This window comes from Desulfosporosinus nitroreducens, assembly GCF_023897015.1.
GTDB classification, from domain to species: domain Bacteria; phylum Bacillota; class Desulfitobacteriia; order Desulfitobacteriales; family Desulfitobacteriaceae; genus Desulfosporosinus; species Desulfosporosinus nitroreducens.
This window is the reverse complement of the sequence record NZ_JAMHFY010000021.1, coordinates 1-57,671: the sequence shown is the minus strand read 5'-3', so window position 1 is coordinate 57,671 and position 57,671 is coordinate 1. Positions and strand designations below refer to the sequence as shown.

The window sequence follows — 57,671 nt, the reverse complement described above, 5'->3', positions numbered from 1 at the left end:
TTAGGGATTGGCTCGATGGTTGAGGAGGAACAGTCCTTGAGAACATGGGCAGCACGCTGGTTCCCAAAATGGTTTTTGATACGAAAACGCGAGCCTAATACAGAGGCTTTTCGTCAGTTGCAAGAGTATTTGACAGGGAAAATTAAGGACTTTAGCATCCCTCTTCATCAAGTCGGGACACCTTTCCAACTTCAAGTTTGGAAAGAGCTTTTGCGTATACCATACGGAGAGACACGCAGTTATGGTGATATTGCTGCGAGAGTGGGTAATCCAAAAGGGCAAAGAGCGGTGGGCATGGCCAACAATCGAAATCCAATTGGAATTGTGGTTCCCTGCCATCGAGTGATCGGCAAAAACGGAAGTTTGACAGGGTATGCCGGGGGTTTAGACATTAAGGAAAGTCTGTTAGAACTGGAAGGTTTTATCCTTCCTAAAGAGGAAGCTTGAAGAAATATGGATTAGAGACGTTAATAAAATATATGCGGAGTGTGTTAACAGTCGTTTTTTGAGCTGGATTTAAATGGATATACTAGAGACTAGAGAATAGCATTCTTAAACAACTCGGGGAAATGATAGACAAAATGAGAAGGCAGGGAACAGATATGGAGAACAAATCCCTTTTTATTGGAGTCGAACATATTGGAATTAAGGCCTTGGAAATGGAAAAGGCTATTCGGTTTTACACTGAGGTACTTGGCTTTAAGTTTTTAAACCGGATTAAACCAGGCGAGGTGGAATTGGTCTTTCTGGAATTAGGGGGTACTGTTGTGGAGCTGGTGGAAGTTGTTAATGGCCAAAAGTTTCAGGATGGAGTTGTCAATCACTTGGCAATCCGTGTATCCGATATTATAAAAGCGATTGATCACTTAAAAGACCATCAGGTTGAGTTGACTGCTTCGGAACCCATGTCGATAGGAGAAGGACGGTATAATTTCTTTTTTCGAGGTCCGAGCGGAGAAAAACTGGAGCTATATCAGGTGTAACTAAGAAGGTCCGCATAATAATGTTGATCAAAGATGGCTGGCCCGCCTCCAGTGTGCCAAAAGACAATCTTCTCAGGGAATTCTTGGCTTTTTTGTTGCATCAGGTGTTTGACTGCTGCAACACCTTTGGAAGTGTAAACAGGATCAAAAAGGATACCGTCAGTTCGAAAACACTCAATGATGACCTTAGAAGACTCAGGAGTGGGTAAGCCGTATCCCGGTCCGATAAAATTAGAAGTAATTTCAAAAGATGGCAGAGAACAAGGAACATGAAGCAGATCCAAGACCTCGGCAGCAAGTTTTTCAACCTGTGTATGAAGTTGATCCGAACTTTGGATTACATTGACTCCCAGTACGCGAAGAGGGTGTGGGAGAAGAGCATTGGCGGCGATCAACCCCGCTAGAGTTCCGGCGCTGCCGACTGAACAAATCAGGGTATTTGGGGCCCATCCTTGTTCTTCAGCTTGTTTAAGCAGTTCGAAAAAAGCTAGAAAATATCCCAACGATCCGAGAACATTAGAGCCCCCTAGAGGGATTGCGTAGGGATGGAAACCCTGTGATTTCTTTTCAGCGGAAATGCGGTTCACTGCTTGATCAAGGGGTTCTTCTCCACAAGCTATAATTTCTGCCCCGGCTAGACGATCCAAAAGCAGGTTGCCACCCCATTCAGTGGGTGTCTCTCCTGGAATAACAATCACGGGTTTAAGCTTAAACATTGCGGAAACGACAGCAGTGAGACGAGCATGATTCGACTGAGGTGCACCCGATGTTATAATGAGATCTGCCTTTTGACTTAGTGCTTCGGCCATCAAAAATTCAAGTTTGCGCAGTTTATTCCCACCAAGGCCGTAGGGAGTCAGGTCGTCTCGTTTCCAATATAATGCATCATCACCCCAAGCAAGACGGCTTCTTTCAAGGGGTGTAGGGCCGCCCATCAAGGGGATGCGAGAGGGAAAGGGTAAACTTTCCAGTAATGAATTGTACATTTGACACCTCCTGGAGGTTATCATTCTATCAGTTATCAAGGAATCCCTTCTTGAAATCCCTTTAGTAAGGTTTAACAATCTTGCAATGCCTGCTTAATGTGGTAATATTATCCTGTACCTTCCTGCCTTTCGTACATTTACAATTGATGTTTAGGGTCATAATTGGAGCTGATTAACCTTATGCCACAACCAAAAGAAAAAGGTAATTATTCCTACGCTGACTATCTAACTTGGTCAGAAGATGAAAGATGGGTTGATTTAAAATAAAGAATGGAAGCAACTATGCAAAAGAAACGATATCTTACTTTTAATGAACACTTGCGTAATCGATTTAGGGAGAAAGTTTTTAAGGTCTCTTTGGACGCTGGATTTACATGCCCAAATCGAGATGGAACGTTGGGGTGGAGCGGGTGTGTCTATTGCAGCGAGCGAGGATCCGGGGATTTTGCCGGAGATCAGAAGTTATCCCTTCATGATCAATTTGTCGAAGTTTCGGAACGAATGAAGAGGAAATGGCCAAGCGCAAAATATATCGCTTATTTCCAAGCGTATACCAATACCTATGCCTCGCTGGAAAGGTTACGCGAGGTTTATGAAGAAGCCCTGGAAGAAGAAAATGTCATTGGATTATCCGTCTCAACAAGGCCGGACTGCTTGCCGGAAGATGTGCTCGACTATCTTGAGGAACTGAATCGGCGGACGTATTTATGGGTAGAGCTGGGTTTGCAAAGCAGTCATGATCGAACTATGGAATGGATTAGAAGAGGTCATGATTATTCCCAATTCCTTAAGGGTCTAGAACAATTACGATTTAGAGGAATACAGGTTTGTGCCCATATAATTCTAGGCTTGCCTGGAGAATCAAAAGCAGAAATGCTGGAAACAGCGCAAGCAGTTGCCAGTCTGCCTATACAAGGGATTAAAATTCATTTGTTACATGTGCTCAAGGGCACTCCATTGGCAACAATTTATGACAACGAGCCATTTGAACTCATGACGAAAGAGGACTATGTCTCTCTTGTTGTGGATATTATAGAAATTTTACCGCCAGAGATGGTGATTCATCGTTTGACCGGAGATGGTCCCCCAGATGATCTAATAGGGCCTCTTTGGAGTCGGAAGAAGTGGGAAGTTCTTAATGCCATCGACGCTGAGTTAGAACTCAGAGATACATGGCAAGGGAAAAGGGCAAAGAAATAGCGACCCCGAAGGATCGCTAAAGAGAAGGAGAAATGTGAAGTGAAGTTCGGATTAAGGCCTAAGCTTAGGCCGTGATAACTGATCTGGCTGCATGGATGCATTATAACAGGAGTTTTTAGTCTTAGACTGGGGTGGCGTGAGTTTAAAGCTAGGTGCTAAATTCAAGTAACGTTTAATATCTGAATTTGTAGCAATTATTTGTTGGCTTATTTGGTCATTATTGAGACGTTCCATGTTGCACTCACCCCCTTGTTTTTATAACTATTTCTATTATGGGGTTTCGTACTGGACAAGTTTTCCTTCCCAAGTACGTAAAACTGCTTTGTTTTCATCAAGAGATACCAGGTATTGCGGTAATATGGGTGTCTTACCTCCGCCCTTCGGGGCATTTATAATATAAGTTGGCACCGCAAGGCCTGAAGTATATCCTCGTAACTGATCCATTATGGCAAGCCCGTCTTGAATCCGAGGAACAAAATGGCGTGTTCCCTTGACGTTTTTGGCATGGAAGATATAATATGGGCGAACCCTGATTTTGAGGAGTTCATGATTTAGTTTCTTCATGATCTCTGGTTGATGGTTTATGCCTTTGAGTAAAACCGCTTGATTACCCAAGACCACCCCGGCTGCAATAAGTTTGTCAGCCGCTTTTTTAGCATCTTCAGATACCTCTTTGGGGTGATTAAACTGTGTGTTAATATAAAGGGGTGGATATTTAGCTAATATTGAGCACAGTTCGTCCGTTATGCGCATAGGAAGAGTCACTGGAGCCCTTGTGCCAAGCCGCTTAATTTCTACGTGAGGAATTGAGTGAAGTTCTCCCAGAAGCCAATCCAGAGTGAGATCACTAAGAAGCAAGGCGTCTCCGCCAGTTACTAAGACGTCTCGAATCTCGGGATTTGCGCGAATATAATCTAGAGCTGCTTTAAGTTCTGTTCTTTGGGTATGGGTATCGGTTTCACCAATATTTCGTCTGCGCTGGCAGTGCCGGCAGTACATAGCACACATATTTGTGACATTTATAATTAAGCGATCTGGATATCTGCGAGTAATCCCGGGAGCAGGAGATGTGATTTCTTCGCCCATAGGATCATCTTCGCCAAAGTCTTCGACGAGTTCAGCTAATGTAGGCAATCCTTGAAGCCGAATTGGGTCCAGAGGGTCCGTATCACTCATTAAACTTAGATAATAAGGGGATACTGCCCAACGATAGGTTTTTCCTGCGCGCTCAATTTCCTCACATTGATCTAAAGTTAATCCGGGAAGCAGAGCCATTAAGACATGGGGGTCTGAGATTCTATGCGCCATTTGCCAGTGCCAACTTTCCCAGTCTTCAAGTGTGGCGTTGAAATAGCTTAGAATATCTGCACGGCGGGATTCGTAGGTTTCTGTAAGCGAAAATCCCGTAGGAACTTCTTTAGAGTTATTGAGATATGGAATAACCATTTGTTTAAGCTCAACTGCACGCTTAAGCGCATATTGTCGAAATGTACCTGAAAGTTCTTGGAGTTCGACAGCCATATATATTCCTCCTTTATCTGTTTCCAGTTGAAACTTAATTCATCCAGCTGTGCTTTTCTCCAGTGAGGAGAGTGTTTTGTACGCCATCCGTGGCTAACGCATAAGTGTCGCTATGGCTACCGCTTGCACGGAAGCTTGGCGCTAAGCCAAGCTTTCTAAAAAACAAAAAAGAACCAATCAAATCGTCGGTTCCCAAAAGAATTAAACGCAAAATATCACGCTAACGTGTTTCAACGCTTACGAGGTTAGCTGTCGGGTTCGAGCTGAAAACTGCTCTACGCCATTTGGCGATTCACCCCAAGAAGTGGTTCCCCCGTTTTCCTTTTGGAAATTCAGCAAGGTAAAAATATTTATTTTACTGACAACCTTATATTAACACAAGAGTTGTTACCTGTCAATAGCATGATGTAACCAAGATTTGGCTATGTTATAATAGGTTAGAATTCGATTGAATATTTTATTATTAGTTATTCAAACCACGAACTATGAACCACGAATCAGCGAGATTGGATAAGGGGTTGAACATAATTGGAAAAGGCTCGGTATCAGGAAATTGCTATTGATATAGCTCACGCAATCATGATGGGAGAATATCATGAAGGGGTGAAAATTCATGGCCGTTCGACGTTAGCAGGACGGTATAACGTTTCTCCAGAAACTATTCGCCGGGCCATCGCAGTTTTGCAAAATGTCGGTGTGGTTGTGGTCAGTCAAGGAGTAGGGATCACCGTAACCTCAAAGGCCATGGCAGAAAAATTTGTTAAATCATTTGATCAAAAAGGGGAAATTCAAGTCTTTGTTGAAGATCTTAAGAAGCTTATGGATCAAAGGCGTGAAATTGACTTAAAGATTGAAAGTCATCTTAATAAATTCCTAGGTTATACTGACCGTCTAATGTCTCGGTGGTTGGATGTTGGAGAAATCGAAATCGGAAAAACATCCCCTGCCATTGGCAAGACTTTGAGAGAATTAAAAATTCGAGAGCGAACAGGGGCAACTATTGTGGCAGTGGTTCGAGACGGATTGGAACAATTTTCTCCAGACGCCAGCTTTGTCCTGCGTGGAGAGGACGTCCTGCTGGCAGCAGGTTCAGCAGAGGGGCAACAGAAGCTAAGGTCAATTTTATAAGTTGGATGGAGTAAGTTAAAAATGTATCCTGGCATTGATATTATAGAAATAGAACGAGTGGCACAGGCGTTTAAACGTCAACCTAGATTAATTGAGCGCCTTTTCACAATTCGAGAGCGGGAAGCCTTAATTGGGAAAGGTATTCAGAGTTATGCAGCACGTTTTGCTGGAAAAGAGGCAGTTCTTAAGACTTTGGGAACTGGCTTACAAGGATTGTCCTGGCATGATATAGAGATTTTGAGTAACGTAAGGGGAGAACCGCAAGTTTTTCTTAGTCTTAAAGCAATGGATCAGGCATGTGCCAGGGGCGGATCAGAAGTTCGAGTTAGTTTATCCCATAATCGAACTCAAGCGATGGCGTTCGCAATTTTAAGCTAATATAGAGAACTGGGGTGGGGAAAGTGCGTGTGGTTAATGCAGAACAGATGCGGCAGATAGAAGAAAAAGCCATTCATCATTATGGTATTCCGAGTTTGCTCCTTATGGAAAATGCAGCCTGGGCAGTCGTCGAAGAGATTCGACGTTGTATCCCCAAAGGTAAGGAGGGGCTAAACGGTCGAAAAGCAGTGATTCTTGTTGGCAAAGGAAATAACGGCGGAGATGGTTTGGCTGTTGCTCGACATTTAGTTTTTCAAGGGATGGATGTTACGGTTTTAGTATTTGCTGCACTTAAGGAATTGAAGGGAGATGCAGCTTTAAATTTGTATCTTTTTCAAGGCACCACCGGTAAATTATTTGTAATCGAAGGAGAGAAACAGCGGCGGTTAACACGATTGGCTCTGGCGCAAGCAGATGTCGTTGTAGATGCACTTTTTGGAATTGGAATGCGTGGGGCTTTGCCTGGCCTGATAGAAGAATATGTGGATGAAGTGAACTGTGCTCCTGGATGGGTGGTTTCTATTGATATTCCCAGCGGGGTTGAGGCTAATACCGGTAAAGTTTATCGAACTGCGGTTCGGGCCCAAACTACAGTTACCTTTGGCCTCCCTAAATGGGGCCTTTTTCTCGGTGAAGGGCCTGAATATTGTGGACGGGTTGTAGTGGATCCCATTTCTATTCCAGAATCCTATCTGGTAGAGGAAGGGATTTCTACGTTTGTATTGATGGATGATGATGTACGCGATATGATCCCTATTCGTCATCTCAAAGGGCATAAAGGAACTCATGGAAAAGGTATTCTTGTGGCAGGGTCTAAAGGGATGAGCGGGGCATCAGTGTTAGCAGGAAAAGGAGCTTTGCGAAGTGGAATTGGGTTGTTACAAATCGTTGCTCCACAAGGGATTGCAAAAGAAGTGGATGCAAGCATCACGGAGGCAACTGTTTGGTCTGCGCCTGGAGAAGATTTTTTGAATGAAGAAGCTTGGCATGTAGTCTTAAAACAATCTGAGAAAGCTAAAGCCCTTGCTGCAGGTCCGGGTCTAGGTGAGAATATAGAGTTTATTTCTGTTTTAGAAGAAATTCTTAAAAATATTAGTTGCCCAATTGTCTTGGATGCTGACGCCCTTAATCTCATAGCATTAGAACCAGGTCTGTTGAGTTTGAGAAATGGAAGAGGCGGGTTGATACTTACGCCTCATCCTGGTGAAATGGCTCGACTCTGTCAATGCAGTGTTGAAGATATTGAGAGGAATCGGTTAGATATTGCGGTGGCAAAAGCAGTTGAGTGGGAAGCTGTAGTCGTTTTAAAGGGTTCTGTGACTATCATTGCTTCCCCTGATGGTCGTGCTTTCTTTAACCCAACCGGAAATCCCGGACTTGGTGCAGGAGGGACGGGAGATGTTCTTACCGGGAGTATTCTTGCTTGGTTAGCCCAAGGAGTTTCACCGCTGGAAGCGGCTTGTCTAGGCGTATATTTACATGGTAAAGCAGCGGATGAGTTAGCAAAAGAGTTTGGTTGGTCTGGATTTACGGCCTCGGAAGTAGCAGATCAAATTCCTAAAGTGAGGCGTGCATTAGAGTATAAGGGCTTAGAGGGAAAGAGGGGATAAACTATGGGAGGGAGACCGGTCTGGGCTGAGGTGAATCTGCAAACCCTTAGAGAAAATTTCTACAAGCTTCAGACATATACCAAAAGTGAAATAATGCCGATCGTAAAGGCGGATGCTTACGGACATGGCGCGATTCCTGTTGTAAAAACGCTTATAGCCTGTGGTGCACAGCGTTTTGGTGTTGCTCTTTTGCAAGAAGCCCTGGAAATTAAAGCGGCGTTTCCTGAGGTTGCGGTCATGGTCATTGGTGCTACGGAGCGGAATGAGTCGGATACTTTAGTTGAAAGAGATATTATTCCCACTGTTTTTCAATTAGCTCAAGCTCAGGCACTTTCCGAGTCAGCTGTGAGGCTTAACCGAACGGCGAGACTACATATAAAAATTGATACAGGGATGGGGAGAATTGGATTTCGTGAGACCGACGTCGCTGAGATTCTAAGAATTGCCGATTTGCCAAATCTGTTTATTGAAGGTATTTTCACACATTTTGCGACTGCGGACCAAAGAGATTTGTCATTTGCCAGAAAACAGTTAAAATGTTTTAAAACTGTCTATGAAGAGCTAAAGAGGGCCGGACTTACTATTCCGATTCGCCATGCGGCTAATAGCGCGGGGATCATTCAATTCCCGGAATCACATTTTGAGCTTGTTCGTCTAGGAATTAGCCTCTATGGACTCACTCCATCTTCTCAAATTGACGGAAATATTGGACTAGAGCCGGTAATGGCTTGGAAAGCCAAAGTGTCACATGTTAAAACTATTAATACCGGAGAGACTGTAAGCTATGGCCGCACATTTCAAGCGGCTTATCCGACCGTTGTGGCAACTGTCCCGGTAGGTTACGCGGACGGAATGCGCAGAGCTCTTTCAAATCAAGGGGAAATGCTGATCCATGGAAGACGTTCAACAATTATAGGGCGGATCTGTATGGATCAGACTATGCTGGATGTAACTAAGATTCCGGGAGTAAAAGTAGAGGATGTCGTAACTATTTTGGGAAAAGATGGAAACGAACAGCTGACAGCGACAGAAATGGCAGATTGGATGGGTACCATTAGCTATGAAGTGGTTTGTGGAATTTCTAAAAGGGTTCCGCGAGTTTATATTGATCCAACGGAGCCTTGATACCATCCCTTGTACTATGTCCAAAGTGATCTAATTATTAAAAGTAAAGCTCTTTGAGACATAAAACCCTTTGTTGCCTCATAAATTGTGGCAAGGGGGTGCCATGTCTATGTTTGATCTAACTACTGGGTTGAGTTATGCCTTTTTTATGCTTTGCCTGGTGCTCGGGTGGGGTGCTGCTGGAGCTTTGGATTACGATGGTATCCTGCGTCGTTCTACATCCCGTTGGGGGAGATTTTTACTGCGTATAGGCGTAGCTCTAGTATTGGCTGAGGGATTTCGGATTTTCTTAAGCTTTGTGTTGGGGCCGGTACTCGATCTAGTTGTAAATAAAAGCATCAATGGATTTAAAGCTTTTTAAATTTCTCGCACAAGACTTGATTTGTGAATTGACTTAGGCAGAATAAGAGCCCCTCCGGAATTTTTCTGGAGGGGCTCTGCGAAGTCCTATCAACCTATAAGAAATCTAGGCCGGTATAAAACCAAAATACATAAGCACAATGATTCCGAGTACAACTCGGTAGTAACCAAATGGCTTAAAATCCTTTTTGCTAACGTAACTCATGAATCCGGCAATTACTAACCAAGCTACTATAAATGATATAAAAAACCCAAAAGCTACCACTATAAATTCATGTAAGTTGAGGGTGAGTCCATTTTTTAACAATGTGTAACCAGAAGCAGCGACCATAGTAGGAATGGCTAAGAAGAAGGAAAATTCTGCGGCTACGACCCTTGAAGCACCCAATAACATAGCCCCTATGATGGTTGAGGCTGAGCGTGAGGTTCCTGGTATCATAGCTAAACACTGGATAAACCCAATCAAAAGAGCAGTTCTGTAAGTGAGTTGTTTCATGGATTTAATTTGGAAGGCAGGTCTCTTGCCTTCAATATATAACAGAATTAACCCACCGATTATGAGGGCTATAGCGACAACTGTTGTATTAAACAGAAGTTCTTCTATGTAATCTGCTACTAGAAAGCCAATTCCAAGGGCAGGGATAACTCCGACTAGGGTCTTTTTCCACAACTCAAATATTTCTTGATTTTTGGCCGACTTATAATTGCCGAAGGGAATAAGTCTATGCCGAAAGTAAACAACGACGGAAAGAATGGCCCCCAGTTGTATTACTACATCAAACATATTTGCAAATTGTTCCGTAAACCCAACAAACTGGTTCACTATGATTAGGTGCCCTGTCGAGGAAATCGGGAGGAATTCGGTAATTCCTTCTACGATCCCTAAAATCAAGGCGCTGACATAATCATTCAAAAGCATCATCTCATTTCTAAGTATTGTTCTAAATGGCTTAAGCCGCTATATTAAGCTCACGGTTCGTTAAGTGGCTCCAAGCGCTTGGTTATGATAACCATTAATAACACTCCTATAGACACTCAACCATTATCCCATAGTTTTAATAAGCGAGTCAATAATTTCAAGTCCATATTTACTGTCAGGAAACGACAAAGCAGGCAGAAATAATTATCGACATCTAAGTTTGGCATGGTAAAATAGATAATCAGAAAACTATCGAAAACATGATTTCTACTACTCTTAATTCTAAAGTGCTAACTGATTGGAAGGTTTAAAAAGATAAGGTTTGTTTTATATGGAGTTTGGTTGATAATACACATAAGAGTGCTACAATGTATGAGATAACAATTAAAGGAGTAAACATGAAGCGAACATGGCGTTTTTGGCTTGCCCTATGGGCTGGTAAGATAATAACTATGGGTCTGTTAGTTATAGGGAAAAAAGGTACGACCCTGCCCGGAAAGATTGCCAACCGGATTGACCCGCAGATCATGCGCCACTTGAGTGTGGCCTATACTGATGGAATTATCATGGTTACTGGGACCAATGGAAAAACGACAACGGCTAATCTCCTGGCAAGTATTTTGCGTCAAGCCGGAAAAGTGTTTGCCTTTAACCAAGCGGGCGCGAACCTAGTGACTGGAATTACGGGAGCCTTAATACAGAATACAGGGTGGAATGGTTTATCACGAGCGAGTTTAGCATTGCTGGAAGTGGATGAAGCGACAGTTCCTAAGTTTTGTGAGCAAGTGTCTCCCAGTTTAGCGATTGTCACTAACTTTTTTCGCGATCAGCTCGATCGCTACGGAGAATTAGATACTACAGTACGTATGGTTAAAGGATCTTTGCCGAAAGAAACGGTTCTTGTCTTAAATGCGGACGATCCTTTAGTTGCGCAGTTTGGTACGAATCATAATCAGGCAATTTACTATGGGGTGGAGCGCACTCCAGACAGCCAAGGGGATAGTCAGGAGACACGGGAAGCCAGGTTTTGCCCCGGATGTGGAACGGCCTTAGATTATACGCTGTTTCACTACGGTCAATTGGGGATTTTCAAGTGTTCAGGGTGTGGTTTCCATCGTCCTGAGCCTAAAATTCTGGCGAAGGATGTTCATCCGGCTGAAGGGTTGCTGCTGTTTCAGGTTGATGAGGTTGCCTTTAGGATAGCTTTGCAAGGGTATTATAATCTGTACAATGCCCTTGCAGCTCTTACAGCAGCCCGTGAATTAGGTTTCAAGGATAAGGTTATTGAAAAGGGACTGCGAGTATTTATCCCTCAAGCCGGACGGATGGAACGGTTTAGTCTCCCGGAGGGAGAAATCACCTTAACTCTCGTTAAAAATCCGACAGGGTTTGATCAGGTCATTCAGACAATGATTGGTGTCGATAGACCCCTGGGAATTCTAATCGGAATCAATGATCTAGCGGCGGATGGGCGAGATATTTCTTGGCTTTGGGATGTGAACTTTGAACGATTAGGAACGTATGAGGCACGCATACAGAAAGTGGTATGTACAGGTCTTAGAGCAGAAGACATAGCCTTAAGGCTAAAATATGCCGGCGTATCCGTCGAGAAACTTATACTTGAACATAGTTTAGCCGGAGCCCTTAAGATGTTGACAGGAAGTCGGGCAGAGGGCGAAGCTTGGTTTATATTACCCACGTATACTCTGCTTTTTCCGCTTCGGGAGATCGTGGAAGACCGTCAAAAGAGTGCGGGGCTGTCGAATTCGAGAGCTAAGGAACGTGGAGAGGAGGCAAGCGCGTGAAACTTGCTATTTGCCATCTGTATCCGGATTTACTAGACCTTTATGGAGATCGAGGTAATATTTTAACGTTAGCGGCTCGGTGCCGTTGGAGGGGAATTGAACCGGTAATTCAAAAAGCATCGCTAGGGGAAGACTTGGATTTCATGGGTATGGATATTCTGTTTATTGGCGGCGGTTCTGACCGTGAACAAGGCCTGCTGGTTCAAGATCTTATGCGTCGGGAGAATGAACTTAGAAAGGCCATTGAGAATGGTCTTGTAGTGCTTTCTATTTGCGGTGGTTATCAAATGCTAGGAAAATACTATCAAATGACTAATGGGGAAAGAATTGACGGGTTGGGCATATTGGATGTCTGGACAATTGCTGGGGCAAAGCGTCTGATTGGAAATGTGGTTGTGGAACTTGACGAGAAAAAATCAAGTGGTAATTCCAATAAATTTAGGACAATGGTTGGGTTTGAGAATCATTCAGGCAAAACTTATTTGGGTGAAGGGATTAGCCCTTTAGGCAAAGTCTTATTCGGTCATGGAAATAACGGTGAGGACAGTGGGGAAGGGGTACGTTACCTCAACGTCTTTGGAACGTATTTACATGGACCGCTCCTCCCTAAGAATCCGCATCTCGCTGATTTGTTGTTAGAATTGGCTATTCAAAGGCGTGGAGTGGACACTCGCTTGATGGAACTTGACGATTGCTTGGAAGATTTAGCTCATAAGGCCATGGTCAAAAGGCTATTGAAACAGGCCTAAAATCATGGCTATGATTGGTTAATAACAAAAATCAGTATATCAAGAGTGATATACTGATATACTATAGTTAATGAACGATTCTTGATAAAAGTTCTCATCCATATTGTCTCTTACCATAATTTACATGGTGAAATAACCTTGTTTTCGAGGGGTTTTGGTTTATTTACCTGTGGAATTCGTTGACACTTTTTTAGATTACTGTCTATAATAGAGTATAGCTTTAGCTAAATGACTTGGGGGTGCTAATGTGGCAGAAAGTAAGCGAATTATGATTAGTTTGCCGGAGAGTTTGCTTGCGGAGGTTGATGGGATCGTCACAGTTGAAAAGCGTAATCGCAGCGAATTTATTCGAGAAGCATTGAATAGCATCCTTCACGAACGCCGGAAGAAGGGAATCCATGAGCAAATGCGTCAAGGGTACCTCGAAATGGCGCAACTGAATTTATCCATAGCTAGAGAATTGTTTCAAACGGAACAAGAAGTATTAGAGTATTATGAAGAAACGATGGTGGCGTATCAGAGATGATGATAAAACGCGGGGAAATTTATTACGCTGAGCTTAACCCCGTCGTTGGCTCAGAACAGGGAGGAACTCGTCCCGTCCTCGTGGTCCAAAATGACATAGGGAATCAATTTAGCCCGACGACAATTATTGCCGCGATCACTTCACAGATTGCTAAAGCGAAATTACCGACTCACGTGGAGGTAAGAGCTAAACGCAGCGGATTAGAACGGGATTCGGTCATCCTTACGGAGCAGATCAGAACGATTGATAAAAGTCGGCTGAAGGAAAAAGTAGCGGTATTGGATGAAGAAGTGATGCTAAGAGTAGATCAAGCCATCGAAATTAGTTTAGGGCTTGCGGATATTTGATATATAGTTGATATATAGTTTCTGAAGAGGCAGCGCTGCGGGATGAATACCGACGCTGTTTTTGTTTGGCATAGATGACAAGTACAAAAAAGAGACGACTACTGTCGTCCCTCTTTGTACGGGTTCACCTGCACACATGTCACAGATAAGAATATCTTTACAAACATGAGTTCCATAGCAGATGTTATCTCCGATTTTAGTCGCGCCATTTGCGCGATCTCAATGTCAGCTCACCTTTTAGTTTAGAACAAGTGCAAGCCTTTGTCAACGTTAAAAGAGTGTATACAGTATTCCTTATTAATTAATAGAGGGATTTGTGGATTTGTGACGAATAAATTGTACATAAATGACATACTTTAAGGGAACTAAATGGTAAAAAATACAAGAAATGGAAGGAGAACCCGCTTGATTCAATTAGAAGGGGTAAATAAACATTTTGGTCATTTGCATGTCTTGAAAGATATTAATCTAACGGTAAAGTCGGGAGAAAAATTGGTGGTCATTGGCCCCAGTGGATCAGGCAAGAGCACATTAATTCGATGTATGAACCTGTTAGAAAAGCCAAGTTCAGGTAAAGTTACGGTGGACGGTGTAGACATAACTGCTCATAAGGCATTAGTGGCTAAAGTTCGTCAGTCAGTTGCTATGGTCTTCCAGCAATTTAACCTCTACCCGCACAAAACAGTTTTGGAAAATTTAACTCTTGCTCCTATGCTTATTAAGAAAGTGCCTCAGGCGGAAGCAGTTAAGGCTGGTCTGGCTTATCTTGATCGTGTGGGATTAAAAGAAAAAGCTAATGTATATCCGTCCCAACTTTCTGGGGGTCAGCAACAACGTGTAGCCATTGCCAGAGCCTTGGCAATGCGGCCTAAAATTATGCTCTTTGATGAGCCTACATCGGCTTTAGATCCGGAAATGATCCAGGAAGTTCTTGATGTTATGGTTGATTTAGCTCATGAGGGAATCACAATGGTCGTTGTCACGCATGAAATGGGTTTTGCTAAAACGGTTGCAGATCGCGTCATCTTCATGGATGATGGACTGATTGTGGAAGAGAATTCTCCCCAACGCTTTTTTGAAAACCCTACGCATGAACGTACCAAGTCATTCTTAAGCCGGATTTTACGCTAATCTTTAAATTCGGTTAGTTCATAGGGGTAATTATTCTGGTTTAATATGGAAAGCGCAGGTAAGCTGTGACTATAGAATTGGAAGAGGGGGATATATATAATGAAGAAATTTGGTATTATTTTAACAAGTTTATTATTAGTTGCCGGTCTGGTAACAGGATGTGGGTCTACTCCGACTACCCCAGACAAAGGCGCCAGCGGATTGCCTGCAGATGTACAGGCCATCAAAGACCGAGGGGTACTAAAAGTAGGAGTTAAGGTCGATGTTCCGAATTTTGGATATAAGGATCCAAAGACGGGAGAAATCACTGGATTTGAAATTGATCTAGCTAAAGCCATCTCTAAAGAAATTTTGGGAACTGAGAAAATCGAAACTACAGCCGTTACGGCAAAAACTCGAGGCCCCTTAGTGGACAGCGGGGACGTAGACCTAGTTATTGCCACATTTACCGTTACGGAAGAGCGCAAAAAGAGTTACAACTTCTCTGACGCGTATTTTACCGATGGCGTAAAATTAATGGTTAAAAAGGATTCCGGTATTCAAGGTCTCAAAGATTTAAACGGTAAAAAGATCGGTGTAGCCCAAAGCGCCACCAGTAAGAAAGCTATCCAAGAGGCTGCTGATAAAATTGAATCAAAAGTCACCTTCATGGAGTTCAGTACCTATCCGGAAATTAAGGCAGCCCTGGACTCTGGCCGAGTTGACTGTTTCTCCGTAGATGGATCTATCCTATCTGGTTATTTAGATGATTCAACGGTTATTCTGGCGGATAGTTTTAGTCCTCAAGATTATGGAATTGCCTCCAAAAAAGGAAATGATGGATTAGCTAAATTAGTAAATGATACGATTGCAAAGCTCAAAACATCTGAAGAGCTTGATAAAATGACACAAAAGTGGGGTCTTAAATAGTGGTTGGTCCTTTTGCTTGGTTTAAATGGGAAGCCCTTTTTCGCGATTGGACAGTATTTGCTGAGGGGTTTAAAACCACCATTATGGTAGCCGTCCTTTCCCTTGCATTGGCCCTTATACTGGGAATAGTGTTTGGGGTGCTAGGGACTTCTCAGTTGAAACTCGCCAAGCTGGTAAGTCGCGTCTATGTGGAATTTATTCAAAATACGCCACTCGTTATCCAAGTTTATTTCCTCTATCATGGGTTGCCTCATATGGATGTTATGATACCTGTCTTCGCAGTTGGTGTTTTAGGTGTCGGCGTGTATCATGGCGCTTATATTGCGGAAGTGGTCAGGGCCGGAATCGACTCCATCCACAAGGGACAAATGGAAGCAGCTTTATCTCAGGGTTTTAGTTTTTGGGGAGCTATGCGGCACGTTATCTTGCCGCAAGCATCCCGAATCGTTTTACCACCGCTCACTAATCAAGCGGTTAACCTGATTAAAAACACATCCGTACTTGCCATGGTTGCCGGCGGTGACCTGATGTATCGTGCGGACTCCTGGTCAAGTGACAATCTCTACTATGGGCCTGCGTATGTTGCAATTGGTCTGCTTTATCTCCTTCTTTGTTTGCCTTTAGCGACCTTGACACGCCGCTTAGAAGGTAAAACGGGGGTGTCATCATGATTCAAGAGGTCTTTAAACCTGAACTAATTCGTTTTCTTGGTCAAGGACTTTTGACGACTATCTATATTGCGGTTATGGCTATTCTGATTAGTTTTGTCTTTGGAACTGTCCTTGGCATTGCTCGTTACTCTAAACAACCTATTCTGGGTAGAATCGCTACGATCTATATTGAATGCGTTCGTAACATTCCTATGCTTCTTTTTATCTTGGTTTTTCGTTTTATGACCACTATGAAACCGATTAATTCAGGAATTGTCGCAATCGCAGTCTTCACTTCGGCCATCATTGCAGAGATTGTCCGAGGGGGGTTAACCTCCATTGATAAAGGACAGTGGGAAGCGGCCAAGTCACAGGGCTTTTCTTATCGTCAAACCCTGACGAATATTATTCTACCTCAAGCTATGCACAAAATGATCCCGCCTTTAGTATCTCAGTTTATAACAGTTATTAAGGATACATCATTTGTATGGGTTGTGGGTGTAGAAGATTTGACAGGCAAAGGCATGATTATTTTAGGACAATATGGTACAACTGCTCAGTTCTTTGCTATCTTTGGGATGATTGCATCAACGTATTTCGTTTTGAATTATTCACTCTCAATTATAGCCCGTCGACAACAACTTAAAATGGTACACCAGAGTTATTAACTTGTTTTAACGAGTTGTTAGTAAATACTTTCTGACAAAAAATTATGACTCTTCTTAGTGGACGACCCTAGATTAGGGTCGTCTTTTTTATAATATAGGCAGTTTTATCACAAATGTAAGATTCTTTACCAGTAGAATAATTTGCTCATGCAGAAATAGAGCTACATAATTGCACCTTCGATTGAGATAATATATTACATAAAGTTTAAATCCCTTCTTTTATGTGTGGACAAGGGTCGGTAAGGTCAGTGACGGAAGAGGACACTTGCTTATGATTTATAAGGAGAAGAAAGAATGGATATGAAGTTAAAAGATCTCCTGGAAAAAAAGAAATCTACCATTTTGCAGAGGTGGTTCGAGGCCATCATGGCGACCTATCCTGCTGATACCTCAGGTTTTCTAAAAAAGCAAAAGGATATGTTTCTAATCCAGTGGGGCATACGTTCACTCAGGGAATAGATAATATCATAGAAACATTGATCGCTGGGGAGGGATTTACAGAGGATTTACCCCTGTTGGATGATATTATCAGAGTAAGAGCGATTCAGGACTTTACACCTGCGCAAGCGCTAAACTTCGTTTTTTTTCTTAAAAGAGTAATTCGTGAAGAACTTGAAAAGGAAATCAAGCAGAATAAATTATATGATGAATTACTGGAATTTGAATCTGAAATAGATGAGCTAGCCCTTTATACATTTAATATCTATGTAAAGTGTCGAGAACAACTATACCAACTTAAGACGGATGAACTAAAAAGGATGACATTTTCGCTACTGAAAAAGGCGAATTTAATGTCCGAGATCCCTGCGGAAGAATTTGAGCATAGTGATCGGGATTTAATCAAGACCGCAGAGGACGACTTAAGCGGGTCAAATGAGTAAATGGTATGATAATATAGTTAAGGGAGTAAAGTCGGTAATTACCGACTTTTTCCAATGTAACTGTAAACGTAAAGAGGGGGGAAATAATGTTTCATGTTTCAGATAACAGACGGGGAATTGAAGTATTTAAATGAAATATCTTCAGAAATTAAATACCCAAAAGGACAGATTATTTTTTCAACCAGTCAAAAGGCCAATGAAGTCTATTACATAAAAAGTGGGTTGGTTAAAATATACCGCACTACATCGGATGGCCGACAGGTGTCTGTTGCGATCCGTTATCCGGGTGACTTTATTGGTTTAGCTGAAGTACTTAGTAATATCAATGAGAGAGAGTATAGTGCTGAGGCAATGGACAATGTCTCGATCTTGATTATCTGGAAGGATGGCTTTAAAAAGATGCTTTGCGAAATGCCCGAGTTTTCCGAGAAGTTAATCAGATTGATGAGTGATAGATTAAGAGAAGCGCAGAATACAATCTATGATTTTATAATGAATCCCATTCAAGGGAGGTTGGCTATTCTTCTGTTGACTATGGCAGAACGTGCGGGGGATAAAAGTGAAGATGATATTATTCGAGTGCGTTTGCGGGTTACTCAGGAAGAACTGGCCTGTGTTATAGGTTCGGCACGTCAAACGATTTCGTCTCTGCTAAACTTACTTAAGGAAGACGGAAGCATCCAATATGAAGGTAGAGAGATTGTTGGGGTAAACCCAAACAAGCTAAAACTATGGATTCAGGAATAATGAGATAACACATTGCTCAAAAAACTGTAATCCAGCCGACAAAATAGGGGTCTGTTAAAAGACCTTTTTTTTGTCGGCTGGATTTCTTTTGTCGTTAACATGACAAAAAAGTGTCTTCAATTTGGTTTTAAGCAACAATTGTTATTGTTAAAATCTTCACATACCAATAGAACGAAGGGGTGAGCTAGCAGGTCTAAAATCGAATACGGTTATTTTTACTAACAACGAAGAAATGGAGGGGTTATAAATGTCGGAGCCCGCTTTACAAGCAAATACACAGAGTACGAATGTTAAAGCGAAATCTACTGAAACTGGCAGAAGTAAGTATGCCTTACCAGGATTTATTCTTTCTTGGTTAGTTTTTGCAGCAATCTTAATACTGGTTCCTACTTCCGAGAGTCTTACTGAGGGTGGTCGAGCAGCCTTGGCTGTGATGGGTTGGGCTACAATTATTTGGTTGAGCGATGGATTGCCTTTAGCAGTTTCCGGACTGATGATACCCGTCTTATTATCCTTGACAGGAGCAGCTACAAAACTACCTGAAGCCTTTAGTGGCTTTACCAGTAACGTTACCTTCCTCATTCTTGGCTGTTTTATTCTAGCTGCAGTTATGCAGACTACTGGATTAGACAAGCGGATTGCACTCACTATTGTTTCAAGAGTTAAACCTAACGTTGGAAGTGTTCTAAAAGGCATAATCGGAGCTCACCTGGTTACTGCAGTACTCGTGCCTGCCACCAATGCCAGGGGAGCACTTTTCCTGCCAATTATTCAAGGTCTAAACAGTTTGTTTGAGAAAGCTGGCGAAGGTGCTAGGGCAAGGAAAGTATTTACGATGGTTGGCATCGGTTTTGCCTCACTGGCTAGCGGGACTATTCTGATGCATAGCCATATGTCAAATGTCATCATAGCCCAAACCATTAATCAGGCTGTGAAAAAAGACGTGATTACTTGGGGTACCTGGGGTTGGATGAATTGGCCATTGCTCGGTATTCTGGTAATCATGTATTACTGGGTTAATTGGATCATGAAATCAAAAAATATTGAAGTTCCTGGCGGTATTACTGAAATCAGGCGCCAAAAAGAAGCTATGGGAAAAATGAATACCGCTGAATGGATTGTCTTAGTTACCTTTGGGATTGCGATTTCCTTATGGGCGACCGAACAAATTCATGGTTATAAAATGGCTTTAGTTGCTCTTGTGGCCGTGATGGTACTCTTTATTCCGGGGCTTACTAACCTTTCTTGGAAAAAGGTACAATCCAATACGATCTTTGGTACATGGTTGTTGCTCTGTGGTTCTCTGTCTCTGGTATCCGCCTTTGAAAAGACGGGTGTGGACAAGTGGATTGCCTCTCACCTGGTTGGTTTAGCACCTGCTTGGGGTTGGATAGGTGTTAGTATCTTCATCTGTGTGGTAGTACAAATTAGCCGTCTAGGGATTGTGAGTAATGTTGCGGCTGTAACCCTGCTGGCTCCGATTGTAGCAGCAATGGCTCCTATGCTTAAGCTGAACACTGTCGCCTTTACAATGATGGTCTTAAATGTGGATAGTTACGCGTTTGTCTTGCCTATCTCGGTAACTGCCTGTCTGATCGCCTATGGAACTGAGGAGTTTACCTTTGGCGAATTTGTTAAAGTCGGTGCGCCCTTCACCTTAATGGTAATACTCTATATGGTCTTTATCATGGTGCCCTGGTATGCATTCACAGGTTATCCCATCTGGGTGCCCACTCCATAATTATTAAAAGGAGGAAAATTTAAATGGCAAGAGCAAGTTTACCCCAATCCGTGGAAAAAATTGAAGAGGTCCGCATTGATACTGATATTCTAATTATCGGAGCAGGAAATGCTGGTTGTTTCGCTGCCATTGAAGCCAAGCGTCTCAACCCTGATTTGAAAGTGACTTTAATGGAGAAAGCACACATCGACCGCAGTGGATGCCTAGCTGGTGGTATGGATGCGATTAACACCTATATTAAAAAAGATCGTACCATCGAAGACTTCGTGCGTTGGAGTCGTTCTCAGGCCGGTGGGCTGATCCGCGAAGACTTGACCATTTCGATGGCAGAAGTTTTAAACAAGCCTATCGAAGAATGGGAAGAGTGGGGTATGCCCATTAAATATGAAGAAGACGGCGATGAATATAAAACTAGAGGCAAATGGGATATCACGATCAGTGGTTCTGAGATGAAAGTTATTTTGGCAGAAAAGACCCGTCAAACTGGCTGTGAAATCATAAATCGTGTAGTCGCTACCAACTACCTGATGGAGGGCAATAAAGTCATTGGCGCTATTGGTTTTGGTGTGAGAGACGGCAAGGTATACATCATACGAGCTAAGGCCACCATTATTGCTACTGGAGGCGCAGCTGGTTTGTATAAGCCCTATCAAAACGATGGTAATGACAGCCACCACCAGCTCTGGTATGCCCCCTTTAATGTAGGGACCGGTTTTGCGATTGGTATCCGTCAAGGTGCTGAAATGACCACCTTTGAAATGCGCTGGTGTGCCACCCGAACCAAAGATTTTAATGGCCCCATCGATACCATTTCAGTGGGCTATAAAACACCCATGATTAACTGCAAGGGTGAGCAAATTCTAAAAACCCGTTACGCTCACCTTGGTGGGGATGCCGCTCCCCGCTATATCCGGGCTAACGCGCCGATGGATGAGTGGCGTGAGGGTCGTGGTCCTTGCTATGTGGATACCACCCACATGACTTCAGACCAAATCCATAACATGAAATACGATTATTTGAATGAGCGCCCCAGTTATGTCTTATTCCTGGCCAGCCGAGCCCAGGATTTAAAAAAGGAACCCATTGAAATATATGGCTCCGATCCATATATTGTGGGTGGGCATACAGCGAGCGGTTACTGGGTTGATGTAAAAAGAGCAACTACTTTACCGGGATTATATGCCTGTGGTGATGTAGCGGGCGGCACACCCAATAAATTTGTGGGTGGTTGTGCCGCTGAGGGGCTCTTGTCCGCTAGGGCCGCCGTAGAGTATGTGGCTAGTGTCGAGCAGGGTAACCTTAACGAGGAGCAAATTGCGAAGGAGAAGGACAGAATTTTTGCACCTGGTTTCCGCAATATTTCCGTGGGTGACGGTGTTAAACCTCGAGAAATGGAAGAAAGGCTTCAGCGGCTGATGGATGAATATGCCGGGGGGGTACACCAATTTTTCCGAATGAACAAAGAGGGCCTTGAATATGCCCTTCATAACCTCAAGACTTTGAAGGATCAAGTCAAATACCTAGTCGCCACGGATCTTCATGAGTTGATGGATGCTCACGAAGTCATCGATCGATTAGATGTGGCTCAAGTGCTGGTGCACCATCTGATGTATCGTGAAGAAACAAGATGGGCAGGATGGCAGACCCGTGCAGATTTCCCAGAAAAGAATGATCAAAAATTCGATTGCTTTGTAAACTCTCGTTATAATCCTGAAACTGGAGACGTAGAAATGTTTACTCGCCCCTATGAACAAATTATCTCAGGCGATCGTTTAAAAGCTTAAGAAAGGAGGGTGACTAAATGCCACCAGTAGTATATCAAGACAAATGCCAAGGGTGCGGAAAATGTGAAGAGATCTGTCCAGGAGATTTAATGGAATTAAATGAGGATAAGAAAGCGTTTTGCCGGGCTAAAAGAGATTGTTGGGACTGTATGGCCTGTGTAAAAGCCTGCCGATTCGAGGCCATTGAAACACGAATTCCCTATCAATTGGGGTACTATCCGGCAAGACTTATTCCTAAGGTGAGAGAAAAAGAAATCGAGTGGACCTGCATCGATATAAATGGTAAGGTAGATAAGTTCTTGGTAAGGACGCACAATAAATAAAATAAACCCATAACTTTGGTAAAGTGGAACAAGAAGCGATGGTATCTTAAAGGGACTCTGATTTTTATAATCAGGGTCCCTTATTCATAAGAAATTCACAACTTTTTCATGAGTTAATCGTATCAGAAAGTTAGACTAAGGACATAGAAGAACAGCAGATTTACAGGAAACGTAACAAAAATTAATAATTGATTGGGAGGAATATTCATTGAAAAAATTCAGCAAGAGAGTTACCGCGATCGTAGGAACCGCAACATTAGTTCTAGGGCTCATGGCTTTGCCGGCCTTGGCAGAAACGTCTCAGCAACAAGGTAGTGGATGGTTTGGACAAATGCAAGGATACATGCAAAGAACTTTTTCGTCTGAGCAACACCAAGAGCTTATGAATTCGACAGAAATGCAAAACCTTCATAATTCGCAGGAAATGCAGAATGCGATGCAAACAGGCGATTTTGAGAAAATGCAAGAACTCATGAATTCTGATCCGGGGGTTAAAGCTCAAATGGGGGAAGGGAACCTTGATAGAATGAACGAATTTATGAGTAATTCTGGAGGGAGTATGATGACCAACGGAAGTAGTATGACCAATACTCGCGGGTCTATGATGAATGGAAATGTAAATGGAATGGCGTCTAAGTAAATAATTAGAAGGGGAGCGAGCTTAAATGATGATTGGTTTAATACTATTAGTCGTTATTGCTTATTATATATTTAGTCCATCTAGTTCTGGAGCATCATGTTGTACGGGCCATCAATCTCAGGTGAACACTTCACTGGATATCTTAAATGAACGATATGCACTTGGTGAGATTCAAAGAGAGGAATACCTGGAAAGAAAACAAGAGCTCTCGGGGCAAAAACAGTACGTATCCATTAAAAAAGATAAATAACTTTTACTTATGGTTCAAAGGGAATGTCTAGGCTGGATTAACGAAATGAGTTTGAAGGAGGAATTTACATGATGGGTGGCTGGGGTAATATGATGGGTGGCTGGGGATATGGCGGTTACGGAAGCGGCGGCTATGGGATGATGGGGATGGCGGGAATAGGAATGCATCTCATCTTCGGGATTGGGATTATCTTGCTGGGTATCTATCTATTTCGTCGAAATGCCGCACATGTTCATAACGGCGCAATAGGTAGGCATAGTGCTATGGACATCCTGCGCGAACGATATGCGCGTGGCGAGATAGATTCAGAGGAATTCCAGAGCAGGAAACGAGATTTAGAGAGTAAATGAATAAAGACCATAAAAGTGGCTGAGGATTGATTCCTTAGCCACTTTTACTATGTACACAGTGTTAACTCGATTTGCTTCAAAAACATGCTAATTTATCTAGGGATTCCATATAGAGATTAAGAAGTTCTTGGACGGCTTCACGTCCGAGCCGTGAAACAAAATCATGGAACGACTCTTGGGAAGATCGTTGATTTTTGTAAAACCTGATAAAATCCTCTAAAACCTCGTGAACTCTTTCGGATGGAACCGCTCCTTGGAGCGTGGTTGCAAAACCAGCGTTTATTCCGAGGCTTCCTCCAATCGAGGGTTCGAATTTCTCGACCGTCTTCCCATTCCACTTTCCTATTGTACCTCTTAATCTTTTCATCCAGGTGTTTTGCTAATCTTAACGTAAGGTTCTTTGTTTCGACTAAAGCTAAATTCCTTACCCGTTGTAACATTTATTCACATTTTCGCAAAACATTTTCATAGTTTGGTAAATGCCAGTTAATATGCCTTCAGTATAATTGGCTTCGAAAGGAGGAATAGTTCTTATCTTAAGGAAGGGGAGGTAATATATCTGAATAAAATGATTTAATCGTTAAATTTCAATAAGGAAACAATTGCGTTTTCTGGCTGAAACTGAAACGATGGGGTAGATAATGAAACCCTTACTCCAGTGGACGAAGAAGAAGCGGTGGATAATGAAATTCCTGCTCCAACGGACCAAGGACAAACGGTGAATAGAATGTACGATAAGCTCCTCACCTCTTAAGATAAATTGCTGAACATTTACGACAATCTGTTAAGTATTTTTGGAACAACTTTCACCCAATAATCAGATTACCAGAATAACAATTTTATACCTAGGCAGCATAGGAAGAATATTCCTGGCTCCTAAGGGTTGACATATATTCAACTGACAACTTATAATAATTATATCGGTTGTCAGTTGTTCCAACTAAATAGTTAAGGACGCGCTGAGTTCCGCACAAATGGAAACGGGGGACCCATCTTTTTGGGGTGAATCCGGCTTTTGCCGGTAGGGTTGTATCTTTAGCCCGAATCCGTCAGCTAACTTCGTAAGCGCTTACAAGAGAGAAAAAACTTCGTAAAGGGTCCTGCGTCTAGTTCAACGCGGGACCCTTTACGCATTATTGAGAGGAGGACAGACTATGAAACTTCTGGAACGGTCTAGTGACGACTTACCAACATCGCCTGACTCTTTTGGGTGGACCTCTTAAACATCAATTGTCCTTTCTTACTACTAATTAAAGATATTACGGAGGTTCCGAAGGACGTCGCTAAGTCAAACTACCTCTGGACTACAACAGAAAGTGTGTGTTTAGGGTCACGAGCACAAAGAAAGGAGGGAAGGCGCATTCCTCCCCCACTTATAGAGAAGATGGGGAGGGAATGTGCTGACGTTTTTGAAAGAAATTAAATTTAGAGTTTGGGACAAGGTTAGGCTGAAAATGTTTAAGCCACAAGCTATAACATTTGATATACAAATGCAAGCTCCATTTGCTATAAGTGTTCCCGGTCGTTCGTGGGAACCAGCCGAAAAATTTGAATTGTTGCAGTGGACCGGTTTGTCTGATGCCAATGAAACGGATGTCTATGAAGGTGATTTTATTAAAATTTCATCTGCAATTTACAAAGTGATTTGGAATAAATCAATAGGGAGTTTCGAACTTGTTGAACTAGGCAGCTCTTTGAATCGAAAAATCAGTGATGTTGGGATTAGTGATATTGTAGGAAATCAGTATCAAAATGCTGATCTCCTACAAATAGCAGCTCCATGATTGCAATACGAATATAACCAGAATTATAGGTAATTAGTACAATCCAGAGAAAGATTAGTACCATCGCATCATGGTATTTAGATGGAAAAAGATACCGCTGAGGGAGGGTAAAATGTCTTATTGTGGTAAGGTTCTGCTGGTTGATGACGACCAAAATGTATTGGAACTGGTCAAGTTATATGGTGAAAGGGAAGGTTTTAAAGTCATTGGGGTAAGCAACGGTGACTTGGTGCTAGCAGCATTCGACCGGGAAAATCCTGATGTGGTAATACTGGATATCATGCTTCCGGGTCAGGACGGGCTTACAATATGCCGCAATCTAAGGTCGATACGCATGGTTCCTATCATCATGCTTACAGCCAAGGGAGAGGAAGCAGACCGTGTTTTGGGACTGGAAATGGGAGCTGATGACTATGTTGCTAAACCTTTCAGTCCCCGGGAATTGGTAGCCAGAATTAAAGCATTACTGCGCCGTACTCAACCGGTGGATACAGCGACGAATTGGAAATTGAAATACCCCGGGTTAGAAATCCTGGCCGATTCCAGGACCGTTTTGATTGAGGATCAAGAAATAGAAGTCACTCCCAGAGAATACGATTTGCTCTACTACCTGGCCCAGAATCCGCGCCGGGTTTTTAGCAGAGAGGATCTGCTGGCGGCTGTCTGGGGGTATGATTTCTTCGGTGATGAGCGTACGATAGATGTCCACATTCGCAGGTTGAGGACCAAGCTGGCACCTTTGCCGTTTGAATACTTGACAACTGTATGGGGTGTGGGATACCAGTTTACACCTCCTGCAAAAAGGGGAGAGACCGTGTCGTGAATACTTATCTACAGCAGGGCAGGGAAAAACTTCAGTTGATAATCCGTGCCCTGCATCACTTTTTGCTCATTAGTAAACGCTTACTACAGGAACAATTCAACAAAAATCTTTACACCAGGATATTGTTCACCAATGTTACGGCTTTTGTTATCGCTCTGATTGTCCTGATGATGTTTTCCAGCTTTGTGGTGAAGCAGGTAACCTATGATCAGGTCCAACAGGAATTGTTACGTAAGGCCAAACGAGTAAACTTTGCCTTGCTCCAGCAGACGGACAGCGCGTGGAGTATTCCACCTGACCAGCTAAAAAGCAGTCAGATTCAGGCTCAACAGGATTTCTTGAAATATCTGGCTGATATTTTTGACGCTAAGATTACGATCTTTGACATGACAGGAAAGATTACGGCTACCTCGGCAGAGCAAGAAATGGTGCCCGGTAGCAAGATAGAGGAGAAATACATTGAAATACTCAAAAACAAAAATGGTTCAATTGCGATGACCCAAACAGTAGATTCTGATACCGATCAGCCTATTTTTGTCACCGTTGTGCCCATGGGGAACAACAAGGACGCCATTGAAAACGGGATCCTGCTGGAAACGAAATCATCTAATCTTGACCTTGCTTTAAGCAAAATGCGTTTGTACATGGTTATCGGGGGAATGATCATCCTGCTGTTTATTATTTTCATTTCCGTCTACCTGGCTATGTATATTTCCAGGCCAATTTCCCGTTTGACTGCCACTGTGGCAGAGATCAGCAGAGGGAGTTATGTTCTGAGCGATAAGGACCAGCCTCTGGATGAAATCAATGACCTTGGCGGCCAGCTTAATAAATTGGCGGAAAGACTCCAGAAGGTACAGACTGAAAGTCGCAGGGTGGAAGAAGAAAGAGCCCGTTTATTTGCGGAGATATCGCATGAGTTACGTACCCCGCTGACTGCCGTGCAAGGCTTTGTCGAGGCCATCCGCGACGGTATCGTGCAAGATGAGGCTATACAGGAGAGGTATTTAGACACGATTTACACGCAAACGATTCATATCAGCAGACTGATAGATGACATCTTGGAATTAAGCCGCCTGGAAAGCGGAAATCTAACGGTTGAAAAACTACCTGTGGACTTGAACGCTCTGGCCCACGGTGTGGCTATATCCATGGAGCCTCTGGCCAATCGCACGAACACCTCGATCCTTTTGGACCAGAAAACAGAAAAAGCCATCGTACTCGGGGACGCTGACCGGATGGAACAGGTTATCAGGAATCTACTGAAAAATGCGACTAGGGCCACGGAGAACGGCACCATCCGGGTTGGCGTAGAGACCCGACAAGGTAAAGTGGAACTGAGCATTGAGGATAATGGTATTGGCATATCCCCCGAGGATCTGCCTCACATATGGAAAAGGTTTTATCGGATCAAGAACCAACGTGCTGATCACATGCAGGAAAAAGGCAGCGGTCTGGGGCTGGTGATTGTGAAAAAGCTGGTTCAGTTACAAGGCGGCAACATTGATGTGGCAAGCCAGTTAGGAAAGGGGACAACTTTTCACATAAGTTTCCCATCTTTTGAGAAGAATTAGACTGGTTTTCCTCGATAATAAGTTTTAAATCTACCACTTCTCCAGCGCTTCGTGCAACTGGAAAGAGAGGCGTTTGGCGTGGGCGGATTAAATGAATGGTGTCAGAAGGAATCAAGAGGTTGTTGGCTTGGTTCAGTACATGCTGGACTGGGACAACTCGCGTAAAGCATATATGATGGGAGTGTCTATCTGAAAGGAAATGCGTGGTCAAGGGCTGGGAACAGAATTGTTCGAAAAAAGTTTGCAAGCGTTAGCCAAAACGAGAATATAGAAGAGGTTGAATTGATTGTAGACGCTGCAAATGTTGATGCCAACGGTTATCGGTCATTACTGTCCGGAAACCGTTGGCATTTTTTTTTATGCCTTTGAATGGTTGTCTCTGGGCTGATCCCAGTCTTGTAACATTTATTAATATTTTGGAAAACAATTTTTAAGGTTAGGTAAAAGCCAGTTAATATTTCTTAAGTATAATTTAAAAGGTCAGCTCCTCTCCTCTCATTTCTTTGACCCCTGGCGCGGGAAGCAGATTTCCGGCGCTGGGAGGTCTATTCTTAATCTCGAGCACAGAAAAAATATCCCCTCCTTGACGAAAGTTAGGCCGCTGTGAATGATCATTGTCCCGTACAGGTTTGTGAATATGGTTATTCGGACTAAACACAAGTTATTAGGGAGTTGATAGCATTGACTTGTCCCTTGTGCGGAGCGCACGACACTGGCCGGATCGGCCGTAAACGTTATTATTGTCACGAGTGCTGTCTTGAATGGACAAAGAACAGTGGTGAGCTGAAAATTTATCACATTGGTCCAGACGGGAAAGCTTGCCAGCTGAAAGGCGAGCAGGCTCTTGAAGCTGCGGTTCGCCATAGTCAGAGGTTAAGATTTGTTTATTTGTGAACTCTGCCAACGGTTATCGACTATTGTTCTATGATCAAACTCTGAAACCTTTGTTAAAGAAAGCACTTAGTAAAAAAAATGATTTTGAGAAAAGATAGAATTAACCTGAGGCTACAGACTTTTGTACATGAGTTAGTAAATCTGATATCTCAATGTTCTAAAAGTGGCTGAGGATCTACTCCTCAGCCACTTTTATCTTTTTAGGAAGCTTAACGACGAATTCGGTCTCCTGTCCCACTTTACTCAGTACGGAGATCGTACCTTTATGGAGGTCCGTAATCTGACGGACCAGCGCCAGACCAATTCCGGTCCCTCCTGTCTCACGGGTTCGGGATTGGTCAGCTCGGTAAAAACGCTCGAATATTAAAGGTAGGTCGTCTTCCGAGATGCCTATACCGGTGTTTTTAATCTTGATTTCTGCATAATCCGGCATTTGTGTAAGAGTAACGCTAATCTGACCGCTTGGGTTTGAGTATCGATAGGCATTGTGGACCAGATTGTAGAAGAGTCGAGTCAGAAGGCGTTCATCCCCGGCCGCAGTAACGGGTTTCTCGGGAGTGTTCCAATTTAGAGTCAATTCTTTTTCCTGGATAAGAGGGTAAAGGCTGTGTATGATTTTCTCAAGAAGATGTGTTATGTCCACAAGTTCAAGCTTTAGGTGTAATCCGCCTATTTCAGCAACATTTAGGTCTTTTAGATCGCTTGACAAGTCAACTAGACGGTTAATCTCCTCATTTATAGAAGAGAGATTTTCATGATTGGCAGGAAGAACGTTGTCTTGGAAGGCTTCAATATAGCTTTTGATCGAGGTCAAGGGAGTGCGCAGTTCGTGGGCAATATCGGCGGTGAACTGTTTGCGCATGGTTTCTTGACGGTTTAAATTATCCGCCATTGTGTTAAAAGCGTTTGCCAGTTGCCCGACCTCATCTTTGGAACGAACGGAAACGCGTTCGTCAAAATGTCCATGACCAATACGATTGGCAGCTTGTGTTAAGCGTTTGAGTGGAGCGACGAGCCTGCGGCTTGTAAAGTAACTGAGAAGTATCCCAAATAGAAGGGCCAATCCTCCAGCGAAAAGCAGAGAGCGAAAGACTGCGGATTGGAAGCGGACATCTTGGGGATTGAGAATCTGTGCGTAGCGGACCTCTGCTATGGCTAAATTGCCGAGGGGTCCTGACACTGTGAAGGTTTTAGTTTTCCAACTTGTAGTGGTGTAGGAAGACATACCCATGCCCATACCCATACCCATTTGGTCTTGACCGTGCATCATATTATCCATTGGGTTGCTTAACGTGGCAATGAGCTTGCCCTTCGGATCTGTTAGAGTAACAACTGTACCCGTCGGCAGGGTATGACTTACTTCGTTTAGAAGTGCAGGATCCCAAGTGCCTGTGGTCTGATATAGCGAACTGAGACGTAAGGGTAACTGTTCCAAAGTCGCTTCATTAACCTGAGTTAAGTAATTACTAAACTGTTGTTTGAAGACAAAGTTCACGGAAAGCATGCTGAAAGTTAAGGTGATCAGCGCGATGATCAAGGTGGAAAGAAACAATTTTGTGCGCATTTTATCCCCCCGCATTCGGGTTAAACTTGTAGCCAATACCGTAGACAGTCAAAATAATTTGTGGGTTGCTGGGAGTAGTTTCAATCTTTTGGCGGATCTTCTTAATATGAGCATCAATCACGCGGTCATCTCCATCAAAGTTGTGCCCTTGAACAATTTCTACCAACTGACCCCGAGATAACACTCGTCCAGGATTTTTCGCTAAGGCACCCAGAATCTTAAATTCGGTTGGGGTCAACGAGATTTCTTGATCCTGCAGCCGAATCTCATACTGTATGTTATCAATGGTGAGGCCATTGTCATAGGAAATTACGTCTGCAAGCGGTGCAGTATCATTATTTGCCCGACGTAAGACAGCACGTACGCGGGCAACCACTTCACGAGGGCTAAAAGGTTTTGTAATGTAATCATCTGCACCGATACTTAAGCCTTGGATACGATCTTCTTCTTCGACTTTAGCAGTGAGCATGATAATGGGTACGGAGGATATTTTGCGAATCTCGCGGCAAATTTCTGTTCCAGACATGCCAGGGAGCATTAGATCCAGAATGAGTAAGTCAAAGGGGTTTTCTTTAAACATGGTCAGAGCGACAAGTCCGTTAATAGCGGTGCTGACTTGAAAACCTTCTTGTTGAAGGTAAGCCTTAAGCACGGTTGTTATCTTTTTTTCATCATCAACTAGTAAAATCCTCATCGATGGACTCCTCTCACTGACCCTGGCAATCCAGTTAGTCAGATGTTTTTTTACTTATATAAGAAACTGGTTACGTGCGTGGAAAGATTAGAATTACGGCAAGAGTAGGGTACGCGGTGGACATCCCTATGTGGCGGAAGGGATCCATTAAGGTTTTCCTAAGGGATAATCAAACGAAGAAAAAATATCCTTGAGAGGGTTTACAAGATTAAAATAAGTTCAAACCCCATTGACAAATTATAATAATTACAATATAATAAATAATATAATATAAATATGCTAGGTAGAAACCAAATAACATGTACAGGCTAATTTCAATATTAGCTAATGTGATCCGAGTCACGATTAATTAGACAAGGGTTTGATATATTTGAGACAGGTTTTAGGATGCTAAGGAAGTTGTAATAAGTATACAATTTCATTATAAATTTAAAAATAAATTTCTAGGGAGGGGTCTATATCGAAGGGCTAGATTTATTGGTAACATCCGTATGCTTCTCAGTTTTGGGTTATGTATTATGTTACCTTACTCTTTCAAGTAATAATAAACTCAAAACCCATAACAATAACTCAGAAGAATCGTTGGAAAGATGAGAATGCAGCTATTAGATTACTAACTCGTTCGCGTGAAGAAGTATAAACCCAACACTATGAGGAGGCTGCCGCTCAGATAGGTAAAATAGTGCCCCCATTTTTGTAAACGGGGTAAACTCTTTAGAACCGCAGTAAAAGTACCCGCAATAATCAGTGGCAGCCCATGGCCAAGCCCATAGATAAAGAGCAATAAAGCGCCATACCAAAGCATACCTTGCCCAGCTACATAAGTCATCAAAACTGCTAACACGGGAGTGGCACAGGGTGAAGCTACCAGACCAAACAATAAGCCCACTCCAAAAGAACCAAAAACTCCGCCCCTTTTCTCGGGCATAGCTTGTAACCCCGGCAAATTAATATTGATAACGCCAATTAGCTGTAATCCCATGATGATTGAGAAAAGACCAATAATATAAATCCAGGCAGGGCCAATCTGGCCAAAAGCTTTACCTAAAAGTGCGGCTGCTGTACCTAAGATAGCAAAGGTAACAGCTAGGCCTAGGACGAAGGACACTGAAGTGATAAAGCCTTTTGTTTTAGAGGGTTTTTCCAAGCCGCCGATATACCCTAACATGACAGGTAACATCGACAATATGCAAGGACTCAGACTGGTCATTAATCCCCCTAAGAAAACTAAAAGTATGATGGTTAAACCACCATTAGATAAAGCACGCGGGAGAGTGTCTTTAAAGAACGATCCGTACCAAGTATCATTTGGATTACCGGAGTTGAGAGCATTGTCTAAGGTACTTTTACTTTGAGGGCCAGAATCGTTATAAGTAACTTGCCCTTGCTCATTTATCACGAAAAAAGCAGGGATATAGTAGATGCCAAATTGCTTAGCAAGAGCCTGTCCTTGAGGGGTATCAATATCAGCTACAATAAAGTTTGTATTATTACCATATTTCTTTTCTAGAGCCAGCACCACGGGCTCCATGCTCCTACAGCTGGGTCACCATTTAGCATAAAACTCTAGAAAAATTGGTTTGTCAGAGTTCTGGGCGTCTTGGAAAGCAACCATTGGTTGATTAGTTACGTGGAATTCTGAGGGGCCAGTGTATCTAGGAATTAATAAAGCCATTACGGATAAAATTGCAACCGTTAGTATTATAAGCAATTTGATTTTTGTCTTTATAATATCACCCCATTATTATAATTTTAGTTTGCAAGTGTCACTGTAGCCAGGGATGGCGAGAAGTGACCGCCGGCCAAGGATGGCCAAGTGTCACTGTAGCCAAGGATGGCGAGAAGTGACCCGTAACTATCGGGATAAATTCTAGATAGAGGATAGTGATTCTAAGGGATCTAACTGTATGGCTCGTCGAGCCGGAAGAAGAATCGAAACTACCCCTATTATGACAGAAGCACTGATTGCGGTCAAAGCAATGAAAGGGTGGAATTCAAAGCTCACTGTTTTTTGGAAAGCGATTGGAGCAAGAAGAGTGGGCGTCAAGATCCCTATAAAATATCCCAAAACTCCTCCACAGAGACTTACTAAAGATATCTCACGAATCAAAATGGAAAGAATATGCTGACGACGAAAACCGATGGCTCGAAAGATGCCAATTTCCGTAGCGCGATCGTTGATATTACCTAAGGTTGTAACGAATACGATTAAGACGCCGATAATTCCCAGTAAAATAGAAGTAATTAAGGAAAAACTAGAAAAGCGATCCACACTTTCTTTGGCTCCCTGAACTAGTTGAGATATTTCGGAGACTTTAGCCTCAGGTAAGAGTTCGCTCAACAGGGTCGCTGCTTTAGTTGGTTGAGCCGTATTGAGCTCGATCATTGACCAAGAATCTATTCCGGTAATCGATCGTGCAGTGTTAAAATTCGTAAATACTCCACTATCCTCTGAGCCGCCTGTTTCTTGCATTATCCCCACAATGGGATAACTCTTGTGGTTAAGTTCCAGAGCATTCCCGATCGCTAAGTTTTCTGTCTGGGCCAGGTACGAACCAATAATAATTTCCTGTTCACTAGGTAATTGGCCATTTATACTCCACCAAGGTTTCATTTTCAGTTCTGTGGGGAAATCCACTCCGATGATCAGATAACGATTGATCTCTCCTGTGACAGAACCTCCAGTGGCAGAACCAATAATCTTGGGGGCAATTCCGTTTAACATAAGATTAGGAGTATTATTCAATTTAGCTAAACTATCGTAATCTAAATGTTTAATTTCATAATCAATCCCGGGAACGGAAAGACCTCCGTAGCTGAGTGTAAAATGTTCGGACTTGGGAGTAATTACGACGTTAGCACCATATTGGGTTAGGCTTTTTTGTAAATCATCCTGCATACCTTTAGCTAATGAATTTAATGTAACGGTTATGCCTACTACTAATATAAAAGTAAGCATCAAAAAGAAAGTTTTCCCTTTCCGACGACGCAAATTTTGGATCGCAATATCAGTAAGTGTCATCTTATCCTCCTTTACCGAACAGCGATTTTCGAATTTGAAGATCGCTGTTCTATTTCATCCTCCACTTTTAACTTTCCTTTACACTCAAAATATCTCGTACCTGTGCTTAAACCCGACTATCAGACAACTTTGACCCCCGCCATTGTTCCTCAAGAAAGACAAGACTTCTGACATCTCACATCGCTCAATATATTGAACCTCGACCTATGAACTATGCTTGCCTCTGTCTACACTCTCATGCATTGCTTGCTCGACCACGAACCACGAACCACGAACTGCGATCCGACCTCCGACCTCCGACCTCTGAAATCACAGATAACGCAAAGACTCAGTCGGGTCAAGTCTTGCGGCTTTGAGGGCGGGATACAGACTTGCTGTCAGTCCAATTATTAGAGAGGCACTTAAGGCATAGATTAGCAAATTAGGTTGCCAAGAGATATGAACTTGAGCTTTCATGAGCTCTGACCCGAAGCTTACGGCCATACTCATGCCAAGAATGTACCCCAATAACCCGCCCAGAAGACTTAAAAAACCTGCTTCCCCAAGGATGATTTGAATAATATGACGTTTACGGAAACCAACGGCCCGAAAGATACCAATTTCTCGGGTTCGTTCTTCCACAGAAGACTTCATCGTTATAGTTATAACTAAACTGCTAGCTAGTAAGAGAATCAGGGATACACTTCGAGCAAATACGTTAAATCTATTGACGGTATCATCCCGAGATTCCAAGCTGGACATAAGCGCGGTAACCTTAGTCCCAGGAAGTTTGTCACTTAACTGTTGGGTAACTTCTTCGATTGGGCAGGTATAACATAAGGCAGCCGTTTCGATAAGACTTATGGCGTTGGGTCGGTTTGTCAGTTTTTGGAGAACAGCTAAGTCCATAAATACAGCTTGGTCATTTTCTGTTGACCCTGTAGGTTGTATGACTCCAGCTATCTTAAAGTCCTGTCCTAGGATAGTTACAGTTTGAAGAGGGATAAGACCAAGGGAACTTGCAATGTCACTTCCTAAAATGACTTGGTCTGCGCTGGGAATTTGGTTCTTCTCTAGACCATCCACTTTCCACCACTTTTTCAGTTGGAATTCTTGAGGAAAATCAACTCCTAACAACAAAATTTCTCGACCTTTGAGCTTAGTATTTGCTAACAGTTTAGGGGCAATAGTAGCCAAGGTTTCTTTATTCTTGATGGTTTGCATAAGCGGAATAAGGGACATATCCAGTTCTTTGATCTGAGTTGGAGCTTCAACGGTTATACCACCAAAGGTTAATGATTGTTCTGTGTCAGGGAGAACGAGAATATTAGAACCGAATTGATCAAGCTTGTTGGCAACATCTTCTTGCATGGCTTGAGTCGTCGTGTAGAGGAAGATGATTGAAGCCACTCCAATAATCACGCTGAGCATCAATAATGAGGAGCGCATTTTGCGGCGACGTACGTTTTGCACCACGATATTTGTTAGACGCATTGAATGCCCTCCTTAGAACTCTTGAGGAATTTGGGATAGAACTCCATCACGAATGTAAATGGCACGGGTGACCCAGGCCAAGTTTTCTTGATTATGAGTTACCATAATAATGGTTAAACCGTCCTGGTTAAGGGCTTGGAATAATTCTAACAGCTCCTTGGCGGTTTTTGAGTCCAGACTTCCAGTGGGTTCATCCGCAAAAATTATTGCAGGTCGGTTAACGATGGCTCGAGCAATAGCTACTCGGTTTTGTTCTCCACCGGATAATTGATTGGGGAGGCGAAGGGATTTCGTACCGAGACCAACTTTGGCTAAAACTGTCTGAGCCATATCTCGTTGTTCTTTACCTGAACGCGAGGTTATGGACAGAGGGAGCATAACGTTTTCCAAAGCGGTAAGATAGGGAATCAGTTGATATTGCTGGAAAACAAATCCGACGTATTCATGACGAAAATCTGCTAATCGTTCAGAATTGAGAGCATAAACATCTATGTCATCAATGATGAGTTTGCCGGAGGTGGGGGGATTTAATCCTCCTAGAATACTGAGCAAGGTGCTTTTTCCAGAACCGGAAGGGCCCATTAAAGCCAAAAATTCTCCTTCGCGGATCTCTAGATTAATATTGGTTAAGGCTTCAACGGCCCCGTCTCCACCTTCATAGGATTTGCTAACCGCACACACCTTTATCAAAGACATTTAGCCGTTTCCTCCTAAATTGCTTGAAATTGAGTTCTTACGCTCTGGTTAGAGTGAACGCACCCGTAAGAACGAGTGCGTTTAATAAATGTTATAAATAGAAGATGGGAAAACTTCTATAAATTAAAGTATTTTTAATATAACTAAACTCTAGGTTCCCACGCATCAAGTACAGCTTGTGGAATCTCAAGGTTGTCGCCGTTTAAAGAGTAGGTGAGCGCTTCGGGGGGATAGGCTTGACAACCACCGCTCAGGCCTTTGAGTGTTTGAAGATCCCAAGTTGTCCCACAGACGTTGCAAACTATTTGGTTACCTGTTATGTGAAAGGTTTCGCCCTTGCAGGGCTCACAAAAGCTGACGGCCACCATGACTTTACCATCGGGTTGGACAAAGGCTGTTAAGGGAATTCTTTTACCGTTTGCTTTATACTCTGTCCAAATAAACTTTTTTTCTTTCACCGCGCTGAGCGTTGTAACAATGGCCTTTCCGTTTTCAACCTTGCTTTCAACGTTTGTTTGTTCTAGTTTACTATCTGAGCTATAACTCATTTTTTGACCGATATCCGCTGTCGCAGTGACAGCGACGCCAGGTTTATTGCCACTGGAAACTATGAAATAGGTACCTATCATAATTACAACGGTTATTAGGCCAACGATACTGTAAAGCAGGGCATTGCTTTTAGAGGGTTGGATAAATTTCTGGTTTTTCCCCGCACGGTCGTTATTCATCTGGAAAACCTCCCTTGGTAATAATAATTTAAGCCAATGTAGGAATCTTAGTTCAGGTGGAGTTTTAGCTCCACCTGAAGTTTAGTTTGAACTTATTAAGGAAGCAACAATCCATTATAGGATTTCTTACTAATTTAATAAAGATGAAAATCTTGGATCCTAGAATTCCAGACCTGCAATCTGACTTCCGGCTTCTGACTTCAGACCTCTGGAACTACATCCGCATATCCATTCTTACTACGAAGGTAAGAAAGTTCAGTATACCGAAGATCAAGATGACGACTAAATAAGGCATAGCGACGGATAGGGCTTTTTGGGTTCCATAATTCTTTTTAGCAATCCTATAGGCAGTGTAAAGAGAACCGAGAGTTCCCGAGATAACCAAGACGTATTGCATGATTTGAATTGTTGGGTCAGACACGAAAGAAGTGGGGCCTTCAATGTGTTTGCCGAATAACCCCATGAAGGTGTAGTAGATTGATTTTCCTTCCGCTAGAAGATGGAACAAGTTGTGGGCCATGTGGGCAGCCAAGTCTAGCGGGATGACTGCATAACCAAAACGGGCGAAGGCAGTACGCAATGTCTCACCAGTAAATCGCTTGGAAATCGCCGTGGCTAAGAAAAGTAACAAGACTGGGGTGGTCATAGCGAAAACAAAGAGAATTGTAAAGGCTATATCCTTGTTAACAATTCCTAAAGACAGCTCCGCCCATTTAAGATAGGACTGGTAGAACTCTAACATGGTGATATTTTGGACAAAGACAATCCCGACAATGACAATTGCTAAGAAGGATTCTTCGAAGCGTGCCCTAGTCATCGACCAAAACTCGCTGGTTGGTTTGCGGGGAGTTAAGCGGATGGAATCATGAGGGCAACTTTTGATGCAGTTTCCACAGAGATTACAGTTAGCATTGTTCTCCATAGCCATAGGGAATTCAAACATCGGACAGCCGGGCGCTTTAGAGTTGCCTTTGTAACAGTCACGAGTAGTACAAGTTTTGCAAATTTCTTTATCGGCACGTAATTCCAGCATGCCTGTTCGAGAGTAGTTGCCTGATAAGCTTCCGAGAAAACATAGATAACGGCACCAAGTACGTCGTTCGAAGAGCATAGCCGTGACCATAACGCCACCTAAGATGAGTAACAGCAGAGTTCCAGAACCCCTTGGAGATTCAACAACTCCCCAAATGTGGTCGGACCAAGTGATGAAAATGAAGGTAATATCAATGATCCATAATCCATATTTCCTTAAAAAGTTGGGAACTTTGCGATTTGCCCCAAAAAACTTCTGTGTTAAATCGCTCACCCAAGCAAAGGGGCAGACGGCACACCAGAACCGACCGAAAATAAAGAAGAAGAGAGGGAGGAGTGGCCACCAGAGAACCCAAGTAGCGGCAGTACCGAAATTATCATGGGCGCTTGTGGGTCCCGCTAGAGTTTCAATCATAATGACCGCAAATATAAGCACGGCCAGCCATTGGAAAATACCTGGATAGAGTGAACTTTGCAAAAACCAATTGAGAGGTTTAAACTTAAGGAAGTTTCTTTTTTGTGGGGATTTAGGTGGTGGTGATTGACTCATTATTGAACCTCCTTCCCTGAGGGCTGCTTTCGTTTGAGAAATTGAGCAAAAATACCAGCCAGTACTACCAATCCGCCAACACTTCCAATGAGGATCCAGTTGGGCCCAGACTTAGAAACAATAAGTGGGACAGTAATGGCGGTTTCCCCAAGAGTCGGAGAACTAATATGAATGTCTTGGTTCCATTCTCCTTGTTTCGTTGGGATGAGAGAGATTGCGTACATTCCCGGTTCCATGTTGTCTGGTTTGGCTTGTCCTTTGAGAGTAGTGGCCGAGTCCATATTCATTCCTGACATGTTACTGTGGGAATCACTTTCCATGAGCATCATATCTACATTCACGGATGCATCGAGGACAGGTTCACCAGTGGCTTGGTTTTTTACGATAATCATAAGGGTAACGGGTTTATTGGGTGCTGGTTGCTCAGGGTCAGTCTGAACACTCACTTGAAACTTATCGCCCTTGGCAACGGTCACTTCAGTTGAAGGCGAATCACCGTGAGCAGCTTCAGAGGAAGGACTGCCAGACATATCCATATCAGACATGTTATTGGAAGTAGCGGGTTTTGAATCAGCTAATGCGGGAAGGGTAAAAATTAATAAAGAGAACAGAATTAGTATTAATAGTGACGCAAATTTCTTTTTCATTAAAAAACACTCCTAAAATTTATTACGGTTTAGGAATATGCAAAAGTTGTGCCAAGTTCGAGATTCGAACTCAACTTGGGATTTGGAATGACATAACGGAAGGCTTAATTACCCTTTCAGAAAAGTTAAAAGATACTCGATAATATAGCTATAGCTATAGCTATAGCTGTAGCTGTTCCTACATGAACAGGCTGTATTATTAAGTAGACGTTGTTAGTATGTTTGGCCAAAGTAATAATTACGGTAGAAATTAATTTGCATCAATTAAATTAAGGGTTCATCGTATAACAAAAATTGCTTTGTAATACCTTAGGGTTAAAAAGTTGTGGGATTTCCCACACTATGGTGTGGGAAATCCCGCAGGTGAGGAGGGTGAAACTTGCGAAGGGTATTAATTGCAGACGATGAAGCAAATATGCGCTGGGTCTTGGAGCGAGCATTAAGTAAAGTTGGTTATGATGTGGAAACTGCTGAGGACGGGAAAAGCGCCTTAGATCGAGCCTTGGAAGAACGTCCGGATCTGGTCCTTGTAGATTTGAAAATGCCGAAAATGGATGGTTTGAGTGTTCTAAGGACCTTGAAAAAGCATTATCCGGATTTAATGGTTGTCATGATGACTGCACACGGCAGTACCGCGACGGCGGTCGAGGCCATGAAGGCCGGGGCACATGATTATTTGATGAAACCCTTTGACATTGATGAACTGCTCATCACAGTTGCTAAGGCCTTTGAAGTAGAAAGTTTGCGTGAACAGGTAGATTATCTAAAGGGAGAAGTCCAAAGCGGTGGATGGCAACTGGTCGGGAATAGTGAAGCAATGAAAGCGGTTAAATACTTAGTAGAGAGAGTTGCCCTTACGCCAGCTACAGTGCTTATTGAAGGGGAATCGGGGACGGGGAAAGAACTGGTTGCCCATGCTATACATACTTTAAGTCCGCGCGTGAATGGACCGTTTATTCGCGTGAATTGCGCAGCGTTGACGGAGACTTTGCTGGAAAGTGAACTGTTCGGACATGAAAAGGGCGCATTTACGGGAGCTCATGCTCGAAAAACGGGACGTTTCGAGTTGGCCAATGGCGGTACACTCTTTCTCGATGAAATCGGAGAACTGTCTTTCAACGTCCAAGCTAAGTTATTAAGGGTTCTCCAAGAGCGGACCTTTGAGCGGGTCGGCGGTGAAAAAACCATCAAGGTGGACGTGAGGATTATTACTGCGACGAACAGGAATTTACTAAAACAGGCTCAAGAAGGGCGTTTTCGCGAAGACCTTTACTATCGCCTCAGTGTCTTTCCGATTTCCATTCCTCCCTTACGGGAACGTCGGGAGGATATTCCTTATCTTGCCGATCATTTCTTGAAGAAACTTAGATCTTATGGGCAAACCAAGACTCTAGATTCAGAAGTCCTAACTCAACTTATGGAGTATGACTGGCCAGGAAACGTGCGTGAACTGGAAAATGTGGTGGAACGTATGGTGATTATTTCCCAAGGAGCAGTGATTGGAGCAGATGGGTTGCCCGTCTTTAGCACACCCTCAAAAGAGGAGAAAGGCCCCGAATCCTTTGTCCTGCCTCCTGAGGGGGTTTCCCTGGAAGAACTAGAGAAATCCTTCCTCCAACAGGCCATGGAACAAACGGGGGGGAATCAAAGTCAGGCTGCCAAACGCTTAGGTCTTTCTAGGCATGCTTTTTTATACCGTTTAGAGAAGTACGGAATAGATCCTCATTGGGGGATTTAGAGAAGGAGGGCCTCTATGCTAAATAACGAACCCCCTGAACAAAACCGTGCCCGAATTCTCTTTGACCTCATAGCAATTGGGCTCGTCGTGGCGGTTCTCACTATTATTCATTACACGAATTATCATTACGAAGTGGATTATCACATTCTTTTACAATTCGCCTATTATCTCCCGGTGATTTATGCAGCTATGCGTTTTGGACCTGCCGGGGGGATCATATCAAGCTTTATTATAACGTTACTTTTTATACCGCTTATGTGGCATATGCAAGGCGATTTAAGCCCAGCCGCTAAGTATACACAGTGGGTGGAGGTCGGCTTAATCAACGTCATTGGTTGGTTAACGGGCATTTTGACTGAAGAGGAACGGAAGGCGAAGCGCAAATATAAGCTCGCGCTAATGATTCAAAAAGAATTGGTAGAAAAGTTAAAGCGAGAAGGGCAGGAACGTGAACGATTAGAGCGTGAGATTCGGCAAACTGAACGAGTAACCGCGCTGGGGCATATGAGTGCTGGCTTAGCTCATGAAATACGGAATCCCTTGGGGATAATGAAAGTGAGCATCCAAATGCTGGCCCAAGAAAAATGCGACGATGGGGTCGTTTCGGAATACTGTCGGGTACTTCTGGAAGAATGTGAACGGTTAAATCGCTTGCTGAGCGAGTTTTTGTCCTTTGCCCGACCTAAAGAGCTGGTGCGGGAAGGGATTACGCTGGGAAAACTCTTGGACGAAGGAGTAACACTAGTCCAGCCAGCCCTGAGGCAAAACAATATTAAGTTAGAACAAGCACGAAGCCAGGTTGACTTGCAAGAAGTTGAGGTGGACCCGGACCAAATTAAGCAAGTCATACTTAATATTTTACTTAATGCCATCGATGCCCAGGGGGAAGGCGGAGTGATTCTGCTAAGTGGGGTTCAGGAAGATGGTTTTGTAGGCTTCGCAGTTAGTGATGAGGGACCCGGCATTTTGCCAGACGCCTTGCCTTACATTTATGACCCGTTTTTTACGACTAAGGAAACCGGGACTGGATTAGGGTTATCCGTTGTGCACCGTATCCTTGATCAGCACGGGGGGAAGATAACAACTTTGAACCTGAATGAGCGAGGGGTTCGGGTTGAAATCCTGTTGCCCAAACAAGGCTGGAAGCATCTTATTGCTTTCTAGCCTTGTTGCTATATTAACATCTTATTTTTTAACACCGTATTTTTCTAAATGTCGATATAATGTTGTCCGTGCTATCCCTAATTGACGAGCTGTAGCAGAAAGATTACCGCCTGATTCCTTAACAAGGTTGAGAAGGGCCTCTTTTTTGTGACTGCTCGCAAATTCCTTCCAGTTTGCTGGGGAGACTATATTCCTTGTCCAAGAGGAGTTATCATTTAACGTTTTTTGGATACTTTGTGGAAGGTCTTCAATTGCGATAATGCCATTTAAGCAAAATAACACTGCACGCTCAAGACTATTCTGTAATTCTCGAACATTACCCGGCCATTTATAGGTGTTAATCAGAAAATCCCTGACTTGCGGATCAAGCATAGGAAGTGGTTTACTGTATTTAGAAGCGAATTGATCCAAAAAGTGATCGATTAACAAGGGGATATCGTCTCGACGTTCTCTTAGAGGTGGGATGGTGATACTTACAACATGCAATCTGTAATAAAAGTCCGCGCGAAATACCCCATCATTTACGAGTTGTTCAAGATTGTGGTGGGTAGCAGCAATAATTTTCACGTCTACCGGTATGGGAGTTGAACCCCCCAGTCTAACGATTTCCCGTTCTTGGAGAACGCGTAACAGATGAACTTGAAATCTAAGAGGCATTTCTCCAATCTCATCGAGGAATAAGGTTCCCTGATGGGCCTCTTCAAATTTTCCCTTACGTCCACCTTTGACTGCCCCTGTGAACGTACCCGGATTGTAGCCAAAAAGCTCACTAGCCAACAGCTCATTCGGCATAGCTCCACAATTTAAGGCAACGAAAGGGCCTTCTCGGCGATCACTGATTTCATGGATCGCTTGGGCAAAGAGTTCTTTGCCTGACCCGCTTTCTCCAAGCAATAAAACTGGGACGTTTGTCTGAGCAACCATGTTGCATTGGGACATTGCGGAAAGAATCTTGCTCGATTTTCCAACGATTTTACTCCAAGAAGCACTCTGGAGTTTGGTCCAAGTATCATTGTGAAGGGCTCGGCTTGGGGTTGTTCTTTGGTCTAAGGGGATTAGTATCAGGATAGAACCTATGCGTTGGTTTCCTCGATAGATTTCCTGAATTAAGCATGGAGTTCCAAATTGCTCAATGAAAATTTTGTAGTCCTCTTGCGGTTGACCGGATTTATGCTGTTTTACTAAAATCGCAGTAAACGTTTGCTCTTTCCATATTGTTTCTAAATCTTTGCCCGTCAAGTTGTGAATAAGTCTACGGGCACAAAGGTTAGCCTCGATAGGGTTAAAGACAGCATCAAGGGCAATGACTCCATTTTGCGGATACCGAAGAACAAATGACGAATAGCTTTCCAAAAGCTGAAGTCTATTAAGGAGTGATTGTTCATAAAGCTTATGTTCAATCACTGTAGAAGCCATAAAAACCATACCGAGGGTATGGGCCTGAGCTTCTTCCCAACATCCTGTAATGTCAATAACGCCCAGAACTTCCTTTGTTACAGGATCACGTACAGGAGATGATGAACAGACCCAGTCATGAATTCCTTCGCAAAAATGTTCAGCTGAAAAAATCTGAACTGGATAACCTGTTTTTAAGCTTGTGCCAATTGCATTAGTTCCAATTGCTTCTTCACTCCAACAAGACCCTAATACAAAATTCATTTTTTCTGCCTGCTTTTTGACTTGGCGATCCCCTCCAAGATAGATAATCCTTCCGTTAGTATCGCATAAGGTCATAAGATACTTAGTTTTTTCGGCCTGAATTAATAACTTATTCAAAGTTGCGGTTGAATACTTATGAAGTATAGAACATCCAATTATGTTTTCAAGGTCTGAGCCATTAGGAGGATCTTCAGTCTGATGACGTAGAGGATCAATCCCAAATTGGCGACAACGTATCCATGAATCATAAACTATCGTCTGTATGGGGTGAAGGCCTGGAGAGTGATCCAAAAATCTGCACCGATTCTCTTCAAGTAGTTTCCTGTGCTTAATAAGGCCTCTTGGCGAGGATGTCTCTAATTGCCAACTCATAGAAACCACCACCACTTTTAGAATAATACCAAGTCAGAAAAATCAGATAATTTCGACTCATTTATTATTCTATTCTAAGTAATCGTGATTATCAAGTGTTTTGGATGTAAATATCAGTAATTCGCAATAGGCAAGGCCCTTTAAATTTGGAGTCTTGCCTATTGCCTGCTGGTAAATTGTACAACTAAAGTGAAACATATCTTAATTATAATTAGGCATCTGCTTTGAGTACGACCTTAATTGCATTGTCACGTCGCTGTTCAAAGATATCGTATCCTTCTGCAACCTGGGATAAGGGTATAGTGTGAGTTATAAGTGGCTTCATATTAAGTTTTCCTTCTTTAATAAGATCGATTAGCTCGGGAATATGATTAGCCTTGACTAGCCCCATTTTCAGTGTGATGTTTTGAATCCAGAGGTTTTGCATTTCAAGAATCTGTGGTTTCTCAAAAACTCCGATCACAGAAACAGTTCCGCCTGGCCTTACGCCAGCGATTGCTCCTTTGAAGGTTGGCTCGGATCCATTGGCTTCAATAGTTACATCAGCTCCACGACCACTGGTAAAATCTTTTAGGGCCTGCGTAACGTCTACTTTTTGAGGATTCAACCCGTAATCAGCCCACCCTTGTTTAATGGCAAACTCAAGCCGGGATTCATCAATGTCTACAGCCACGATTCTGGCTGGACCCCATAGGCGGGCGGTTGCCATAGCACACATTCCGACTGGACCGGATCCAAACACAGCTACAGTGTCACCAGGTTGAATACTGCCATTTTCTGCTCCAAAATAGCCCGTGGAAAGAATATCACCGACGAACAAGACGTCTTCGTCTGCTAAACTGTCTGGAATCAGGTACATTCCGGAATCGGCATAGGGAACTCTAACATAATCTGCTTGGCAGCCATTAATTTTGTAACCAAAGATCCAGCTTCCATTTTCACATCTGGAGTAGATTCCGCGTTTACAATAGTAACATTCCATACATTGTGTAATGCAGGAGACGGCAACATTATCCCCTTTTTTAAACTTATTAACACCTGCTCCAATTTCCACAACTTCGCCACAGAATTCGTGTCCTATGACTCTTCCCGCCTCCACTTCGGGTAATCCACCGTTTCTGATGTGTTTATCTGTTCCACATATGGTTGAGGTGGTTACTCTAACTATGGCATCCGTCGGTCTTTGAATAACGGGGTTGGGTACTTGGTCGAGGCTCATATTTTTAGGACCATGATAAACAAATGCTTTCATTTTATACCCCTCCAGTTTTTATTTTACCAATTATAAATCTTAGCATAGGGACCGTATCTGGTATCTATAGATCATAACTCAAAACAGGCCATGAACTTGATTTCTGGAACATAAATCACTCCCTTCGTTAGATCAAATAACTAAATATTCTGTTATAAGTTATTGCAATATTAATGCCAGCTTTAAAGAGGTTTCATCATACCGTAAAGCAGTGGCTAAACTGCTCATTATACAAATTCGTATGCTAGAATTATGTTACAAAAACAATACAAGTGTAGCCCTACAAAACTGTAGCGCTACACTATTGAGGATTCATCGCTGCTTCTTAAATGTTATGTGAAAAAGAGGTATTTATTGGATTTTTAAAGAAAGAGTGAAGATACAGGAAAAGGGTCGTGAGAGTATTATTACCTGGAAAGACGTCTAGCCCCTGGTCTACCCTTAATCTGTGACTCTTGCAAAAATTCGACAAAAATGCAGAGAATCGTGTAACATAGGAGTGAGATCTAGAAAGTAAAAAAGGGTGAAAAGATTTGGATCTAAACAACAGTAATGGCGTTCTTGAAATAAATTCTTATTCAGTTGAGACGAATAACTGGATTAAAAGAGGCTGGGACGTACGCGTAAATAATTTTCCGGCCGAGATATACTTTGATTATCCGACCAAAACAAAAAGTGTAAGTTTAACCGGAACTGCTTGCTCTCTCAATTGTGCACATTGTGGGGGACATTATCTCAAAGGCATGACAGATGTCAAAGAGCTAACCTCCCAGTTGTGCTCGGAGCTTTCTTTTTCCAGCGCGTTAATCAGCGGTGGATGTACTCAGGACGGCAAGGTTCCTTTTTGGAACCGCTTAGACCTCTTACAGGAGCTAAAGAATAGGAAGGTTCGTTTAAATTTCCATGTAGGGCTGATTAGCGAAAAGGAGGTTCAGCTGCTTAGAGGGTTAGCAGATGTAGTTTCTTTTGATTTTGTTGGAGATGACGATACTATACGTGAAGTTTACGGTCTCGAGCATAAATTAGAGGATTATATTCGAGTTTATAAGGATTTGCGTAAACAGGCGAAGATTATTCCCCATTTAACACTTGGCTTAAAAGGGGGGATTTGGAGTGGAGAGGAAAAGGCATTGGATATTCTTGAGGATTTAGGATTGGACGGATTGGTGTTGAACGTATTTATTCCAACTCCGGGCACCCGTTACTCTGACCGAACTCCCCCGAATTTAGAAGAGGTCATCTCTTTTCTGGCTAAAGCAAGGGTACGCTTCCCTAAAACTTCTCTTGCACTTGGTTGCATGCGCCCCAAAGGAAGTTATCGTCAAAAGCTTGATGAGGCCTCGGTGGCCTTGGGAATCAATAGAATTGTGATACCTACTCCGAAGGCGCGACAATTGGTCAAGGAAAAAGGACTGATAATCAAACGAGGTGAGGAGTGTTGTGCTCTATGATTCGTTGTTCGGTAGGAACTGCCAAAGTATTAGGCCTAAATAATATAAAAACTGATGCCTTGCCAACGACTGCCTATCTAATGGTAGGAGAACATTGTAAGTTTAATTGTGCCTTTTGTGCTCAAGCCCGCGAGAGCAGGTCAAGGACTAACTTACTTTCCAGAGTAGTTTGGCCGGAATTTCAAGAACACGAGGTTGTTCAGGGCTTGCAAATACCCGAAGCCCAAAAAGTCATGCAGAGGGTTTGTTTTCAGGTCGTCCAAGATGGCAAGGCCTTGGAGGAAGCCAAAAGTCTGGTTAAAACCATAAAGAATGAGAGCCCCAATATGCCAATCTGTGTCTCGGCAGGGCCACGAAGCCTCACTGAGATTGAAGATTTGCTAAAGCATGGTGTAGACAGGGTGAGTTTAGCACTCGATGCTGCTACTCCAGAGGTTTTTGCTTTGGCCAAAGATGGATCGTGGGAAAGCCGCTATGAATTGCTCATAGAAGCCGCAGGTAAGTTTCCAGGGCATATTGGCACCCACCTTATCGTAGGGCTGGGGGAAACCGAAGAGGAAATGGTCAAAATCATACAAGACATGTATGATAAAGGAATCACTGTAGCCTTGTTCGCATTCACACCGGTAAAAGGGACCCGCATGGAACAATCACCTAAACCAGAGTTGAATCATTATCGCCGGATACAGGTTGCCCATTATTTAATCCGCAGGAAATATGCTCGAGCCGATGAGTTTATCTTTCGAGCGGGCAGGATTGTAAGTTTTTCTATGCATTTAGACCAGCTTTGGGATTATCTCTCTTCAGGTGAGGCCTTTCAGACCTCTGGTTGTTCAGGATGTAACCGTCCTTATTATAATGAATCCCCCAGGGAAGAATTTTATAACTATCCAAGACCGCTTACCCCTGAAGAAACAAAAAAATCCTGGCAGGAACTCGTTTCTGGTTTAGAAAAGTAGGTGAAAAAATGAAAACGTGGAGATATCTGCCTTACTCGGTTTTTACTGGCACTGAAAACATGGCCATAGATGAATCTATCATGGAACTTATGAAAAAGGATAATAGTAACCAACCAGTTTTGCGGTTTTATGGCTGGAAGCCTGCCGCTTTATCTCTGGGTTATGCTCAAAGTTATGCTAAGGAAGTGGATGAAGACGCCTGTCGTCTGGCTAATATTGATGTTGTTCGGAGGCCGACTGGTGGCAGGGCTGTGTTACACCAGTATGAACTAACCTACAGTATTATTGTTCCGGAATCTGAGGAACATGTTAAGGGGACCGTCATTAAATCCTATTTGAAAATAAGTGAGGCATTATTAAAAGGAATAAATGCAGTTGGGGTGCCAGCTGAAATGGTTGCTCAGGCAAATTCTTCGCACACGGGAACAGCGGCTTGTTTTGATGCCCCTTCGTGGTATGAACTAGCAGTAGCCGGAAAGAAGCTTGTAGGAAGTGCCCAAATGCGCAGAGATGGAATTCTCTTGCAACATGGATCTATAATCTTGCATTTTGATACAGAACTTCTATTCAGCCTTCTAAAATTACCAAACGAAGAAGTCCGGCAGCGTTTGGTAAAGAGCTTTAAGGCCAAGGCCTGTGCCTTGGATGAAGTATGGACGCGACCAGTGACGATCGATGAGCTGGAAAAAGAGATATGTTTAGGATTTGAGGAGATTATGGGCATAAAACTTGTCCCTTCAGTTCTGAGCAAAGAAGAGAAACTTATGACAGAACAACTAGTTAAGAAATATAACTCCCAGGAGTGGACAATGAAAAGGTAAATGTCGAGAATATGTCTCGGAAAATTGTCCGGAAGATATATTAAAACCTTCTGGACAAAGGTGGAACCTATTGTTGATATTGACCGAAAAAATTTCGGGTACCCGAGCAGATAGACCTGAATTATTGCGTTTGAAGGATAAAGTGAGGCCTGGGGATACGATTATCATAGAAAGTTTTTCTCGATTAGGTAGAAGCACAAAGGATTCTACATATAGGATGCGATCTTAACCTCACTTTCGTTATGAAAGTGGTTGAGGTTAGAAAAATGAGGGAATAAGCAAAAGTTGTATGCAATATAATCTAACTACGACAAAATTGCACAATCATATAATTTGGTTATTAGAGTGATGAACTGCAGAAGAAGTATTTGGACGTTTATTTCCGGCAGCGAGCTAGTCCACACAAGGTTCGTTCTAGTATTTATTTAAGGTCATAAAAGTAGCTTTATTATTCAAGGATAAAAAGGGGGTGGTGAATTAGGGAGATGGAATTGCTATGAAAGATAGGTCAAACTAAACAATGAGGAGGTATTCTTGTGAAAAAGCGAATATTGGTTACGTCAGTCATTGCGCTGGTACTTATGTTACCAATTGGATCGGCAATAGCGGCTGATGTTTTGCAAACTCCTACTGAACTGACTCCGATCGAGCAGTTAGGCAAAGATCTTTTCTTTGACACGAGTCTCTCGTCTAATAGAACAATGTCGTGTGCTACTTGCCATGCTCCTGAAGTAGGATTTGTCGGACCAGATTCAAATATCAACGAAACTTCAGCTGTCTATCCTGGAGCAGTGGGTACACGTTTTGGTAATCGCAAACCACCATCGGCGGCTTATGGAGGCCAAAGTCCAATATTCCAGTATGATGAAGATGAAGCGCTGTGGATTGGCGGTATGTTCTGGGATGGTCGCGCTACCGGTTTAACCTTGGACGATCCACTTGCTGAACAGGCACAGGGCCCATTTTTAAACCCCCTTGAAATGAATATGCCAAATGCTAACCTTGTGTGCACAAGAGTTGCCCAGTCTGACTACGTGGATCTTTTCGAAGAAGTGTGGGGAGAAGGATCTCTTGATTTCACTATAAATGTCGATCGTACCTACGAATACATCGCTCGATCAATAGCTGCCTATGAAAAAAGTAACGAAGTAAATCCTTACTCATCGAAATATGATTATTACCTTAAAGGTGAAGTTGCACTCACGGAACAAGAGGCTTTGGGACTGGAGCTGTTCGAAGGCAAGGGCATGTGCTCTTCGTGCCATATTTCACAACCAGGATCTGCCGGTGAACCGCCGGTTTTCACTGATTTCACGTATGATAATCTAGGTATACCCAAGAACCCAGATAATCCGTTTTACACGATGCCGAAAAGGTGGAATCCTGACAAAGAAGAATGGGTTGACTATGGCCTGGGCGGTTTTCTAATGGGGGATGGGTATAGTGCTGAAGTTTACGGACCGGAGTTGGGGAAATTCAAAGTCCCGACACTGCGAAATGTGGATCTCAGGCCTTACCCCGAGTTTGTCAAAGTCTACGGACATAACGGATACTTCAAGTCGCTAGAGGAAATTGTGCATTTTTATAATTCACGCGACGTGGACACGGAAGATTGGCCAGAACCTGAATACGCACCTACTATTAATACTGATGAACTTGGAAATCTTGGTTTATCAGAAGAAGAAGAGGCAGCATTAGTAGCCTTCTTGAAGACTCTTTCAGACGGTTACACATCTGAACCTTAACTCAATGTTGAGGGTATCTTTTTGAAATGATTAGACAAGGAGGGACTAGCAGTATTCCTTCTTGCCTGTCTTTTTAGTAACTCGCGGATTGAACAACGTCTAGCCCAATACCGCGATGGAGTATCGCCTACGCAAGGAACTGCTCGCTGATTTGTAATACCCTCAAGGGGTTAACGCTGGAGTGAGGATTGCATTGTATTGCTCGTAGCATGAGAAAAATGGTTACTGCCCTAAGATTTAAGCAGTAACCATTTTTTTATTTTCCGCTCAAAGCAAGAGTTTTATATGCTAATGGAGTTCTTATCTTCTTTTAATGTTTAAAGGGTCGAGAAAACTTAAAGTTTAAACATGGCAGGGAGGAGATCTTAACAAGAAATTCTCATTAAATGTAACGGGGCAAGGTATAATTTCAGACTTGTGTAAAGTTACCTATTATATAATTGGCCAGTAGAGGGAGATGTTCTAAGAACAGCCCCCTCTTGCAATTCAACGTTATTTGTTGGCTTCCAAAATCACTCATCATGTTGGCACCAGTTGTACCGCCCATCATATCAATTTTAAAAAAGCTAGTTTGCAGTTAAATAAGGAATTTCTAAAACGAAAATTTTATTCAAAATCTAATCAAGCATATATTGGGTAATGGATTCTAAGGTTGATCTATTCGAAAAAACTTAGGAGATGATTAAGTTGAATAAAGAAAAAAAGTTCTTTTATTAGCCGTATGACTTACTTGGGATAATCTTTTGTCATAACCTCTATCAGATATTTGGAGTCGTAAAATCTCCGGTTCTTGAATCGGAATATTTCCGATTCTGCTATTATCAAGGCTTACAGAGGTTAAATATATACAATTAGCTGGACTGAAAGAATTTTTTCAGTCCGTTATTTTTAAAGTTTATAGGAGTCTATCTGCAGGATCGAGGACTTTACCTAACAGTTTTTATAGGACCTCCGAAGAAAAATTCCTTATGTATTATTCCTGGAGTAGGTAAAACAGCTTCTTACCGTCAAATATTGTCTTAGCGTGTGTTTTACGTCATTTGGTTGACTCCCCCTATTAAGGGTAATCTACTAACAGAAATAGGGATTGACAGTGCATTCTGAAAAAGCTAAAATAATATTATAAATGTAACCGTTTACATTAGGCTTTGTTAATTTAATATAAATAGAAAAAGCTTATCAATGGACAGGCTATTTTATGACATTTTCCAAGAAAAATGTCATAAAATATAAGTGTTCAGGGTTATCTAGTTCAAGATGAAAAAACACGGAGTTCAAAAATAATGTAACCGATTACAATATAACTGGATTGAGGGTGTTCTCTATTGGCAACGATTAGAGATGTTGCGCGTTTAGCGGGAGTGTCTGTGGCTACAGTCTCTCGAGTGATTAACAAAACGGACTCTGTGAATCCTGAAACGGCAGGACAAGTGATGAAAGCGATTGAGCAACTGCAATACGAGCCAAATGCTGTAGCTCGGGGCTTGGCTGGTAAGAAGATGGGGATTATTGCCTTAATCTTACCGGATATATTAAATCCATTTTTTCCTGCATTGGCACGAGGTGTCGAAGATGTAGCCCATAAGAAAGGCCTAACGGTTATCTTAGGTAACTCGGATGATCTAGGCCTAAAAGAGAGCTCATATATCAAAGTCCTTAAAAAAAAGTATGTAGATGGATTTATCTTCGCTTCTAATACGATTCATGAAGAAGATGTTGAAGCGTTAAGAAAGGAACAGATTCCGATTGTCTTATTGGATAGAGGCTTGAATACTGCATCTTGTGCAGTAATACGCTCAAATAACCGAGAAGGTTCGAAACTGGCTGTCAAGCATCTAATAGAGCAAGGTTGTCAGAAAATCGCTCATATCTACGGGCCACAGGAATTTATCACCGCTCGAGAGCGCATGCTAGGATATGAGGAGATTGCCGGAAGATTACGGGAGTATTCACCTAGTCTGATGGAACAGGGTAATTTTGATATCGAGAGTGGACGGAAGGCTGTGGAACAGCTCCTTGTCCGTCATCCTGACTTGGATGGGATTTTTGCCGGGAATGACCTTATGGCGGTTGGGGCCCTCAAGGCCTTACATGAACGAGGAATTCGAGTCCCGGAACAGGTCAAAGTTTGCGGCTTCGATGGAATTGGCTTGACTGAGATTACCGAACCGGAATTGACGACTATAGCCCAGCCAGTTTATGAAATGGGAGGATTAGCTGCTCAGATTTTGCTTGACGAGATCGAGAGTGGGATCCGTGAAAATAAGCTTATTGAACTAGATGTCACTTTAATTCCTAGAAAATCGACCCACAAGGAGGAGTCCTAAATGGATCGGCGACCAAAGGTTGTCGTTATTGGCAGTCTGAATATGGATTTAGTTGTTAAAGCTGTTCGAGCTCCAAAACGTGGGGAAACGGTGTTGGGGGAAGAGATACATTTTGTTCCCGGTGGTAAAGGTGCCAACCAAGCAATTGGCCTAGCTCGTTTAGGTGCTGAGACGACTATGATAGGAGCAGTTGGGTCAGATGCTTTTGGCGAAGAACTTAAAAAAGCCTTACAAGCAGATGGAGTAAGTACATCGAGTATTAAGGTTCTCGATTCACAAGCTACTGGAGTAGCCTCAATTCTCCTGGCTGAAGGGGATAACAGTATTGTGGTGGTTCCGGGAGCGAATGCCCAGTGTTTACCTGAGGATTTAGACCAGTATGAAGGGATAATTTCCGAAGCAGATCTTGTACTCCTGCAACTGGAAATCCCTCTGATGACCGTGGAGCATGCCATTAGGCTGGCACGAAGGCACGGGACGCTCGTAATGCTTAATCCGGCCCCTGCCCAAAGCCTTTCTCAGGATCTGCTCAGGCAAGTGGATTATTTAACCCCCAATCGCTCTGAACTCGCCTTGCTGACAGAGATGCCCGAGGAGTCTGCCATCGATCAAGGAATTCAACGGCTATTAGAGGTTGGGGTTTCATGTTGTGTCACGACTCTTGGAGCTGAAGGAGTCGCTTTCAAGGAACTAAGCGGCAGTCTGGTAAGTATTTCCGGTCATAAGGTCCCTGTTGTGGATACTACGGGAGCGGGAGATGCCTTTAATGCTGGCTTAGCCTATGCGCTAGCCCAGAGGAAATCTATTCGAGAAGCGGCTGAATTTGCAGTTAAGGTTTCGGCTCTTGCAGTTACAAAATTTGGTGCTCAGGGTGGGATGCCTTCTCTGGCCGAAGTAGAAACTTATTTCAGGAGGGAAGCAGATGAAGAAAATAGGCATCTTAAATAGTGAAATATCACGAGTGATAGGTGAGTTGGGGCATATGGATCGGATTGTCATCGCAGATGCAGGCTTACCTATTCCTTCTCATGTCAAAAGAATTGACTTGGCCTTAAAGAAGGGAGTCCCATCGTTCATCGAGACCGTGGAGACCGTTCTTCTGGAAATGTGTGTAGAAAATGCCTTTGTGGCTCAAGAAATGGAATCAGCGAGCGCTGCAACAAAGGAAGAGTTACTCAGGCTATTACCCGGTGTCCAGACTAGGATCGTCACCCATGAAGAGTTAAAAGCCTTGACTCAAGAGGCAAAGGCCGTGATTCGTACAGGCGAGTTTACTCCCTATGCCAATGTCGTGCTGGAAGCGGGCGTTATCTTCTAAAAATTTCAAAAGGGGGGATTTAGGTATGACAGATCTCTTGACGATGGAAGGTATCCATAAGAGCTTCAGCGGAGTCAAGGTGTTAGAAAATGTTCAGTTTTCGCTCCGCCAAGGGGAAGTTCATGCCTTGATGGGAGAGAATGGAGCCGGGAAATCAACCCTGATGAAAATTCTTTCTGGAATTTATAGTAAGGATGCGGGCTCTGTTCAGATTCAAGGAACTGAGTCTGCAGCTAGTTCACCTAAAACTGCCCAAGCTTTAGGTGTGGCGATCATTCATCAGGAACTTAATATGATCCCCGATCTAACCATCTCTGAAAACATGTTTTTAGGACGCGAGTTCAAATGGGGTCGGACGGGTTTTATTAACTGGTCCAAAATGGGTGCTGAAGCGAATAATTATTTACAGCAACTGGGGATGGATTTGAACCCGGATAGCTTGGTAGGGGAACTGTCAGTCGGACAACAGCAAATGGTGGAAATTGCTAAAGCACTTTCTATGCACGCGAAAATTTTGGTTCTTGATGAGCCCACAGCGGCTTTGACTAAACGAGAAATCGAGAAACTCTTCCAGCTAATTGAGACTTTGAAGACCCAAGGGGTGGGGATGATCTATATATCCCACCGTATGGAGGAAATATTCCAAATCAGTGATCGGATAACAGTATTGCGTGATGGACGTTATATTGGCACCAAGGATACCAATATCACAACAATGGATGAATTAGTACAGATGATGGTTGGCAGGGAGATCAAAGAGCGTTTTCCTAAGGTAGAATCGAAAATCGGAGAAGAACGTCTTCGTGTAGAAGGACTTGCTCAAGACGGAAAACTTTATGATATCAACTTTAATGTACGGGTTGGAGAAATCTTGGGAATTGCAGGTTTAATGGGAGCTGGTCGGTCTGAATTAGCGAAGGCTTTGTTTGGAGTAGGGAAGTATCACGGAAAGATCTTCGTGAATGGTAAACTGGTGACGATTAAGGGTCCTGCTGAAGCGATTAAGGCTGGGTTGGCTTTGATTACGGAGGATCGAAAAGGGGAAGGGCTTGTCACTGATCTGTCAGTTCGAGAAAATCTGGCCTTGCCCAATTTACGATCACTGTCACGCTTTGGCTTCATAAGTCATCGCTCGGAACAGGAGTTTGTGGACGATAGTATTCGGAAACTGAAAGTAAAAGTCCATCATTCTGGACAAGAGGTAAGCTCTTTAAGTGGGGGAAATCAGCAGAAAGTCGTGATCGGTAAATGGCTGGCGACTCAGCCTAACGTTTTAATCCTTGATGAACCGACAAGGGGTGTAGATATCGGGGCGAAACGAGAAATCTATGACTTAATGAATCAGCTCGTTCAAAAAGGAGTTTCAATCATCATGATTTCCTCAGAACTTCCAGAGGTCCTCGGAATGAGCGATCGAATTTTAGTTATGCATGAAGGACGAATCACCGGAGAATTCTCACGCGGAAATGCTTCTCAAGAAACTATTATGGTTGCTGCAACAGGAGGGAAAAGTCATGGGTAAAGTCCGAGGAAACAGTGGGATTCTGCAGCGTATGGGACCCCTTGTGGGTTTGATCCTCATCGTCTTCATCTTATCAATGGTCAATTCAGACTTTCTGACCGTGAGTAATATTTTTAATGTACTTCGTCAAGTTTCGATTAACGCCCTGATTGCCTATGGAATGACGTTTGTCATTCTAACGGGCGGGATTGACCTCTCTGTAGGTTCGATCATTGCACTTTCAAGTGCTTTTGCCGCAGGGATGATGGCTTCGGGTACGAATTCTTGGCTGGCAATCGGGATAGGCGTTTTGTCTGGGACGTTGATGGGAACGGTAAATGGGGTAGTCATTGCCCGAGGAAAAGTCGCACCGTTTATTGCTACACTGGCGACTATGACGATTTTTCGCGGCTTAACCTTAGTTTATACAGAAGGAAAACCCATCACCGGACTTCCAGATGCCTTTGGTATGATCGGACGAGGGTATCTCCTCGAAATTCCAATGCCCGTTATCTGGATGTTGGCAGCTTTTGGAGCGCTCTATGTTATCTTGAAATTTACATCCTTTGGACGTCACGTATTTGCTTTGGGAGGGAATGAAGAAGCAACACGCCTTTCGGGTATTAATACGAATCGAGTCAAAATCCTTGTTTACAGTATTAGCGGTTTGATGGCTTCTTTGAGTGGAATTATCCTGACTTCGCGCCTAAATTCTGCTCAGCCCACTGCAGGGACGTCTTACGAGCTTGATGCTATTGCAGCAGTAGTGCTGGGGGGGACGAGTCTTTCTGGCGGAAAAGGGTGGATCGTGGGAACCTTAATCGGGGCTATGATTATTGGAATTCTCGATAACGGCTTAAACCTCTTAAATGTCTCATCTTTTTACCAACAGGTCGTCAAAGGCGGAGTTATTCTGCTGGCGGTCTTGCTGGATCGCTCCAAGAAAAAATAATACTTCTGGGTGAATGAAGCACACTTTCGGATCTCCAACTGAATGGAACAACCAGTTTTATCAGTTGTGGATATAGGTTCTCATAAAGGAGGATGATGCGAACGCTGGAAATGTTTTTGATTTATACTAAATAATGGAGATCATGGCGGCAGGCCGCCCTATAGAAAGGAAGAAGAAAAATGAAAAGAAGAAATAGTATCTGGATGATAATGCTAGTAGTTCTCATGACTATTAGTCTGATTGGTTGTGGAACGACTCAATCCAATTTAGAGAATAAAGAAGCAGCTAAACCAACTGAAAAAGTAACAATTGGGTTTTCCATCTCCACGTTAAACAACCCCTTCTTCGTAACCCTCAAGGAAGGCGCTGAAAAAGCTGCTACAGAAGCTGGAGCAGATCTGTTAGTAGTAGATGCTCGCGACAATACAGCTAAACAAATTAGCGATATTGAAGACTTAATTCAGAAAAAGGTCAATGTAATTCTAGTTAACCCAACCGACAGTGCGGCAGTTGTCTCAGCCGTGGAATCGGCTAATAAAGCCAACATTCCGGTAATCACAGTAGACCGGGCTTCCAATGGAGGAACAGTGGTTTCTCATATCGCTTCTGATAACGTAAAAGGTGGCAGTATGGCTGCTGACTATATTCTGAAAACTCTAGGTAACAAAGGTAACCTTGTGGAGTTACAAGGGATTGCGGGAACTTCGGCAGCCCGTGATCGGGGTCAAGGTTTCCATAATGTTGTAGATGGCAAAGACGGAGTGAAAGTTGTCGCTTCTCAACCGGCAGACTTCGATCGTGCTAAAGGATTAAAGGTCATGGAAAATATCCTGCAAGGGAATAAAGATATTAAAGCCGTGTTCGCGCATAACGATGAAATGGCTTTAGGGGCCCTCAGTGCCATTCAAGCGGCAGGCAAGACTGACATCATGGTAGTAGGGTTTGATGCAACTGATGACGCTGTAAAAGCCGTTAAAGAAGGAAAAATGGCAGCTACAGTCGCACAGAAACCAGATTTGATTGGGAAAACGTCATTAGAGACCGCACTGAAAGTAGCTAATGGGGAAAAGGTTGACGCTAGTATCCCAGTTGAGTTAGAGCTGGTTACAAAGTAAAAGAAACAAGAAAAGGGGTTGGAGCAAGTAAACTGGTCCCCATGTCAAGGACATTTTGAAAAAGGGGCATTATAAAATCAAGATATTTCATATACACTCCTGATA

Annotated in this window: 56 protein-coding genes, 1 pseudogene and 2 riboswitches (1 of these 59 running past the window's edge); of the genes and pseudogenes, 42 read left to right on the top strand and 15 right to left on the bottom strand. The window is 43.0% G+C overall.

From position 1 onward, the window contains the following. A protein-coding gene (locus M8E35_RS19315; RefSeq protein ID WP_252471396.1) for a DVU0298 family protein crosses the window boundary here: on the top strand, nucleotides 1–447 show its 3' end. Its footprint begins 753 nt before the window's first position; only the last 447 of its 1,200 coding nucleotides appear in the window; its start codon lies beyond the left edge, outside the window; the stop codon is at nucleotides 445–447. 155 nt (nucleotides 448–602) lie between these two features. Further along, a complete protein-coding gene (locus M8E35_RS19310) occupies nucleotides 603–983 on the top strand; it encodes a VOC family protein (protein WP_252471394.1) in 381 nt (126 codons plus the stop codon). Here the strand turns inward: M8E35_RS19310 and M8E35_RS19305 are convergent. Then, nucleotides 974–1,969 carry a D-cysteine desulfhydrase family protein gene (locus tag M8E35_RS19305; RefSeq protein ID WP_252471392.1) on the bottom strand — a complete coding sequence of 332 codons (996 nt, stop codon included), beginning with the start codon at nucleotides 1,967–1,969 and terminating at the stop codon, nucleotides 974–976. The two genes, M8E35_RS19310 and M8E35_RS19305, sit on opposite strands and share 10 nt — an antisense overlap. A gap of 282 nt (nucleotides 1,970–2,251) precedes the next feature. On the opposite strand from M8E35_RS19305, the gene mnmL reads away from it, so the two are divergent. Then, nucleotides 2,252–3,169 carry a tRNA modification radical SAM protein MnmL/YtqA gene (gene mnmL, locus M8E35_RS19300; RefSeq protein WP_252471390.1) on the top strand — a complete coding sequence of 306 codons (918 nt, stop codon included), beginning with the start codon at nucleotides 2,252–2,254 and terminating at the stop codon, nucleotides 3,167–3,169. A gap of 270 nt (nucleotides 3,170–3,439) precedes the next feature. Here mnmL and eam read toward each other — a convergent pair whose 3' ends face one another. Next, nucleotides 3,440–4,690, bottom strand: coding sequence for a glutamate 2,3-aminomutase (gene eam, locus M8E35_RS19295; protein WP_252471388.1), 1,251 nt, complete (start codon nucleotides 4,688–4,690; stop codon nucleotides 3,440–3,442). A 219-nt stretch (nucleotides 4,691–4,909) separates the two neighbouring features. Continuing rightward, a riboswitch (cyclic di-AMP (ydaO/yuaA leader) is annotated at nucleotides 4,910–5,038 on the bottom strand. Between the two features lie 180 nt (nucleotides 5,039–5,218). On the opposite strand from eam, the gene M8E35_RS19290 reads away from it, so the two are divergent. The 5 genes from M8E35_RS19290 to M8E35_RS19270 all read left to right on the top strand — a co-directional run bounded on the left by M8E35_RS19290 (nucleotide 5,219) and on the right by M8E35_RS19270 (nucleotide 9,292). Continuing rightward, entirely contained in the window at nucleotides 5,219–5,818 is a 600-nt protein-coding gene (locus tag M8E35_RS19290) for a GntR family transcriptional regulator (protein ID WP_229248772.1), read from the top strand. Between the two features lie 21 nt (nucleotides 5,819–5,839). Next, nucleotides 5,840–6,196 (top strand): holo-ACP synthase, encoded by a 357-nt coding sequence (gene acpS, locus M8E35_RS19285; protein ID WP_252471386.1) that lies wholly within the window; start codon nucleotides 5,840–5,842, stop codon nucleotides 6,194–6,196. Nucleotides 6,197–6,219: 23 nt separating this feature from the next. Beyond that, on the top strand, nucleotides 6,220–7,806 hold the full coding sequence (locus M8E35_RS19280) for an NAD(P)H-hydrate dehydratase (protein ID WP_252471384.1): 1,587 nt from the start codon (nucleotides 6,220–6,222) through the stop codon (nucleotides 7,804–7,806). Nucleotides 7,807–7,809: 3 nt separating this feature from the next. Continuing rightward, entirely contained in the window at nucleotides 7,810–8,931 is a 1,122-nt protein-coding gene (alr, locus tag M8E35_RS19275) for an alanine racemase (RefSeq protein WP_252471382.1), read from the top strand. A gap of 109 nt (nucleotides 8,932–9,040) precedes the next feature. Next, complete coding sequence (locus tag M8E35_RS19270; protein WP_242947571.1) at nucleotides 9,041–9,292, top strand: hypothetical protein; 252 nt, start codon at nucleotides 9,041–9,043, stop codon at nucleotides 9,290–9,292. 105 nt (nucleotides 9,293–9,397) lie between these two features. Here the strand turns inward: M8E35_RS19270 and M8E35_RS19265 are convergent, their stop codons facing one another. After that, the gene (locus tag M8E35_RS19265; protein WP_252471380.1) at nucleotides 9,398–10,204 is read right to left on the bottom strand and encodes an undecaprenyl-diphosphate phosphatase; all 807 of its coding nucleotides are present in this window, start codon (nucleotides 10,202–10,204) and stop codon (nucleotides 9,398–9,400) included. Between the two features lie 404 nt (nucleotides 10,205–10,608). Here M8E35_RS19265 and M8E35_RS19260 point away from each other — a divergent pair, with 404 nt between their 5' ends. The 17 genes from M8E35_RS19260 to M8E35_RS19185 all read left to right on the top strand — a co-directional run bounded on the left by M8E35_RS19260 (nucleotide 10,609) and on the right by M8E35_RS19185 (nucleotide 23,711). Continuing rightward, a complete protein-coding gene (locus M8E35_RS19260; RefSeq protein ID WP_252471378.1) occupies nucleotides 10,609–12,015 on the top strand; it encodes a MurT ligase domain-containing protein in 1,407 nt (468 codons plus the stop codon). Next, nucleotides 12,012–12,764, top strand: a complete 753-nt coding sequence (locus M8E35_RS19255; protein WP_252471376.1) for a type 1 glutamine amidotransferase — start codon at nucleotides 12,012–12,014, stop codon at nucleotides 12,762–12,764. The genes M8E35_RS19260 and M8E35_RS19255 overlap by 4 nt, the downstream gene beginning before the upstream one ends. Nucleotides 12,765–13,011: 247 nt before the next feature. Beyond that, on the top strand, nucleotides 13,012–13,290 hold the full coding sequence (locus M8E35_RS19250) for a CopG family ribbon-helix-helix protein (protein WP_252471374.1): 279 nt from the start codon (nucleotides 13,012–13,014) through the stop codon (nucleotides 13,288–13,290). Then, a complete protein-coding gene (locus tag M8E35_RS19245) occupies nucleotides 13,287–13,637 on the top strand; it encodes a type II toxin-antitoxin system PemK/MazF family toxin (RefSeq protein WP_073030781.1) in 351 nt (116 codons plus the stop codon). Before M8E35_RS19250 ends, M8E35_RS19245 begins: the two co-directional genes overlap by 4 nt. 405 nt (nucleotides 13,638–14,042) lie before the next feature. Then, nucleotides 14,043–14,768: an amino acid ABC transporter ATP-binding protein gene (locus tag M8E35_RS19240; RefSeq protein ID WP_229248763.1), complete on the top strand. Its 726-nt coding sequence runs from the start codon at nucleotides 14,043–14,045 to the stop codon at nucleotides 14,766–14,768. A gap of 99 nt (nucleotides 14,769–14,867) precedes the next feature. Next, nucleotides 14,868–15,677: a transporter substrate-binding domain-containing protein gene (locus tag M8E35_RS19235; RefSeq protein ID WP_252471372.1), complete on the top strand. Its 810-nt coding sequence runs from the start codon at nucleotides 14,868–14,870 to the stop codon at nucleotides 15,675–15,677. Next, nucleotides 15,677–16,348, top strand: coding sequence for an amino acid ABC transporter permease (locus M8E35_RS19230; protein ID WP_252471369.1), 672 nt, complete (start codon nucleotides 15,677–15,679; stop codon nucleotides 16,346–16,348). Before M8E35_RS19235 ends, M8E35_RS19230 begins: the two co-directional genes overlap by 1 nt. Then, nucleotides 16,345–16,995: an amino acid ABC transporter permease gene (locus M8E35_RS19225; protein WP_073030785.1), complete on the top strand. Its 651-nt coding sequence runs from the start codon at nucleotides 16,345–16,347 to the stop codon at nucleotides 16,993–16,995. The genes M8E35_RS19230 and M8E35_RS19225 overlap by 4 nt, the downstream gene beginning before the upstream one ends. Before the next feature lie 294 nt (nucleotides 16,996–17,289). Further along, a complete protein-coding gene (locus tag M8E35_RS26765; RefSeq protein ID WP_309446486.1) occupies nucleotides 17,290–17,454 on the top strand; it encodes an RsbRD N-terminal domain-containing protein in 165 nt (54 codons plus the stop codon). Further along, complete coding sequence (locus tag M8E35_RS26760) at nucleotides 17,427–17,876, top strand: RsbRD N-terminal domain-containing protein (protein WP_464244739.1); 450 nt, start codon at nucleotides 17,427–17,429, stop codon at nucleotides 17,874–17,876. The genes M8E35_RS26765 and M8E35_RS26760 overlap by 28 nt, the downstream gene beginning before the upstream one ends. 93 nt (nucleotides 17,877–17,969) lie before the next feature. Then, on the top strand, nucleotides 17,970–18,623 hold the full coding sequence (locus tag M8E35_RS19215; RefSeq protein ID WP_252471367.1) for a Crp/Fnr family transcriptional regulator: 654 nt from the start codon (nucleotides 17,970–17,972) through the stop codon (nucleotides 18,621–18,623). 247 nt (nucleotides 18,624–18,870) lie between these two features. Then, the gene (locus tag M8E35_RS19210; RefSeq protein ID WP_252471365.1) at nucleotides 18,871–20,364 is read left to right on the top strand and encodes an SLC13 family permease; all 1,494 of its coding nucleotides are present in this window, start codon (nucleotides 18,871–18,873) and stop codon (nucleotides 20,362–20,364) included. A gap of 23 nt (nucleotides 20,365–20,387) precedes the next feature. After that, nucleotides 20,388–22,148, top strand: a complete 1,761-nt coding sequence (locus M8E35_RS19205) for an adenylyl-sulfate reductase subunit alpha (RefSeq protein WP_252471363.1) — start codon at nucleotides 20,388–20,390, stop codon at nucleotides 22,146–22,148. Between the two features lie 17 nt (nucleotides 22,149–22,165). After that, a complete protein-coding gene (locus M8E35_RS19200) occupies nucleotides 22,166–22,471 on the top strand; it encodes a 4Fe-4S binding protein (RefSeq protein ID WP_252471360.1) in 306 nt (101 codons plus the stop codon). 208 nt (nucleotides 22,472–22,679) lie between these two features. Then, the gene (locus M8E35_RS19195; RefSeq protein WP_252471358.1) at nucleotides 22,680–23,111 is read left to right on the top strand and encodes a hypothetical protein; all 432 of its coding nucleotides are present in this window, start codon (nucleotides 22,680–22,682) and stop codon (nucleotides 23,109–23,111) included. 25 nt (nucleotides 23,112–23,136) lie between these two features. Further along, a complete protein-coding gene (locus M8E35_RS19190; RefSeq protein WP_252471355.1) occupies nucleotides 23,137–23,361 on the top strand; it encodes an SHOCT domain-containing protein in 225 nt (74 codons plus the stop codon). Nucleotides 23,362–23,429: 68 nt separating this feature from the next. Next, nucleotides 23,430–23,711 (top strand): SHOCT domain-containing protein, encoded by a 282-nt coding sequence (locus M8E35_RS19185; RefSeq protein ID WP_252471353.1) that lies wholly within the window; start codon nucleotides 23,430–23,432, stop codon nucleotides 23,709–23,711. A gap of 76 nt (nucleotides 23,712–23,787) precedes the next feature. On the opposite strand, the gene M8E35_RS19180 is transcribed toward M8E35_RS19185, so the two are convergent. Beyond that, the gene (locus M8E35_RS19180) at nucleotides 23,788–24,078 is read right to left on the bottom strand and encodes a hypothetical protein (RefSeq protein ID WP_252471351.1); all 291 of its coding nucleotides are present in this window, start codon (nucleotides 24,076–24,078) and stop codon (nucleotides 23,788–23,790) included. Between the two features lie 580 nt (nucleotides 24,079–24,658). Further along, nucleotides 24,659–24,794, top strand: a riboswitch (cyclic di-AMP (ydaO/yuaA leader). Between the two features lie 314 nt (nucleotides 24,795–25,108). On the opposite strand from M8E35_RS19180, the gene M8E35_RS19175 reads away from it, so the two are divergent. The 4 genes from M8E35_RS19175 (at nucleotide 25,109) to M8E35_RS19160 (ending at nucleotide 28,786) form a co-directional block, all read left to right on the top strand. Continuing rightward, nucleotides 25,109–25,495, top strand: a complete 387-nt coding sequence (locus M8E35_RS19175; RefSeq protein ID WP_252471349.1) for a YopX family protein — start codon at nucleotides 25,109–25,111, stop codon at nucleotides 25,493–25,495. A gap of 112 nt (nucleotides 25,496–25,607) precedes the next feature. After that, complete coding sequence (locus M8E35_RS19170; RefSeq protein WP_252471346.1) at nucleotides 25,608–26,318, top strand: response regulator transcription factor; 711 nt, start codon at nucleotides 25,608–25,610, stop codon at nucleotides 26,316–26,318. 35 nt (nucleotides 26,319–26,353) lie between these two features. Next, nucleotides 26,354–27,892 carry a sensor histidine kinase gene (locus tag M8E35_RS19165; RefSeq protein WP_309446484.1) on the top strand — a complete coding sequence of 513 codons (1,539 nt, stop codon included), beginning with the start codon at nucleotides 26,354–26,356 and terminating at the stop codon, nucleotides 27,890–27,892. Between the two features lie 681 nt (nucleotides 27,893–28,573). Further along, a complete protein-coding gene (locus M8E35_RS19160; RefSeq protein WP_252471343.1) occupies nucleotides 28,574–28,786 on the top strand; it encodes a YrzR-like zinc ribbon domain in 213 nt (70 codons plus the stop codon). Between the two features lie 175 nt (nucleotides 28,787–28,961). Here the strand turns inward: M8E35_RS19160 and M8E35_RS19155 are convergent, their stop codons facing one another. The 9 genes from M8E35_RS19155 to M8E35_RS19115 form a co-directional block, all read right to left on the bottom strand. Continuing rightward, nucleotides 28,962–30,350 (bottom strand): sensor histidine kinase, encoded by a 1,389-nt coding sequence (locus M8E35_RS19155; protein ID WP_252471341.1) that lies wholly within the window; start codon nucleotides 30,348–30,350, stop codon nucleotides 28,962–28,964. A 1-nt stretch (nucleotide 30,351) separates the two neighbouring features. Next, on the bottom strand, nucleotides 30,352–31,044 hold the full coding sequence (locus tag M8E35_RS19150; RefSeq protein WP_252471340.1) for a response regulator transcription factor: 693 nt from the start codon (nucleotides 31,042–31,044) through the stop codon (nucleotides 30,352–30,354). Nucleotides 31,045–31,657: 613 nt separating this feature from the next. Then, nucleotides 31,658–32,773: a cytochrome c biogenesis protein CcdA gene (locus M8E35_RS19145; protein ID WP_252471477.1), complete on the bottom strand. Its 1,116-nt coding sequence runs from the start codon at nucleotides 32,771–32,773 to the stop codon at nucleotides 31,658–31,660. A 141-nt stretch (nucleotides 32,774–32,914) separates the two neighbouring features. Further along, entirely contained in the window at nucleotides 32,915–34,066 is a 1,152-nt protein-coding gene (locus tag M8E35_RS19140) for an ABC transporter permease (RefSeq protein WP_252471338.1), read from the bottom strand. Between the two features lie 309 nt (nucleotides 34,067–34,375). Continuing rightward, nucleotides 34,376–35,539 carry an ABC transporter permease gene (locus M8E35_RS19135; RefSeq protein ID WP_252471336.1) on the bottom strand — a complete coding sequence of 388 codons (1,164 nt, stop codon included), beginning with the start codon at nucleotides 35,537–35,539 and terminating at the stop codon, nucleotides 34,376–34,378. A gap of 12 nt (nucleotides 35,540–35,551) precedes the next feature. Continuing rightward, nucleotides 35,552–36,235: an ABC transporter ATP-binding protein gene (locus tag M8E35_RS19130; RefSeq protein ID WP_252471334.1), complete on the bottom strand. Its 684-nt coding sequence runs from the start codon at nucleotides 36,233–36,235 to the stop codon at nucleotides 35,552–35,554. Between the two features lie 143 nt (nucleotides 36,236–36,378). Next, nucleotides 36,379–36,963 carry a DUF2318 domain-containing protein gene (locus tag M8E35_RS19125; protein WP_252471332.1) on the bottom strand — a complete coding sequence of 195 codons (585 nt, stop codon included), beginning with the start codon at nucleotides 36,961–36,963 and terminating at the stop codon, nucleotides 36,379–36,381. Between the two features lie 214 nt (nucleotides 36,964–37,177). Continuing rightward, entirely contained in the window at nucleotides 37,178–38,545 is a 1,368-nt protein-coding gene (locus tag M8E35_RS19120; protein ID WP_252471330.1) for a 4Fe-4S binding protein, read from the bottom strand. Then, entirely contained in the window at nucleotides 38,545–39,192 is a 648-nt protein-coding gene (locus M8E35_RS19115) for a hypothetical protein (RefSeq protein ID WP_252471328.1), read from the bottom strand. The genes M8E35_RS19120 and M8E35_RS19115 overlap by 1 nt, the downstream gene beginning before the upstream one ends. Before the next feature lie 379 nt (nucleotides 39,193–39,571). On the opposite strand from M8E35_RS19115, the gene M8E35_RS19110 reads away from it, so the two are divergent. Both M8E35_RS19110 and M8E35_RS19105 read left to right on the top strand, forming a co-directional pair. Then, complete coding sequence (locus tag M8E35_RS19110; RefSeq protein WP_252471326.1) at nucleotides 39,572–40,930, top strand: sigma-54-dependent transcriptional regulator; 1,359 nt, start codon at nucleotides 39,572–39,574, stop codon at nucleotides 40,928–40,930. Nucleotides 40,931–40,945: 15 nt separating this feature from the next. Continuing rightward, on the top strand, nucleotides 40,946–42,094 hold the full coding sequence (locus tag M8E35_RS19105; protein ID WP_252471324.1) for a sensor histidine kinase: 1,149 nt from the start codon (nucleotides 40,946–40,948) through the stop codon (nucleotides 42,092–42,094). Nucleotides 42,095–42,115: 21 nt separating this feature from the next. Here M8E35_RS19105 and M8E35_RS19100 read toward each other — a convergent pair whose 3' ends face one another. Beyond that, the gene (locus M8E35_RS19100; protein WP_252471322.1) at nucleotides 42,116–44,125 is read right to left on the bottom strand and encodes a sigma-54-dependent Fis family transcriptional regulator; all 2,010 of its coding nucleotides are present in this window, start codon (nucleotides 44,123–44,125) and stop codon (nucleotides 42,116–42,118) included. A 211-nt stretch (nucleotides 44,126–44,336) separates the two neighbouring features. Continuing rightward, nucleotides 44,337–45,377 carry an alcohol dehydrogenase gene (locus M8E35_RS19095; RefSeq protein WP_252471320.1) on the bottom strand — a complete coding sequence of 347 codons (1,041 nt, stop codon included), beginning with the start codon at nucleotides 45,375–45,377 and terminating at the stop codon, nucleotides 44,337–44,339. Between the two features lie 533 nt (nucleotides 45,378–45,910). On the opposite strand from M8E35_RS19095, the gene lipS1 reads away from it, so the two are divergent. The 11 genes and pseudogenes from lipS1 (at nucleotide 45,911) to rbsB (ending at nucleotide 57,566) form a co-directional block, all read left to right on the top strand. Beyond that, the gene (gene lipS1, locus M8E35_RS19090) at nucleotides 45,911–46,828 is read left to right on the top strand and encodes a LipS1 family lipoyl synthase (RefSeq protein WP_252471318.1); all 918 of its coding nucleotides are present in this window, start codon (nucleotides 45,911–45,913) and stop codon (nucleotides 46,826–46,828) included. Beyond that, entirely contained in the window at nucleotides 46,825–47,787 is a 963-nt protein-coding gene (gene lipS2 / locus M8E35_RS19085) for a LipS2 family lipoyl synthase (protein WP_252471316.1), read from the top strand. The genes lipS1 and lipS2 overlap by 4 nt, the downstream gene beginning before the upstream one ends. An 8-nt stretch (nucleotides 47,788–47,795) precedes the next feature. Continuing rightward, complete coding sequence (lipM, locus tag M8E35_RS19080) at nucleotides 47,796–48,608, top strand: octanoyltransferase LipM (RefSeq protein ID WP_252471313.1); 813 nt, start codon at nucleotides 47,796–47,798, stop codon at nucleotides 48,606–48,608. A 37-nt stretch (nucleotides 48,609–48,645) separates the two neighbouring features. Then, a pseudogene (locus tag M8E35_RS19075) lies at nucleotides 48,646–48,813 on the top strand (recombinase family protein); the annotation flags it as partial. A gap of 331 nt (nucleotides 48,814–49,144) precedes the next feature. Next, on the top strand, nucleotides 49,145–50,353 hold the full coding sequence (locus M8E35_RS19070; RefSeq protein ID WP_252471310.1) for a cytochrome-c peroxidase: 1,209 nt from the start codon (nucleotides 49,145–49,147) through the stop codon (nucleotides 50,351–50,353). A gap of 1,325 nt (nucleotides 50,354–51,678) precedes the next feature. Beyond that, complete coding sequence (locus M8E35_RS19065; RefSeq protein ID WP_252471308.1) at nucleotides 51,679–52,680, top strand: LacI family DNA-binding transcriptional regulator; 1,002 nt, start codon at nucleotides 51,679–51,681, stop codon at nucleotides 52,678–52,680. Beyond that, complete coding sequence (gene rbsK / locus M8E35_RS19060; RefSeq protein ID WP_252471306.1) at nucleotides 52,681–53,628, top strand: ribokinase; 948 nt, start codon at nucleotides 52,681–52,683, stop codon at nucleotides 53,626–53,628. It begins immediately after the preceding gene. Further along, a complete protein-coding gene (gene rbsD / locus M8E35_RS19055) occupies nucleotides 53,603–53,998 on the top strand; it encodes a D-ribose pyranase (protein ID WP_252471303.1) in 396 nt (131 codons plus the stop codon). The genes rbsK and rbsD overlap by 26 nt, the downstream gene beginning before the upstream one ends. A gap of 25 nt (nucleotides 53,999–54,023) precedes the next feature. Then, nucleotides 54,024–55,520, top strand: coding sequence for a sugar ABC transporter ATP-binding protein (locus tag M8E35_RS19050; RefSeq protein ID WP_252471301.1), 1,497 nt, complete (start codon nucleotides 54,024–54,026; stop codon nucleotides 55,518–55,520). After that, complete coding sequence (locus tag M8E35_RS19045; protein ID WP_252471299.1) at nucleotides 55,513–56,451, top strand: ABC transporter permease subunit; 939 nt, start codon at nucleotides 55,513–55,515, stop codon at nucleotides 56,449–56,451. Before M8E35_RS19050 ends, M8E35_RS19045 begins: the two co-directional genes overlap by 8 nt. A gap of 179 nt (nucleotides 56,452–56,630) precedes the next feature. Continuing rightward, nucleotides 56,631–57,566, top strand: a complete 936-nt coding sequence (rbsB, locus tag M8E35_RS19040) for a ribose ABC transporter substrate-binding protein RbsB (RefSeq protein WP_252471297.1) — start codon at nucleotides 56,631–56,633, stop codon at nucleotides 57,564–57,566. Nucleotides 57,567–57,671: the final 105 nt, after the last annotated feature.

Excerpts from the sequence above, each read along its gene's own strand:
- alr (WP_252471382.1), top strand. The coding sequence starts at position 7,810 with ATGGGAGGGAGACCGGTCTGGGCTGAGGTGAATCTGCAAACCCTTAGA.
- M8E35_RS26765 (WP_309446486.1), top strand. The coding sequence starts at position 17,290 with ATGGATATGAAGTTAAAAGATCTCCTGGAAAAAAAGAAATCTACCATT.
- M8E35_RS19205 (WP_252471363.1), top strand. The coding sequence starts at position 20,388 with ATGGCAAGAGCAAGTTTACCCCAATCCGTGGAAAAAATTGAAGAGGTC.
- M8E35_RS19305 (WP_252471392.1), bottom strand. The coding sequence starts at position 1,969 with ATGTACAATTCATTACTGGAAAGTTTACCCTTTCCCTCTCGCATCCCC.
- M8E35_RS19135 (WP_252471336.1), bottom strand. The coding sequence starts at position 35,539 with ATGCGTCTAACAAATATCGTGGTGCAAAACGTACGTCGCCGCAAAATG.
- rbsB (WP_252471297.1), top strand. The coding sequence starts at position 56,631 with ATGAAAAGAAGAAATAGTATCTGGATGATAATGCTAGTAGTTCTCATG.
- M8E35_RS19215 (WP_252471367.1), top strand. The coding sequence starts at position 17,970 with ATGTTTCAGATAACAGACGGGGAATTGAAGTATTTAAATGAAATATCT.
- M8E35_RS19185 (WP_252471353.1), top strand. The coding sequence starts at position 23,430 with ATGATGGGTGGCTGGGGTAATATGATGGGTGGCTGGGGATATGGCGGT.
- M8E35_RS19150 (WP_252471340.1), bottom strand. The coding sequence starts at position 31,044 with ATGAGGATTTTACTAGTTGATGATGAAAAAAAGATAACAACCGTGCTT.
- M8E35_RS19310 (WP_252471394.1), top strand. The coding sequence starts at position 603 with ATGGAGAACAAATCCCTTTTTATTGGAGTCGAACATATTGGAATTAAG.
- M8E35_RS19260 (WP_252471378.1), top strand. The coding sequence starts at position 10,609 with ATGAAGCGAACATGGCGTTTTTGGCTTGCCCTATGGGCTGGTAAGATA.
- rbsD (WP_252471303.1), top strand. The coding sequence starts at position 53,603 with ATGAAGAAAATAGGCATCTTAAATAGTGAAATATCACGAGTGATAGGT.
- M8E35_RS19155 (WP_252471341.1), bottom strand. The coding sequence starts at position 30,350 with ATGCGCACAAAATTGTTTCTTTCCACCTTGATCATCGCGCTGATCACC.
- M8E35_RS19045 (WP_252471299.1), top strand. The coding sequence starts at position 55,513 with ATGGGTAAAGTCCGAGGAAACAGTGGGATTCTGCAGCGTATGGGACCC.
- lipS2 (WP_252471316.1), top strand. The coding sequence starts at position 46,825 with ATGATTCGTTGTTCGGTAGGAACTGCCAAAGTATTAGGCCTAAATAAT.
- acpS (WP_252471386.1), top strand. The coding sequence starts at position 5,840 with ATGTATCCTGGCATTGATATTATAGAAATAGAACGAGTGGCACAGGCG.
- M8E35_RS19125 (WP_252471332.1), bottom strand. The coding sequence starts at position 36,963 with ATGAATAACGACCGTGCGGGGAAAAACCAGAAATTTATCCAACCCTCT.
- M8E35_RS19245 (WP_073030781.1), top strand. The coding sequence starts at position 13,287 with ATGATGATAAAACGCGGGGAAATTTATTACGCTGAGCTTAACCCCGTC.
- M8E35_RS19100 (WP_252471322.1), bottom strand. The coding sequence starts at position 44,125 with ATGAGTTGGCAATTAGAGACATCCTCGCCAAGAGGCCTTATTAAGCAC.
- M8E35_RS19120 (WP_252471330.1), bottom strand. The coding sequence starts at position 38,545 with ATGAGTCAATCACCACCACCTAAATCCCCACAAAAAAGAAACTTCCTT.
- lipM (WP_252471313.1), top strand. The coding sequence starts at position 47,796 with ATGAAAACGTGGAGATATCTGCCTTACTCGGTTTTTACTGGCACTGAA.
- M8E35_RS19050 (WP_252471301.1), top strand. The coding sequence starts at position 54,024 with ATGACAGATCTCTTGACGATGGAAGGTATCCATAAGAGCTTCAGCGGA.
- M8E35_RS19270 (WP_242947571.1), top strand. The coding sequence starts at position 9,041 with ATGTTTGATCTAACTACTGGGTTGAGTTATGCCTTTTTTATGCTTTGC.
- M8E35_RS19225 (WP_073030785.1), top strand. The coding sequence starts at position 16,345 with ATGATTCAAGAGGTCTTTAAACCTGAACTAATTCGTTTTCTTGGTCAA.
- M8E35_RS19095 (WP_252471320.1), bottom strand. The coding sequence starts at position 45,377 with ATGAAAGCATTTGTTTATCATGGTCCTAAAAATATGAGCCTCGACCAA.
- M8E35_RS19105 (WP_252471324.1), top strand. The coding sequence starts at position 40,946 with ATGCTAAATAACGAACCCCCTGAACAAAACCGTGCCCGAATTCTCTTT.
- rbsK (WP_252471306.1), top strand. The coding sequence starts at position 52,681 with ATGGATCGGCGACCAAAGGTTGTCGTTATTGGCAGTCTGAATATGGAT.
- M8E35_RS19170 (WP_252471346.1), top strand. The coding sequence starts at position 25,608 with ATGTCTTATTGTGGTAAGGTTCTGCTGGTTGATGACGACCAAAATGTA.
- M8E35_RS19130 (WP_252471334.1), bottom strand. The coding sequence starts at position 36,235 with ATGTCTTTGATAAAGGTGTGTGCGGTTAGCAAATCCTATGAAGGTGGA.
- M8E35_RS19210 (WP_252471365.1), top strand. The coding sequence starts at position 18,871 with ATGTCGGAGCCCGCTTTACAAGCAAATACACAGAGTACGAATGTTAAA.
- M8E35_RS19190 (WP_252471355.1), top strand. The coding sequence starts at position 23,137 with ATGATGATTGGTTTAATACTATTAGTCGTTATTGCTTATTATATATTT.
- M8E35_RS19235 (WP_252471372.1), top strand. The coding sequence starts at position 14,868 with ATGAAGAAATTTGGTATTATTTTAACAAGTTTATTATTAGTTGCCGGT.
- M8E35_RS19140 (WP_252471338.1), bottom strand. The coding sequence starts at position 34,066 with ATGACACTTACTGATATTGCGATCCAAAATTTGCGTCGTCGGAAAGGG.
- mnmL (WP_252471390.1), top strand. The coding sequence starts at position 2,252 with ATGCAAAAGAAACGATATCTTACTTTTAATGAACACTTGCGTAATCGA.
- eam (WP_252471388.1), bottom strand. The coding sequence starts at position 4,690 with ATGGCTGTCGAACTCCAAGAACTTTCAGGTACATTTCGACAATATGCG.
- M8E35_RS19200 (WP_252471360.1), top strand. The coding sequence starts at position 22,166 with ATGCCACCAGTAGTATATCAAGACAAATGCCAAGGGTGCGGAAAATGT.
- M8E35_RS19115 (WP_252471328.1), bottom strand. The coding sequence starts at position 39,192 with ATGAAAAAGAAATTTGCGTCACTATTAATACTAATTCTGTTCTCTTTA.
- M8E35_RS19180 (WP_252471351.1), bottom strand. The coding sequence starts at position 24,078 with ATGAAAAGATTAAGAGGTACAATAGGAAAGTGGAATGGGAAGACGGTC.